The sequence below is a fragment of the Trueperella sp. genome (assembly GCF_043424875.1).
Taxonomy (GTDB): Bacteria; Actinomycetota; Actinomycetes; order Actinomycetales; family Actinomycetaceae; genus Trueperella.
The window spans coordinates 1-57,011 of record NZ_JBHWPL010000113.1 but is presented as its reverse complement, the minus strand read 5'-3'; the positions used below and the strand labels follow the sequence as shown (position 1 = coordinate 57,011).

At 62.5% G+C, this 57,011-nt stretch carries 50 protein-coding genes, 3 tRNA genes and 1 pseudogene; 28 read left to right on the top strand and 26 right to left on the bottom strand.

Annotated features, from left to right (window positions below):
- The 3 genes from ileS to ACHFFR_RS09240 form a co-directional block, all read right to left on the bottom strand.
- The coding region (gene ileS / locus ACHFFR_RS09250) for an isoleucine--tRNA ligase (protein ID WP_394263973.1) at window positions 1-2,012 on the bottom strand (2,012 nt) is incomplete at its 3' end.
- Window positions 2,013-2,549: 537 nt separating this feature from the next.
- Entirely contained in the window at window positions 2,550-3,281 is a 732-nt protein-coding gene (locus ACHFFR_RS09245; protein WP_394263972.1) for an SDR family NAD(P)-dependent oxidoreductase, read from the bottom strand.
- A gap of 9 nt (window positions 3,282-3,290) precedes the next feature.
- Window positions 3,291-3,971 carry a hypothetical protein gene (locus tag ACHFFR_RS09240; RefSeq protein ID WP_394263971.1) on the bottom strand — a complete coding sequence of 227 codons (681 nt, stop codon included), beginning with the start codon at window positions 3,969-3,971 and terminating at the stop codon, window positions 3,291-3,293.
- A gap of 79 nt (window positions 3,972-4,050) precedes the next feature.
- On the opposite strand from ACHFFR_RS09240, the gene proC reads away from it, so the two are divergent.
- Complete coding sequence (gene proC, locus ACHFFR_RS09235; protein WP_394263970.1) at window positions 4,051-4,863, top strand: pyrroline-5-carboxylate reductase; 813 nt, start codon at window positions 4,051-4,053, stop codon at window positions 4,861-4,863.
- A 16-nt stretch (window positions 4,864-4,879) separates the two neighbouring features.
- Here the strand turns inward: proC and ACHFFR_RS09230 are convergent, their stop codons facing one another.
- Window positions 4,880-5,422, bottom strand: a complete 543-nt coding sequence (locus ACHFFR_RS09230) for a coenzyme F420-0:L-glutamate ligase (protein ID WP_394263969.1) — start codon at window positions 5,420-5,422, stop codon at window positions 4,880-4,882.
- 95 nt (window positions 5,423-5,517) lie between these two features.
- Between ACHFFR_RS09230 and valS the strand changes: the two genes are divergently transcribed.
- Together valS and ACHFFR_RS09220 are read left to right on the top strand one after the other, a co-directional pair.
- Window positions 5,518-8,160, top strand: coding sequence for a valine--tRNA ligase (gene valS / locus ACHFFR_RS09225; RefSeq protein WP_394263968.1), 2,643 nt, complete (start codon window positions 5,518-5,520; stop codon window positions 8,158-8,160).
- Between the two features lie 115 nt (window positions 8,161-8,275).
- Entirely contained in the window at window positions 8,276-10,105 is a 1,830-nt protein-coding gene (locus ACHFFR_RS09220; RefSeq protein ID WP_394263967.1) for an AMP-dependent synthetase/ligase, read from the top strand.
- Window positions 10,106-10,153: 48 nt separating this feature from the next.
- Here the strand turns inward: ACHFFR_RS09220 and ACHFFR_RS09215 are convergent, their stop codons facing one another.
- Window positions 10,154-10,507 (bottom strand): chorismate mutase, encoded by a 354-nt coding sequence (locus ACHFFR_RS09215; RefSeq protein WP_394263977.1) that lies wholly within the window; start codon window positions 10,505-10,507, stop codon window positions 10,154-10,156.
- A gap of 17 nt (window positions 10,508-10,524) precedes the next feature.
- Entirely contained in the window at window positions 10,525-11,793 is a 1,269-nt protein-coding gene (gene clpX, locus ACHFFR_RS09210) for an ATP-dependent Clp protease ATP-binding subunit ClpX (protein ID WP_394263966.1), read from the bottom strand.
- Window positions 11,794-12,711: 918 nt separating this feature from the next.
- Here clpX and ACHFFR_RS09205 point away from each other — a divergent pair.
- Both ACHFFR_RS09205 and ACHFFR_RS09200 read left to right on the top strand, forming a co-directional pair.
- Window positions 12,712-13,047: pseudogene (locus ACHFFR_RS09205) on the top strand (hypothetical protein); the annotation flags it as partial.
- On the top strand, window positions 13,034-13,387 hold the full coding sequence (locus tag ACHFFR_RS09200; RefSeq protein ID WP_394263965.1) for a hypothetical protein: 354 nt from the start codon (window positions 13,034-13,036) through the stop codon (window positions 13,385-13,387). The pseudogene ACHFFR_RS09205 and the gene ACHFFR_RS09200, both read left to right, overlap by 14 nt.
- Window positions 13,388-13,523: 136 nt before the next feature.
- Here the strand turns inward: ACHFFR_RS09200 and ACHFFR_RS09195 are convergent, their stop codons facing one another.
- From ACHFFR_RS09195 to ACHFFR_RS09165, 7 genes are all read right to left on the bottom strand, one after another.
- Entirely contained in the window at window positions 13,524-14,216 is a 693-nt protein-coding gene (locus tag ACHFFR_RS09195) for an ATP-dependent Clp protease proteolytic subunit (RefSeq protein WP_394263976.1), read from the bottom strand.
- A 27-nt stretch (window positions 14,217-14,243) separates the two neighbouring features.
- The gene (locus ACHFFR_RS09190; RefSeq protein WP_394263975.1) at window positions 14,244-14,876 is read right to left on the bottom strand and encodes an ATP-dependent Clp protease proteolytic subunit; all 633 of its coding nucleotides are present in this window, start codon (window positions 14,874-14,876) and stop codon (window positions 14,244-14,246) included.
- A gap of 249 nt (window positions 14,877-15,125) precedes the next feature.
- Complete coding sequence (gene tig, locus ACHFFR_RS09185) at window positions 15,126-16,679, bottom strand: trigger factor (protein ID WP_394263964.1); 1,554 nt, start codon at window positions 16,677-16,679, stop codon at window positions 15,126-15,128.
- A 155-nt stretch (window positions 16,680-16,834) separates the two neighbouring features.
- Window positions 16,835-17,788 (bottom strand): aldo/keto reductase, encoded by a 954-nt coding sequence (locus ACHFFR_RS09180; protein WP_394263963.1) that lies wholly within the window; start codon window positions 17,786-17,788, stop codon window positions 16,835-16,837.
- Window positions 17,789-18,002: 214 nt separating this feature from the next.
- On the bottom strand, window positions 18,003-18,128 hold the full coding sequence (locus ACHFFR_RS09175) for an LPXTG cell wall anchor domain-containing protein (protein ID WP_394263962.1): 126 nt from the start codon (window positions 18,126-18,128) through the stop codon (window positions 18,003-18,005).
- 52 nt (window positions 18,129-18,180) lie between these two features.
- Window positions 18,181-18,738 (bottom strand): Ig-like domain-containing protein, encoded by a 558-nt coding sequence (locus tag ACHFFR_RS09170; RefSeq protein WP_394263961.1) that lies wholly within the window; start codon window positions 18,736-18,738, stop codon window positions 18,181-18,183.
- 444 nt (window positions 18,739-19,182) lie between these two features.
- Window positions 19,183-19,259: transfer RNA gene (locus tag ACHFFR_RS09165), tRNA-Pro, on the bottom strand.
- A gap of 131 nt (window positions 19,260-19,390) precedes the next feature.
- Here ACHFFR_RS09165 and ACHFFR_RS09160 point away from each other — a divergent pair.
- From ACHFFR_RS09160 to ACHFFR_RS09125, 8 genes are all read left to right on the top strand, one after another.
- Window positions 19,391-19,464: transfer RNA gene (locus ACHFFR_RS09160), tRNA-Gly, on the top strand.
- A 155-nt stretch (window positions 19,465-19,619) separates the two neighbouring features.
- Window positions 19,620-19,937 carry a YbjQ family protein gene (locus ACHFFR_RS09155; protein ID WP_394263960.1) on the top strand — a complete coding sequence of 106 codons (318 nt, stop codon included), beginning with the start codon at window positions 19,620-19,622 and terminating at the stop codon, window positions 19,935-19,937.
- A complete protein-coding gene (locus ACHFFR_RS09150) occupies window positions 19,938-20,360 on the top strand; it encodes a hypothetical protein (protein WP_394263959.1) in 423 nt (140 codons plus the stop codon).
- An 80-nt stretch (window positions 20,361-20,440) separates the two neighbouring features.
- Window positions 20,441-21,472 (top strand): Atu2307/SP_0267 family LLM class monooxygenase, encoded by a 1,032-nt coding sequence (locus ACHFFR_RS09145; RefSeq protein ID WP_394263958.1) that lies wholly within the window; start codon window positions 20,441-20,443, stop codon window positions 21,470-21,472.
- Complete coding sequence (locus tag ACHFFR_RS09140) at window positions 21,465-22,100, top strand: NADPH-dependent F420 reductase (RefSeq protein ID WP_394263957.1); 636 nt, start codon at window positions 21,465-21,467, stop codon at window positions 22,098-22,100. Before ACHFFR_RS09145 ends, ACHFFR_RS09140 begins: the two co-directional genes overlap by 8 nt.
- A 287-nt stretch (window positions 22,101-22,387) precedes the next feature.
- Window positions 22,388-24,121 (top strand): carbon starvation protein A, encoded by a 1,734-nt coding sequence (locus ACHFFR_RS09135; RefSeq protein WP_394263956.1) that lies wholly within the window; start codon window positions 22,388-22,390, stop codon window positions 24,119-24,121.
- 5 nt (window positions 24,122-24,126) lie between these two features.
- Window positions 24,127-24,417, top strand: a complete 291-nt coding sequence (locus tag ACHFFR_RS09130; RefSeq protein WP_394263955.1) for a cory-CC-star protein — start codon at window positions 24,127-24,129, stop codon at window positions 24,415-24,417.
- Complete coding sequence (locus ACHFFR_RS09125) at window positions 24,408-25,430, top strand: ArsA family ATPase (RefSeq protein WP_394263954.1); 1,023 nt, start codon at window positions 24,408-24,410, stop codon at window positions 25,428-25,430. Before ACHFFR_RS09130 ends, ACHFFR_RS09125 begins: the two co-directional genes overlap by 10 nt.
- 58 nt (window positions 25,431-25,488) lie before the next feature.
- Here the strand turns inward: ACHFFR_RS09125 and ACHFFR_RS09120 are convergent, their stop codons facing one another.
- The 3 genes from ACHFFR_RS09120 to ACHFFR_RS09110 form a co-directional block, all read right to left on the bottom strand.
- Window positions 25,489-26,118 (bottom strand): membrane lipoprotein lipid attachment site-containing protein, encoded by a 630-nt coding sequence (locus ACHFFR_RS09120; RefSeq protein WP_394263953.1) that lies wholly within the window; start codon window positions 26,116-26,118, stop codon window positions 25,489-25,491.
- A gap of 95 nt (window positions 26,119-26,213) precedes the next feature.
- Window positions 26,214-28,439 carry a MaoC/PaaZ C-terminal domain-containing protein gene (locus ACHFFR_RS09115; protein WP_394263952.1) on the bottom strand — a complete coding sequence of 742 codons (2,226 nt, stop codon included), beginning with the start codon at window positions 28,437-28,439 and terminating at the stop codon, window positions 26,214-26,216.
- A complete protein-coding gene (locus ACHFFR_RS09110; protein ID WP_394263951.1) occupies window positions 28,414-29,607 on the bottom strand; it encodes a trans-sulfuration enzyme family protein in 1,194 nt (397 codons plus the stop codon). Before ACHFFR_RS09110 ends, ACHFFR_RS09115 begins: the two co-directional genes overlap by 26 nt.
- 277 nt (window positions 29,608-29,884) lie before the next feature.
- Between ACHFFR_RS09110 and ACHFFR_RS09105 the strand changes: the two genes are divergently transcribed.
- Window positions 29,885-31,009 carry a glycerate kinase gene (locus tag ACHFFR_RS09105; RefSeq protein WP_394263950.1) on the top strand — a complete coding sequence of 375 codons (1,125 nt, stop codon included), beginning with the start codon at window positions 29,885-29,887 and terminating at the stop codon, window positions 31,007-31,009.
- 64 nt (window positions 31,010-31,073) lie between these two features.
- Here ACHFFR_RS09105 and rpmF read toward each other — a convergent pair whose 3' ends face one another.
- Window positions 31,074-31,241: a 50S ribosomal protein L32 gene (rpmF, locus tag ACHFFR_RS09100; protein WP_394263949.1), complete on the bottom strand. Its 168-nt coding sequence runs from the start codon at window positions 31,239-31,241 to the stop codon at window positions 31,074-31,076.
- A gap of 193 nt (window positions 31,242-31,434) precedes the next feature.
- On the opposite strand from rpmF, the gene ACHFFR_RS09095 reads away from it, so the two are divergent.
- The 4 genes from ACHFFR_RS09095 to ACHFFR_RS09080 all read left to right on the top strand — a co-directional run bounded on the left by ACHFFR_RS09095 (window position 31,435) and on the right by ACHFFR_RS09080 (window position 34,124).
- On the top strand, window positions 31,435-32,088 hold the full coding sequence (locus ACHFFR_RS09095; RefSeq protein ID WP_394263948.1) for an IMPACT family protein: 654 nt from the start codon (window positions 31,435-31,437) through the stop codon (window positions 32,086-32,088).
- A gap of 255 nt (window positions 32,089-32,343) precedes the next feature.
- A complete protein-coding gene (gene cysK / locus ACHFFR_RS09090) occupies window positions 32,344-33,276 on the top strand; it encodes a cysteine synthase A (protein ID WP_394263974.1) in 933 nt (310 codons plus the stop codon).
- Between the two features lie 9 nt (window positions 33,277-33,285).
- The gene (epsC, locus tag ACHFFR_RS09085; RefSeq protein WP_394263947.1) at window positions 33,286-33,861 is read left to right on the top strand and encodes a serine O-acetyltransferase EpsC; all 576 of its coding nucleotides are present in this window, start codon (window positions 33,286-33,288) and stop codon (window positions 33,859-33,861) included.
- A 110-nt stretch (window positions 33,862-33,971) separates the two neighbouring features.
- A complete protein-coding gene (locus ACHFFR_RS09080) occupies window positions 33,972-34,124 on the top strand; it encodes a hypothetical protein (protein ID WP_394263946.1) in 153 nt (50 codons plus the stop codon).
- Here ACHFFR_RS09080 and ACHFFR_RS09075 read toward each other — a convergent pair.
- Window positions 34,121-34,579 carry a ribose-5-phosphate isomerase gene (locus ACHFFR_RS09075; protein ID WP_394263945.1) on the bottom strand — a complete coding sequence of 153 codons (459 nt, stop codon included), beginning with the start codon at window positions 34,577-34,579 and terminating at the stop codon, window positions 34,121-34,123. The genes ACHFFR_RS09080 and ACHFFR_RS09075 overlap by 4 nt on opposite strands.
- A gap of 96 nt (window positions 34,580-34,675) precedes the next feature.
- Between ACHFFR_RS09075 and ACHFFR_RS09070 the strand changes: the two genes are divergently transcribed.
- Window positions 34,676-36,688: a M13 family metallopeptidase gene (locus tag ACHFFR_RS09070; protein WP_394263944.1), complete on the top strand. Its 2,013-nt coding sequence runs from the start codon at window positions 34,676-34,678 to the stop codon at window positions 36,686-36,688.
- Window positions 36,689-36,794: 106 nt separating this feature from the next.
- Window positions 36,795-37,790 (top strand): DUF808 domain-containing protein, encoded by a 996-nt coding sequence (locus tag ACHFFR_RS09065; RefSeq protein WP_394263943.1) that lies wholly within the window; start codon window positions 36,795-36,797, stop codon window positions 37,788-37,790.
- A gap of 31 nt (window positions 37,791-37,821) precedes the next feature.
- On the opposite strand, the gene ACHFFR_RS09060 is transcribed toward ACHFFR_RS09065, so the two are convergent.
- Window positions 37,822-38,421, bottom strand: a complete 600-nt coding sequence (locus ACHFFR_RS09060; RefSeq protein WP_394263942.1) for a DsbA family protein — start codon at window positions 38,419-38,421, stop codon at window positions 37,822-37,824.
- A 158-nt stretch (window positions 38,422-38,579) separates the two neighbouring features.
- On the opposite strand from ACHFFR_RS09060, the gene pepN reads away from it, so the two are divergent.
- Window positions 38,580-41,123: an aminopeptidase N gene (gene pepN / locus ACHFFR_RS09055; protein ID WP_394263941.1), complete on the top strand. Its 2,544-nt coding sequence runs from the start codon at window positions 38,580-38,582 to the stop codon at window positions 41,121-41,123.
- A gap of 193 nt (window positions 41,124-41,316) precedes the next feature.
- Window positions 41,317-41,841, top strand: coding sequence for a DNA-3-methyladenine glycosylase I (locus ACHFFR_RS09050; RefSeq protein WP_394263940.1), 525 nt, complete (start codon window positions 41,317-41,319; stop codon window positions 41,839-41,841).
- A gap of 3 nt (window positions 41,842-41,844) precedes the next feature.
- On the opposite strand, the gene ACHFFR_RS09045 is transcribed toward ACHFFR_RS09050, so the two are convergent.
- Together ACHFFR_RS09045 and malQ are read right to left on the bottom strand one after the other, a co-directional pair.
- Complete coding sequence (locus tag ACHFFR_RS09045) at window positions 41,845-42,090, bottom strand: PTS sugar transporter subunit IIB (RefSeq protein WP_394263939.1); 246 nt, start codon at window positions 42,088-42,090, stop codon at window positions 41,845-41,847.
- 36 nt (window positions 42,091-42,126) lie between these two features.
- On the bottom strand, window positions 42,127-44,268 hold the full coding sequence (gene malQ / locus ACHFFR_RS09040) for a 4-alpha-glucanotransferase (protein ID WP_394263938.1): 2,142 nt from the start codon (window positions 44,266-44,268) through the stop codon (window positions 42,127-42,129).
- A gap of 148 nt (window positions 44,269-44,416) precedes the next feature.
- On the opposite strand from malQ, the gene ACHFFR_RS09035 reads away from it, so the two are divergent.
- A complete protein-coding gene (locus ACHFFR_RS09035) occupies window positions 44,417-45,307 on the top strand; it encodes an acyl-CoA thioesterase (protein WP_394263937.1) in 891 nt (296 codons plus the stop codon).
- Window positions 45,308-45,310: 3 nt separating this feature from the next.
- Here the strand turns inward: ACHFFR_RS09035 and ettA are convergent, their stop codons facing one another.
- The 4 genes from ettA to ACHFFR_RS09015 all read right to left on the bottom strand — a co-directional run bounded on the left by ettA (window position 45,311) and on the right by ACHFFR_RS09015 (window position 51,598).
- Window positions 45,311-46,993, bottom strand: coding sequence for an energy-dependent translational throttle protein EttA (gene ettA / locus ACHFFR_RS09030; protein ID WP_394263936.1), 1,683 nt, complete (start codon window positions 46,991-46,993; stop codon window positions 45,311-45,313).
- Between the two features lie 126 nt (window positions 46,994-47,119).
- A complete protein-coding gene (locus ACHFFR_RS09025) occupies window positions 47,120-47,863 on the bottom strand; it encodes a single-stranded DNA-binding protein (protein WP_394263935.1) in 744 nt (247 codons plus the stop codon).
- A 734-nt stretch (window positions 47,864-48,597) separates the two neighbouring features.
- Window positions 48,598-50,061, bottom strand: coding sequence for a GTP-binding protein (locus ACHFFR_RS09020; RefSeq protein ID WP_394263934.1), 1,464 nt, complete (start codon window positions 50,059-50,061; stop codon window positions 48,598-48,600).
- Window positions 50,054-51,598 carry a dynamin family protein gene (locus tag ACHFFR_RS09015; RefSeq protein ID WP_394263933.1) on the bottom strand — a complete coding sequence of 515 codons (1,545 nt, stop codon included), beginning with the start codon at window positions 51,596-51,598 and terminating at the stop codon, window positions 50,054-50,056. The genes ACHFFR_RS09020 and ACHFFR_RS09015 overlap by 8 nt, the downstream gene beginning before the upstream one ends.
- Before the next feature lie 91 nt (window positions 51,599-51,689).
- On the opposite strand from ACHFFR_RS09015, the gene ACHFFR_RS09010 reads away from it, so the two are divergent.
- From ACHFFR_RS09010 to ACHFFR_RS08995, 4 genes are all read left to right on the top strand, one after another.
- Window positions 51,690-51,762, top strand: a tRNA-Arg gene (locus tag ACHFFR_RS09010).
- A gap of 39 nt (window positions 51,763-51,801) precedes the next feature.
- Entirely contained in the window at window positions 51,802-52,494 is a 693-nt protein-coding gene (orn, locus tag ACHFFR_RS09005; protein WP_394263932.1) for an oligoribonuclease, read from the top strand.
- A gap of 4 nt (window positions 52,495-52,498) precedes the next feature.
- Window positions 52,499-53,992 (top strand): sensor histidine kinase, encoded by a 1,494-nt coding sequence (locus ACHFFR_RS09000; protein WP_394263931.1) that lies wholly within the window; start codon window positions 52,499-52,501, stop codon window positions 53,990-53,992.
- 14 nt (window positions 53,993-54,006) lie between these two features.
- Entirely contained in the window at window positions 54,007-54,684 is a 678-nt protein-coding gene (locus ACHFFR_RS08995; RefSeq protein WP_394263930.1) for a response regulator transcription factor, read from the top strand.
- 6 nt (window positions 54,685-54,690) lie between these two features.
- Here ACHFFR_RS08995 and ACHFFR_RS08990 read toward each other — a convergent pair whose 3' ends face one another.
- Window positions 54,691-56,052, bottom strand: coding sequence for a phosphotransferase family protein (locus ACHFFR_RS08990; protein WP_394263929.1), 1,362 nt, complete (start codon window positions 56,050-56,052; stop codon window positions 54,691-54,693).
- Between the two features lie 401 nt (window positions 56,053-56,453).
- Here ACHFFR_RS08990 and ACHFFR_RS08985 point away from each other — a divergent pair, with 401 nt between their 5' ends.
- Window positions 56,454-56,609, top strand: a complete 156-nt coding sequence (locus tag ACHFFR_RS08985) for a hypothetical protein (RefSeq protein ID WP_394263928.1) — start codon at window positions 56,454-56,456, stop codon at window positions 56,607-56,609.
- Window positions 56,610-57,011 lie beyond the last annotated feature (402 nt).

Genomic DNA, 57,011 nt, shown 5'->3' with positions numbered 1-57,011 from the left:
TGACTGCCGCGCAGAACCGGGGAACTCATCAGCATCCAGCGCACCGCGTCCGAACCATACTGATGGAACATCTCCATCGGGTCCGGATAGTTTCGCAGCGATTTCGACGCCTTTCGGCCGTCGTTGCCGAGCACGATTCCGTGGGAAATACAGCTCGTGAATGCTGGCCGGTCAAACAGGGCGGTCGCGAGCACGTGCATCGTGTAGAACCAGCCGCGCGTCTGACCGATGTATTCAACAATGAAGTCACCCGGGTAGTGGCTCTCAAACCATTCGGTGTTGTCGAACGGGTAGTGCACTTGGGCGTAGGGCATCGAGCCGGAGTCGAACCACACGTCGAGGATGTCGTCGATGCGGCGCATCGTGGACTTGCCGGTGGGGTCATCGGGGTTCGGACGCGTGAGTTCGTCAATGTATGGGCGGTGAAGGTTTGGTTCTCCGTCTGGCCCAACCGGGAGCCGTCCAAAGTCACGCTCTAGTTCCTCGAACGAGCCGTAAACGTCGATACGCGGATACATCGGGTCATCCGACTTCCACACCGGAATCGGGGTACCCCAGTAGCGGTTGCGCGAAATAGACCAGTCGCGAGCGCCCGCGAGCCAATTGCCGAAAATGCCATCCTTGATGTGCTCTGGCTGCCACGTGATCTGCTGATTCAGTTCGACCATGCGATCGCGGAATTCAGTGACTGCCACAAACCACGAGGTTACGGGCTTGTAGATGAGTGGCTTGCGGCAGCGCCAGCAATGCGGGTAGGAGTGCACGTAGGACTGCTCGCGCACGAGCACCGCGCGCACGTCGAGCGGGATGCGGGCCTGCGATCCGCTGCCATCGCGCAGGTCGTTGATGATCGGGCGGTTCGCGTCGAAGACGTTCAGGCCCGCGTAGTCGGAGGTGTTCGCCATGAACTTACCGGCGGCGTCCACCGTTTCGACCACCTTGATGTCGGCGCCGCTGAGGACGAACATATCCTCTTCACCGTAGGGCGCGATGTGCACGAGGCCGGTGCCGTCGTCCACAGAGACGTAGTCGGCCGTGTGGATGGTCCACGCGTTCGGGCCGGGCCGCTCGCTCTCGCGGCTAAAGTAATCAAAGATCGGGTTGTAGCGCTTGCCTTCGAGGTCGGTTCCCTTGAATTCGGCCACGACGGGCGGGTTTTCACCCAACTCCTTCTCGTAGGCGCCGACCAAGGCCTTGGCGAGAATGACCTTCTCGCCTGCCAGCGGGCCGTCCTCGGGCGCTACGGTCACGTAGTCGACGTCGGGGCCGACGGCGATTGCAAGATTTGCCGGAAGCGTCCACGGCGTCGTCGTCCAAATAAGTGCTAGTTCGCCGGATTCCATGCGCAGACCGACGGTGACCGTGGTGTCCTGACGGTCTTGATAGACCTCGTCGTCCATCTTCAGCTCGTGGTTCGACAGCGGGGTTTGGTCGTTCCAGCAGTACGGGAGCACGCGGTAACCCTCGTACACGAGGCCCTTGTCCCACAGCTGCTTGAATCCCCAGATCACCGACTCCATGTAGGTCGGCTCCAGCGTGGAGTAGCCGTGCTCGAAGTCAACCCAGCGCGCCTGACGGTCAACGTATTCTTCCCACTCATTGACGTACTTGAACACGCCAGCGCGGCAGGCATCGTTGAACTTTTCGACGCCCATCTCTTCGATCTCAGACTTGTCTTCAATTCCCAAGATGCGCTCGGCCTCAAGCTCGGCGGGCAGACCGTGGGTATCCCAGCCAAACACACGCTCGACGCGCTTGCCGCGCTGGGTCTGGTAGCGGGCAACGACGTCCTTGACGTAGCCGGTCAGCAGGTGCCCGTAGTGCGGAAGGCCGTTTGCAAACGGAGGGCCGTCGTAAAACACGAACTCCTCACCGGTGCGGTTATCAATCGAGGCCTGGAACGTCTTGTCCTGATCCCAGTAGCTCAAAATGTCTTTTTCGAGCTCGGGGAAGTTCGGGGACGCAACGACGTCCTGTGGGCGATGCATTGGGTATTTCGCCTGCTCGGCCATGTGTACCTCTCCTCGTGGAGTGCGAGACGCCTGCCTCGTACTCCTCCAGCGTTATCCTGAAGTTTCTAGGCGAGGGCGACGTCCGCCGCGGTACCACCTCGCTTGCCACGCCTGCTCACGGGCCGGCGAGGCCGCTTATTGGGGACGATGACGAGTCCATCCGTTCGGTTCTACTGAGTGGGTCTACACCCAACGATGCTGTCCACTGTTCTTCCGAAAGCTCCCCGGTGATTGCCGGATCAAAGCCAGAAAGAAGTCTAACGCAGGGGCGCGCGATTTCCGCATTGGTGCGCTCAATCTCACGCGGTTTGTTTGGCTCGTGAGGGTGAACGTCCACGTCCACCTGGTAATTCTGCGCCGCCAACTCGAAAACACCCGGCAGACGACGAATCTCGGGGCGCTGACAGCCCGATCTTCGCTATACGGCGACATCTGGCTCCCAGCACCCCGCAAATCCACACACACTCTTCAAGAGTCGCAATCGGCGAGTTAACGGCGGAGAACTAATCCGTCCACCCAGCGCTTGTGTTAGTCGCGTTAGTCGCGCGCGACTGTGGAGGAATTCGCTTGCGCGACCGGGCGCACGATCATCGTGTCGATGTTGACGTGGCTGGGAAGCGAGACCGTCCAGCGCACCGCCTCCGCGATGTCCTCGGCAACCAGCGGCTCGGCCACACCGGCGTACACCTTGTCAGCCCGATCGGCGTCCCCGCCAAAGCGGTTCAGCGAAAACTCCTCGGTTTTCACGAGTCCCGGTCCGATGTCGATAATCCGAACAGGCTCGCCCACGAGCTCTAGGCGCAACGTCTTGGGGATCTCACGCTCGGCATGCTTGGCCGCGGTGTATCCGCCACCGCCAAGGTATGATTCGTGGCCCGCCGTCGACGAAATGAACACAATGTCTCCCCCACTCTCGCGCATGGTCGGCAGGAGCTTCTGGGTAATCCGCAACGAGCCGAGCACGTTGATTTCGTACATCTTGCGCCAGTCCTCAATCTTGCCCTCGGCAACAGGATCTTGGCCGATCGCACCGCCGGCGTTATTGACCAGCACATCAACGTCGCCGGCAAATTCGGCGATGGCAGCCACGTCGTCATCGTTGGTGAGATCGCCCGCGATGAAGCGGCAGCCGGTCTCGTCGGCGAGCTTTTCAAGCCGGTCGGCGCGGCGGCCGGTGGCGATCACATCGAAGCCGTCGGCGCGAAGGGCGCGGACTGTCGCTGCTCCAATTCCGGTGGTTGCGCCGGTGACGAGTGCTGTGCGGGCCATGGGAACTCCTTAGGAATAGTGGCGAGTTGATCTACGCGGCACCCTAACACGCGAGATGAGCTTGCCCACGAAATACACAAGATATGCGCCGGTCAGGAACGAGACCGAGAGGATGGCGATCCATTCGACAAAGTCAGAGGCCGCCGGATCCAGGAACGGATACGGGTGTGCATAACCGCCCGACGTCGAGTACCACACGTAATAACCGAGGTAGACAAGCACGGGCACGAGCCACGCGGCCGGTACCCAGCGCCGAATCCGGTGTTGATTGCCGCCGAATAGGAGCCAGTCGATCACCACGAGCGCGGGCACGATGACGTGAGCAACAGTCGAATGCCAGCTGTCCACCGGGCCAAGCAAAGTGTTGAACAGTAGCCCGACCATCGACGAGAGCATCACCACAAAACCGCGAATTTCCGCCGAATAATCGGCGGTGCGCCGTGCGCCATTCAGCAGTGCCTTCACCACCCATGCGAGGTAATAGACGAGGACGGCAGCGTTGGTCACCTGCGTGAGGTAGGCGAAGTTGACCACGACGTTCCAGTCGTTCAGATCGCTCAAAGCCTTCCACGTGTACCAGCCCGAGAACCCGACGATCACGGCGCGGTAGCACCACATGACGAGCGCCCACAGATTCACGCCAACGTCCTTCTTCGCCACGGCTCCCTCCTTTTCGGTCAATCCGTCCATTTAGCTACGGTTTCGTAGCTTACTCGCGGCGGGCGCGATCTCCACATCGTCGGCGCGTCCGGTGTGCGAGGATAGGGGCATGCTCGGATTTATTGGCACTGGAAACATGAATACTGCAATCTTGCGCGGAGTTCTCAGCGCGGGCACGCTCGAGGCGAGCGACGTCCTCATCACGCGCACGAACGCCGCCAAGGGCCGCGAACAGGCGGACGGCTTCGGCGTCACTTTCGTCGAGGGGAACGCCGAGCTCGCGCGCGCCGTTGGCGAGGGCGGCACGATCGTCGTCGGCGTCAAGCCCTACCAGATGGCCGACGTCCTGAGCGAGCTTGGCAGCGACGCCGTCGGCCGGGTCATCGTCTCCGTTGCGGCTGGAGCACCCCTTGCCAAGCTGGAGTCCGCGCTTCCAGCGGATACAGCGCTCGTGCGCGTCATGCCCAATGTGAACTCGCAGATCGGTGCCGGAATGAGTGCGCTGTGTGCGAATGACTCGACGACGCCCGAGCAACTCGCCGCCGTCCGCGAGGTTTTCGACGCGGTCGGGTTAACCACCGTGCTCCCCGAGAAAGACTTCCCCGCATTCGCCGCAATCGCGGGCGCCTCGCCGGCGTGGACGTACACCTATATCGACGCGCTCGCCCGCGGTGCGCTGGCCAACGGCATCAAGCTCGACGAGGCGCGTCGCATCGCCGCTCAGGCCGTACTCGGTAGCGCCCAGCTGGTGCTGGACTCGCTCAATACGCACACGCCCGCCGAGCTGCGCGATCAGGTGACGTCCCCAGGCGGAACCACAATTGCCGGCCTCATCGCGATGGAGGATGCGGGCTTCACCCCGGCCGTCATCGACGCCGTCAACGCCGCAATCGCGCGGGATAACGAGATCGCCGGGTCTTAACTCAGCGCGCCCCGCGTTAGAGGTCTTCCCAGATCATGACCTCGGGTACCCCGCGCACCACCACGACCGGCGAGCTTTGTTCGCCCATCGACACGACGCCTGCGAGCGCGGCAATCGCGTCAATCACCGAGTCCCCGTCTGCATTGAGCACATCCAACCCGGCCGACCCAAGAGCAATATCGACGACTCCCCTGCCCGGTTCTCGCCCGGAACCTGAGCCTGCGATGATGACGCCGGGGCGCCCACCAAACCGAGCCGCAAGTCCGCGGCGGATCTCGGCGGCTGCCGCATCGACGTCGTCGGGAGCTTTCAAACCAAGCTTGTCCGGAATGCCAACGCGCGTGCGAAAGCCGTCCGGTGCTTCCCCAAACCTGTGCCAGCGCCCCTGCGCTTTCGCAACGATTTTGCCGGAAATGACCACGATGTCGTCGCCTCGCATGCCCACGTAGCCGTCGGGCCACGCCGCCGTATTCAGATGCGGAGCGATGACGGCTGCGACATCGTCCCCTGTGGTCAGGGTGGGGATGCCGGGAACGGAGACAGCTTGGATGTGAGCCATTAGGTGATAGTACCTAACCGGCGCGAACCTTTCGCATGGATCACTTCACACCGACCAAAGTTCGCACCGCGCGCCGAACATGGAAGAATGGCCCCATGACTGACGAAACGCTACGTAGATCCACGCAGGTGCCGAAGAAGGCAAACTTGGACGGGCTGGAAGAGCGCTGGGGTGCGACTTGGGAAGAGTCGAGCACCTACACGTTTGACGCCAACACCACCCGCGAGCAGGTGTACTCCATTGATACGCCCCCGCCCACCGTCTCGGGCTCGCTGCACGTCGGTCACGTATTTTCGTACACGCACACCGACGTGGTGGCGCGCTACAAGCGCATGAGCGGCTACAACGTGTTTTACCCGATGGGCTGGGACGATAACGGCCTGCCCACCGAGCGCCGCGTCCAGAATTACTACGGCGTGCGCGTTGATCCGTCGAAGCCCTACGTCGAGGATTTCGTGCCTCCGCACGACGGCGGGGATGGCAAGTCGATCAAGTACGCCGATCAGATGCCGATTTCGCGGCGCAACTTCATCGAGCTGTGCTGGAAGTTAACGGCCGAGGACGAGAAGCAGTTCGAAGCGCTCTGGCGCCGACTCGGGCTCTCGATCGACTGGAAGCACCAGTACCAGACGATCGACACGAACGCGCAGCGCGTGGCGCAAACGGCGTTCATCCGCAACCTTCAGCGCGGTGAGGCCTACCAGGCGCAGGCTCCGGGTCTGTGGGACGTCACGTTCCAGACCGCCGTCGCGCAGGCTGAACTTGAAGCCCGCGAGTACCCGGGCGCCTACCACACGCTCGTGTTCCACGCCGATGGCGAGGACGTACCCATCGAGACCACCCGCCCCGAGCTCCTGCCGGCGTGCGTTGCCCTCATCGCCCACCCGGACGACGAGCGCTACCAGCACCTGTTCGGTAAGAGCGCGACGACGCCGGTGTTCGGCGTCGAGGTCCCGATCCTGGCTCACCCTGCCGCAGAAATCGACAAGGGCGCGGGCATCGCGATGTGCTGTACATTTGGCGATCTCACCGACGTGCAGTGGTGGCGAGAGCTTGACCTGCCGATGCGCGCCGTGCTCGGCAAGGATGGCCGCCTCCTGAACGAAACGCCGGAGTGGATCACCTCCGAGCAGGGCGTTCAGACGTACGAGGACATGGCTGGCAAGACCACCTTCACCGGTCGGAAGATCCTCGTGGACAAGCTCAAGGACACCGGCGAGATGATCGGCGAGGAGAAGCCGACCCAGCGCATGACGAACTTCTTCGAGAAGGGCGATAAGCCGCTCGAGATCGTCACCTCGCGCCAGTGGTACATCCGCAACGGCGGGCGTGCCTACGAAGAGGCCAACGGCAAGGATCTGCGCGAGAACCTCCTCGAGCGCGGCAAGGAACTCGAGTTCCACCCCGACTTCATGCGCGTGCGCTACAACAACTGGGTCGAGGGCCTGAACTCCGACTGGCTCATTTCGCGCCAGCGGTTCTTCGGCGTTCCGATTCCGCTGTGGTACAAGGTCTCCGAGTCCGGCGACGTGGATTACGACGCCGTCATCACGCCGACCGAGGACATGCTCCCGGTGGATCCGTCCTCAGATACGCCCCCGGGCTACGACGAGTCCCAGCGTGGTGAGCCGGGCGGTTTCGTGGGCGAAGTGGACATCATGGATACGTGGGCGACCTCGTCGTTGTCTCCGCAGGTGGCCGGTGGCTGGCTGCGAGACAAGGACCTGTTCTCGGCCGTCTACCCGATGGATCTGCGCCCGCAGGGCCAGGACATCATCCGCACGTGGCTTTTTTCCACCATCGTTCGAGCACACCTCGAGTTCGGCGATCTTCCGTGGAAGCACGCCGCGATCTCCGGCTGGATTCTCGATCCGGACCGCAAGAAGATGTCCAAGTCCAAGGGCAACGTGGTTACGCCGATGGGTCTGCTGGAGCAGCACGGTTCCGACGCCGTCCGCTACTGGGCAGCCTCCGCTCGCCTCGGAACGGATGCGGCCTTCGACGAGCAGCAGATGAAGATCGGGCGTCGCCTTGCGATGAAGATCCTCAACGCTTCGAAGTTTGCTCTCGGCATGGCTGGCGGGGACGCCGCGGTGGATCTCGATCCGAGCGCCGTCACCGAGCCGCTCGATCACGCCATGCTCGCAATGCTCTCCGGCGTCATCGAACGCGCCACCACGGCATTCGAGTCCTACGATCACACGCGCGCCCTCGAGCTCGCCGAAACGTGCTTCTGGACGTTCTGCGACGATTACCTCGAGCTCGTCAAGGATCGCGCCTACGATCGCGACGGCGAGTTCTCGGCTGACGGCGGCGAGGCCAAGGTGCGCTCGGCGCGGGTCACGCTCAATCTGGCCGTCGACGCGTTCTTGCGACTGTTCGCGCCGGTGTTGCCTTATGCAACCGAGGAGGTGTGGTCCTGGTACCGCACCGGTTCGGTCCACAATGCGCCTTGGCCGACCGTGGAGGAACTCGGGGAGGCCAACGGCGACGCCGCGCTCGTCGACGTCGCCGGCTCCGCGCTCGCAGCGCTCCGCAAGGTCAAGTCCGAGGAAAAGGTTTCCCAGCGCACGCCCTACCAGAGCGTGACGCTGGAGATCCCGGCAGGCTCGCTCGACTCGAGCGAAATTGTGCGTAGCGAGCTCGAATCGGCCGCGCACGTCGTCGGCGAATTGACGTTCGCCGAGGCCGACGTGGACGAGCCGCGGGTCACAGCCTTCGAGTTCATGACGGACTAATCGGGCACCTCGCACTCCTGACGTGGCGGATTTCATGGCACTTATTGCCAGAAATCCGCCACGTTGGCATGTGGTTACGCTAGCGTAGGTTTATCGAAAATGATGAAGGAGCATCGTGAGCGAATACATCAACGAAGAAGGCGTGTCATTCATCCCTGGAAAGATGGAAGTCACCGAATCGATGACAGTGCCTGCCCTCATCCGCAGGCGCGGGCAAGAAATGCCGAAGGTGGTGGCCTGCAAGCGTAAGTCGTCGATGGGCACCCAGTGGATTTCGGTCACCTGGGCACAGTTCATTGACGAGGTGCGAGCACTCGCCCGCGGATTCATCGCCTACGGTCTCAAGCCGGGCGATCGAGTCGCCATCATGGCTCCGACCTCCTACGAATGGTCCGTCTTCGACTTCGCCATCCAGTTCGCTGGTGGTTATGCGGTGCCGATTTACGAGACGTCCGTCGTGGAACAAGCCGAGTGGATCATCGAGGACGCGGGCTGCCGCTTCGCCGTCGTCGCCGATCAGGCTCTCGAATCCATGCTCGAGCCCGTCAAAGACAAGCTGGACATCCTCGAGCAGATCTTCGTGATCGCCGACGACGCCCAGGGCCGCATCACCTCCGCCGGAACGCTCGAAGATGACAGCGAAATTGATCGCCGCATCGACGCGCAGAAGGCCGACGACGTGTGGACGATCATCTACACCTCCGGCACCACGGGCCGGCCCAAGGGCGTCGTGCTCACGCACCGCAACCTCCTCCACGTGGTTCTCAACGGCCCCGCCGACGAGGGCCTCATGGATGTCATCTCGCGCAAGGGCGCCAGCACGCTGCTGTTTCTGCCCATGGCGCACGTGTTCGCACGCTTCATTAACGTCGTCGTGCTGTACGCCGGTTGCGCCGTGGGTTACTCCCCCGACACGAAGAACCTCGTAGCCGACATGCAGTCCTTCCGCCCGACGTTTGTGCTCGCCGTTCCGCGCGTGTTTGAGAAGATCTACAACGCCGCCGACGCGAAGGCCGGCAAGGGCTTGAAGCTTAAGATGTTCCGCACGGCTGCCAAGGTGGCCATCAAGTACGCGCGCGCACTCGAGACCGAGGAAGGCCCGTCCAAGCGCCTCGTCACCCAGCGCCAGATGTTTGACAAGATCGTGTACTCGAACATCAAGGAGATCATGGGCGGCCGCGTCAGGTACGCGATTTCCGGCGGCGCGCCGCTGGGCAACCGCCTCGCCGCGTTCTTCACCGGCGCCGGAATCCAAGTGCTCGAGGGTTACGGCCTATCCGAGACCTCCGCTCCGACCACCGTGAACCGCACGCACAAGTCGCGCCTTGGCTCGGTTGGACCGGCCTACCCCGGCTGCTACGTCAAGGCCGCCGAGGACGGCGAGATCCTCGTCAAGGGCGATCACGTGTTCAAGGAGTACCACAACAACCCCGAGGCCACGGCCGAGGCGTTCACCGAGGATGGTTGGTTCCGCACCGGCGACATCGGCCGCGTGGACGAGGACGACTTCGTGTGGGTCACTGGCCGCAAGAAGGAAATCATCGTCACGGCTGGCGGCAAGAACGTCGCGCCCGCCGAGCTTGAGGACCGCCTCCGTTCGCACCCGATCATTTCTCAGGTTGTGGTTGTGGGCGATCAGAAGCCGTTCGTCTCGGCGCTCGTCACCATCGACGCCGAAGCGCTCCCCCAGTACCTCAACAACCGCGGACTTCCGGCCATGTCCGCCACCGAGGCGATCACCGATCCGCAGATCATCGCGGCCATCGACCGCGCGATCAAGCGCACGAACGAACACGTTTCGCGCGCGGAGTCGATCCGCAAGTTCGAGATTCTCTCCGGCGACTTCACCGTGGAGAACGGGTACATGACTCCCTCACTGAAGGTGAAGCGCACGGCGGTCCTCAAGGACTACGCGGAGGTCATCGAGCGCATCTACGACAAGTAGGCTTCTCGGGCAGTAGCGCCACTAGCACTGGCGCTACTAGCACTGGCGCTACTGCTTCTTTTCCGCCGCGATCTGTTCGTGGTGCTGAATAACTTCGGCCACGATGAATTTGAGGAACTTCTCGGCGAAGACGGGATCAAGTTCGGCGTCCTCGGCGAGCCTGCGCAAGCGCGCGATTTGGCGCGCCTCGCGCTCCTTGTCCGACGCCGGAAGGTCGTGCTCAGCCTTTAGCTTGCCCACCTGCTGGGTGCAGCGAAACCGTTCCGCCAAGATGTTCACCAGCGCCGCGTCGAGGTTATCGATCGTCTTGCGGAAGTTGTCCAGCTCGCGCGGGATCTCCTGCTCAGGATTCGCGGACTCCTGCTCAGGAATCGCAGACTCCGGCCGGGCGTCCTTTGACATCTCAGTCATGGTGGCTCCTAAGCCGTCTTATTCTTTCGATTGCTCAAAACCAGCGTCGGTTCGCCGGTGCCGGCGACGACGTCGGCGTCGATCAAAACCTTCTCCACGTCGTCGCGCGATGGAAGCTCGAACATCAATTCGTTCAGGAGCTTTTCGAGAATGGAGCGCAGACCGCGAGCGCCCGTGCCACGCGAAATGGCTTCGGCTGCAATCGCGACCAGGGCGTCGTCGGTGAACTCGAGCGTGACGCCGTCGAGCTCGAACATCTTCTGGTACTGCTTGGCCAGAGCGTTGCGCGGAGTCTGGAGGATTTCCACCAAGTCCTCCTCGGTCAGGTCATCGACGGTTGCGATGACCGGAAGTCGGCCCACTAGCTCCGGGATGAGGCCGAACTTGTGGAGATCCTCGGGCGTCGTCTGCTTGAGGAGCTCCGCGGCCTTTTCTGCCTCGTGCAACGCGGAGCCGAAGCCGATACCCCGGCGGCCCGTGCGGGAGGAGACGATCTCTTCCATGCCAGCGAAGGCTCCGGCCACGATGAAGAGAACGTTCGACGTGTCGATTTCGATAAAGTCCTGCTGGGGGTGCTTGCGCCCGCCCTGCGGCGGCACGGCGGCCACCGTTCCTTCGATGATCTTCAGGAGCGCCTGCTGCACTCCCTCACCCGACACGTCTCGGGTGATCGACGGATTTTCCGACTTGCGCGAGATCTTGTCAATCTCGTCAATGTAAATGATGCCTCGCTCGGCACGCGCCACGTCGTCGTCGGCGGCCTGAATGAGCTTGAGCAAAATGTTCTCGACGTCCTCGCCCACGTACCCGGCCTCCGTCAGCGCGGTCGCGTCAGCAATCGCGAATGGCACATCGAGGATCTTGGCGAGGGTCTGCGCGAGGTACGTCTTGCCGGTGCCCGTGGGGCCGATCAGGAGGATGTTGGACTTGCCGATCTCCACGTGATCGTCGTCCTTCTTGGCCACCGAAACGGCATCCTGGGCGCGGATGCGCTTGTAGTGGTTGTATACGGCAACTGACAGCGTGCGCTTGGCGTTGTCCTGGCCGACCACGTACTCATTGAGGAAATCGTAGATTTCCTTCGGCTTGGGCAGCTCGGTCAGCGGCTTGGCCTCGGCCTCGGCTCCGAACTCCTCTTCAATGATCTCGTTGCACAGGTCAATGCACTCATTGCAGATGTAGACGCCCGAGCCCGTAATCAGTTTGCGGACCTGGCGCTGGGATTTCTGGCAAAACGAGCACTTGAGCATGTCTGCCGCGTCAGCGGTACGAGTCATTGTGCAACCTCTTTCATAACCTGCTTCCCATTCCACACCAAAAAGGCATCGTCTTCCAGTGTGCCACGCCTCTGGAGGAATGAATCATCCCACGCGCGGGCGGTGTGGGCTGTGATGGGTGGGCGATGGCGAGCAGTTAGTGGTGAGCACGCGGTGGTGAGTGGGCGATGGCGCATCGGCGGGTAGGCGGGGCGGGTGGTGATGAGCGGCGATGGTGAGCGGTGGCTGGAGGTGGGTTGGGTTTTCCGTTTGCTCAGCGATGACGCCTGGCGAATGCTCCTCCATGGAGGACGATTCAACCAATGGAGGTCCGTCAGACAAATGGAGGACCTTAAATCGTTGAATCTCCGTGTCCGATTCCAATTACGGACCTTCAGCGATGCAAAGCTCCTCCATGGAGGTCCATTCAACCAATGGAGGTTCCTAAACCAGGCCAACCGTCGATGGCAGCTGCCGAAAGCTCCTCCATGGAGGTCCATTCAACCAATGGAGGTTCATCAGACAAATGGAGGACCTTAAAACGTTGAATCTCCGTGTCCGATTCCAATTACGGACCTCCAGCGATGCAAAGCTCCTCCATGGAGGACCATAAACCACGCCAACCGGCAACAGCAGAGCCCGCCAACCGGCAACAGCAGAGCCCGCCAACCGGCAACAGCAGAGCCCCGACGATGGGCAGGCGTCGATGGGGCCCACGCAACCACCACACAATGACGCATCCGCCTCACATTCGAAGGAACTCGAGAGCTTCACGCCCATTAACCCCTCTTTAACCTCCTCCATGGAGGACGATTCAACCAATGGAGGTCCGTCAGACAAATGGAGGACCTTAAAACGTTGAATCTCCGTGTCCGATTCCAATTACGGACCTCCAGCGATGCAAAGCTCCTCCATGGAGGACCATAAGCACTTGCTCAGCAACTCGATGTCTCGTTGGTGACCGTCTATCGGGATATCGGGTTGCTCGAGGCAGCCGGTGTAGTCAAGCTCGATCGGGGCATGGTCACGGCCGCGTCGGTGAGCATGACCGACCTATCGAGCACAATGCGGGCGGATCAGGCGCGCGCGGCGAAGGAAGCGTTTGCGGGGCCGATCGCTGAGATTATCGCGCCGAGCAGTTCGATTATTGCGGATGATTCCTCCTCGGTTCTGCCCGGTCTCGACGCCGTCACGGACAGCTCCCCGACCGATCATTACCAATTCGCTCGCCGTCCTGCGCCTCGTCGGTTCTCGGCCGCACGTGACGCTGCATAATGTGGGCGGCGAATACTACCCGTGGTCCGATAGTTTCTACGGCGCGAATACAACCGACGCGATCAACGGATTTGAAGCCGACTATTGCCTCATGTCAGACAGCGCGATCTCGAGCGGCTACCTGTGCAATCCGCACACGTACGTCGCATCCACAAAGCGCGCGATGTTAGACATTGCCAAGACGAAGATTCTTCTGGCTGACCTATCGAAGTTCGACAAGCGCGCGCCCGTGAGGACCGCGCACATCGGCCTATTCGACTACATCATCACGGAAAAGGGCACGCCTGAACACATCACAGACCTCTGCCGCGAGCACGAGGTCGAGATTATCGAGGTCTAGCGGGCCGCCAGCGTAAGTGCCGGCACAGGAACAGGCACAGGAGCAGCCGTCAGAGCAGGCAGCAGAGCCAGCGCAAGAAGTGGGGGTGGAATTCGCTATGAATTCCACCCCCACCTTTGGCTAACGCCTAGGTCATCTAGCCTTCGATCGGCTGACGGCTCGTTTTACGCGAGGTCAGCACCTGATCGACGATGCCGTATTCCTTAGCCTGCTCGGCCGAGAGGATCTTGTCGCGCGAAATATCGAGCTCGATCTGCTTCGGATCCTGGCCGGTGTGCTCGGCGAGCGTGTCGATGAGCCACTGGTTCATGCGGTCGATCTCGTCTGCGATGATCGCGATATCCGACGCCTGCCCCTGTGCGCCCTGCATCGCAGGCTGATGAATCAGCACGCGCGCGTTGGGCAGAGCCAGACGACGACCCGGCGAACCGCCGGCCAGCAGGATCGCGGCAGCCGATGCGGCCTGACCTAGACAGACCGTCTGAATCTCCGGCTTGACGTACTGCATCGTGTCGTAGATCGCCGTCATCGCAGTGAACGAGCCACCGGGCGAATTGATGTACATCGTGATCGGCGATTCGGGATCGATGGATTCAAGCACGAGGAGCTGAGCCATGACGTCGTCGGCGGACGCGTCGTCCACCTGCACGCCGAGGAACACGATGCGGTCCTCAAACAGCTTCGCGTACGGATCCTGGCGCTTGTAGCCATACGGCGTGCGCTCTTCGAAGTTCGGCAGGACGTAGCGGTTAGACGGCATCTGCGACGCCGTCCCGCCGGCGGGTCCACCGTTATGGGCTGCGTACACCCCGGCACCTGGGAGGATCATTCCGTTGTTGTTCATCATCTTCTCCTCCTACTTCTCGTCCGACTTGGCCGCTGCACCGCGGTCAACGCCACCGCCGCCAACGACGGACGACGAATGCTCGATGATCTGGTCAACGAAGCCGTACTCGAGGGCCTCCGGAGCGGTGAACCACTTATCGCGGTCCGAATCCTCGAGGATCTGCTCCACCGACTTGCCTGTGTGCTTCGCGTTCAAGGCCGACAGCTCCTGCTTCATCTGCAAGATCAGGTCTGCATTGATGCGGATCTCGGTTGCCGTACCGCCGACGCCGCCGAGCGGCTGATGCATGAGCACGCGGGTGTGCGGGGTGATGTAGCGCTTGCCCTTCGCGCCTGCGGTCAGCAAGAACTGACCCATCGACGCCGCAAGGCCCATGCCCACCGTCGCCACATCGGGCTTGATGTACTGCATCGTGTCAAAAATGGCCATACCCGCCGTGACGGAACCGCCCGGGGAGTTGATGTACAGGTAGATGTCCTTGTCCGGATCCTCTGCGGCCAGCAGGAGAAGCTGAGCGGAGACCATGTTGGCAAGCTCGTCAGTAACCTGATCGCCGAGCCAAATGATGCGCTCCTTCAGGAGCCGGTTGTAAATTGAGTCGCCGAGGCCAAGATTCTGGCTGCCGACAGCTGCTTGTGGCATATCCATGCCCCCTCCTTCGCCCTTACGGGCTGGGCTGATTCTTCAGGTCTGCGCGCACTGTGCATGGCGCGCTCCCTTTTCACTCAATCGATACTAACGATTGACACGTTGATTACTTCCCGAATTCTGCGCTATTTCGCTGTTGGCACATGCCCGGCCTCAAGCGTTCTCGGCACAGACAATGGCGACGGGGCGCACCAAAAGTTCAGTCACCCTGTTCTCTTGGTACGCCCCGCGCAGTGGCGATAATTAGTCGAGCTTCGAGACGATGCCCTTGCGCGCCTTACCGGCCTTCTCGGCCTTGAGGACGCGAGCCTTCTCGTCGTCGTCGTCGGCCTTCTCGACGTACTCGAGCACCTGGTCAACCGTGTGCTCGGCAGGATCGAAGTCGTCAGCCTTCTCAGCCTTGTCAGCCTTCTTGTCGGCCTTGGTCTTCTCATCCTTCGCGTCGGCCTTCTTGGCCGACTTCTTGGCCGACTTCTTCGGCTTGTCCGTGAACTCCGGGACGACCTCTCCCTCAGCCTGCTCGCCGAGGATCTCGTTGACGTCAACCTCGTTGCCGTTCTCGTCCTTGACCTTCGCGAGGCGCAGCGCGGCCATCACGGCCTTGTTGCGAGCCATCTCACCAGCGAACGCGTTGATCTGGCCGGCCTGAGCGGCAGCCTGAACGAACTGGTTCGGATCCATGCCGTACATCTGGGCCTGGGTGATGAGGAAGTCGAGAAGCTCCTGCTGGGAGACCTCCACCTTGAATGCCTCGGCGTAGGTGTCGAGGAGGAGCTGGTTACGCAGTGCTTCCTCGATGTCGGGGCGGATCTCCTCGCCGTGCGCGTCGCCGGGCTCCTTGCCCTCGTTGCGCAGGTGGTTGGCGATCTCCTCGTCGATCACGCTTTCGGGAAGCGGGAAGTCCGACGCCTCAACGAGCTGGGACACGAGCGCGTCGTAAGCGCCCGAGAGCTGGTTGTTGGCCTTGGCCTTCGTGGCCTGCTCGCGTAGATCGTCCTTGAGCTCGTCAATCGTGTCAAACTCGGAGGCCATCATCGCGAAGTCGTCGTCTGCCTCAGGAAGCACCGACTCCTTGACCGAGTGAACGGTAATCTTCACGTCGGCTTCTTCGCCCTCATGCTCGCCTCCGGCGAGCTTTGCCTTGAACTCGATAACGTCGTCAGCCTTGGCACCCGTGAGTGCCTCGTCCTGGCCGTCGAGCATGTTGTTATCGCCGATGCGGTACGACACTCCAGCGACGTCGTCGATATTCTCGTCGCCGATCGTGGCCACCATATCGATGTTGACGTAGTCGCCTTCCTTAGCCTTGCGATCGACGTCGGTCAGCGTGGAGAAGCGCTCGCGTAGCGCATCGAGCTCGGACTGAACGTCGTCGTCGGAGACCTCAACTGCGGGAACCTCGACCTCGAAGTCTGCCGGGTTCGGCATCCAGATCTCGGGGCGCACGTCCACCTCAACCGTGAACTTCAGGGCGGTCTTATCGCCCTTGCCGGTCATCTCCGGAACCTCGTCGATCTCCACTTCCGGGCGCGACATCGGCACGATGCCCGCCTCGGCCACGGCGGCCTGGTAGTAGGTATCAAGGTTGTCGTTGATGGCCTGCTCGATGATGTATCCGCGGCCAATCTTCGACTCGACAACACGGCGCGGGGCCTTGCCACGGCGGAATCCGGGGATGTCCACCTGCTTGGCGAGCTCCTTGGCTGCCTTGTTGTACTCCGGCTCAAAATCCTTGGCGGGGACCTCAACGCTCAGCTTGGCGCGGGTTTCGCTCAAGTGCTCTACGTTCTGCTTCACAATTCTCCTGGGTTCGGGGACGGGCTGCCGTCCTTCACTTCTTCACACGTGCCTTGCACGCAACACCGTTCAATAATAGATCAAATCGGCGTTAATCCTGCCATTCATCACCATGAGAGCAACCACAACGGCGCATGAAAGCAACCACAGTTGCGCTAGAACAGCGCCACCTTCTCGGCCGGCGGGAAGATTTCGTCGAGGGCGGCGAGGTCGTCGTCGCTGAGCGTGATGGCCGCGGCCCCGGCGTTCGACTCAATCTGCTCGGGCTTGGTCGCGCCGGCGATAATCGAGGCGACGGGGTCCTGATGCGCGAGCCACGCGATGGCCACCTGGGCTTGATCGAAGCCGCGCTCCTCGCAGAAGTCACGGTAGGCGCGCAACTGATCCATATCCGCAGCCTCGATCTTCGGATCGCCTTCCTTGAGGCGGCCGTCCCCCGGATTGCCCTCGGTGTACTTGCCCGTGAGCAACCCCGCTGCCAGCGGGAAGTAGGGAATGACGCCGAGTCCGTAGTGGCGGGCGGCCGGCAGAATCTCCAGCTCGGCGCGGCGGTCGATCAAGTTGTAGTGACTCTGGGTGCCCACGAGGCGGCCCGTCGTCGCCAACTCTGCGGTGGCAGCTGTCTGCCACCCTGCCATATTAGAAATCGCGTAGTAGCGCACCTTGCCCTGCTCGACGGCCGTCTCCAGCGCGTCGACCGTTTCCTCCAGCGGCGTCAGCTCGTCGGGGCTGTGGTAGTAGTACAGGTCGATGTAATCGGTGCCGAGCCGCTCGAGCGACCCCTCGAGGGTGCGCAGCATGTAGGCGCGGCTCCCCCGTGCGATGTCATCGCCTGGCTTCGAGCGCGGCATGCCAAACTTCGTGGCGACGACGGCCTCGTCGCGGCGTGACCCGAGGGCCTTGCCGAGCAGTCGCTCAGACATTCCGTATTCGGCTCCATACACGTCGGCAGAATCGAAGTAGGTGATGCCCGCGTCAAGTGCCGCGCCGACAATCGCGTCCGCACCGGCTTGATCTTCGGTCTTCGTGCCCGCGCGGCCAAGGTTGTTCGCACCGTATCCGAGCAGCGACACGACGAGTCCAGAGTTCCCTAAACGTCTGTATTCCATTGGTCAGCCTTCCTACGCTGTGTTCCGTTAAGGCTACGTGGGAGTCTCTTGCGAGAGCGACTTTCTCGCTCGAGGTTTCATCGGAAGCACAATCGCGGCGGCGTGAGTTGCCAGGAACGTGAGTGGCCGGGAAGACGCAACCAAAAGGGCGGTTACGAGCATGTGCCCATAACCGCCCTTTTCGGAGCAATGTAGCTCGAGCTACTACTGACTGCTAGGCAGCCATGCTCCTACGAGCAACGAGTCCGCCTCCCGCAAGGAGCAGCAGCATTGCAGGCGCGCCAAGCGCCAGCGACTGTGCACCAGTCTTCGGGAGCTTCGGAGCGTCGGCCTCGGCCACGATCGTGTCCGTGTCAGTCGGAGTCGTCTCCGGCGCCGGATCCGTCGTCGGCTCATCCGGGGCCCCTCGCGTTGACGGTGTCGGTGCTGAATCCGGACCACTTGTTGATGATAAGCGGCATGGGCTCTTGGCCGGGTCCGTACTTGAGTTCAGGCCAGTAGACAGAGGTGTTGCCGATTGTCAGTTCGCGATCGGGAATCTCGCCCTCTTCCGGCGTCGCCGCGTATCGGAACGTGTAGGTGAACCCGCCGCGGAGGTTTTCAAGCGATGCAACCGCATCGGTGAAGGTCACCGTAACAGTGGTCTCACTCGTACGTCGCGCAACGGCGATCTCGTCGAGAGCAACCTCTGGAACATTGTCGACGACGAAGCCCTCGGGCACCGCCACGACGAACGTGTCACCAGGATTGGCGTTGGCAAGCTCAAAATCAAACGTGATCTTGTACGGCGTGTTGTTGGCGACGGTTGTAATCGGCTCGCCATTGGCGTCAGTGATTGCGATGTTTGAAGCATCGGGCTGCACCTGTGCTGCATGTGCAGGTGCGCTCGCCAATGCGAACGAGCCAAAGATAATGGCCAACGCTCCCATCAGCGCGGCTATTACCCGCATGGGCATATGCGACGCAGGTTGTCCTGTGCGGCAATTCGAGAGCAAAGCGACGACGACGGCGACGACGCACCTCCCGCCGAGATCTCACAGCGCACATGCTCCAGCGCCTGTCCTCTTGTGCAAACGGTGCAGGTTCCAGTCAAACCGGGCAGGAACTTCCTGCCCCATTTAGCGATTTCCTGCACCATCTGTGCCGGCATCCGAGCACACCCGACCCAGTGCCGAGGCCTCCAAACGCAGGCGCCCCAGCGCCACCACCCTTGCACAAACGGTGCAGGTTCCAGTCAAACCGGGCAGGAACTTCCTGCCCCATTTAGCAATTTCCTGCACCATCTGCGCAGGGGGGCAATATGGGCCATAAGGGCTATAAGGCTATGGGCGCTACGGGCCCACGAAAGGGCGCATGAAAAACCCGCGGCACAGGTTGACCTGTGTCGCGGGAGGTGGTCGGGGCAGCAGGATTTGAACCTACGACCTTCCGCTCCCAAAGCGGACGCGCTACCAAACTGCGCCATGCCCCGTCGCAGACCATCCTAGAGGACAATCGCACGGGAAACGAAATCTGACCCTGCCGGTGAGCGCGAAATCACCTAGCGCATTTTCAGTTATGAAAATTTTCTTGCTAAACTCAACTGGTCAGCGCGACTGATGCGCGGGTGTAGCTCAATGGTAGAGCCTCTGCCTTCCAAGCAGATAGTGCGAGTTCGATTCTCGTCACCCGCTCCACACAGCCCCGGTTCAACCGGGGCTTCGTCATATCCAGATCCGCTCTGGTCATGACGTGCACTGCCCCAGATTCCACCCCGAGTCGCACTCTCTCCGGCCACCTGGAGAGTTAAGATCGAACCATCCACTTCGCTTAAATCGCCATGGAGGCATCAATGATCGTTACCACCACGTCACGGGTCGAGGGTCACCCCGTCACCGAGTATCTCGGAATCGTCAACGGCGAAAACATCGTCGGAATTAACTTGGTCAAGGACATCGGCGCTGGCCTACGCAACATTTTCGGCGGCCGTTCGGAGGGCTACGAGCAGGAGCTCGTCAAGGCACGCGATTCGGCGCTCCAGGAAATGGTGGCCCGGGCAGAGCACATGGGCGCACACGGCGTCGTCGGCTTCCGCTACGACTACGAGACCCTCGGCGCGGCCGGCGACATGCTCATGGTGGTGGCAACGGGAACTGCAGTCAGGTTCTAAATGCCCTCCACACGATGGGCCGTCGGCCTCATCTGTACGCTCGCCCTGGCCGGCTGCTCCTCTTCTGACGTCGGTTCGGGAGAGCTCTCGGGCGTGGTTGAGGTTGTGTCCGGCTCCGAGCTGGACCAATTCGCCGCCGCGCCCGTCAGCCCGCCGACGCACTGGCACGATCAGGATCACACGATCATTCGCCTTAATTCAGCCGCCGACATCACGGGCAAGCATGGCGACGCCGAGGCAACTGAAACCGCGAGCGAGATCGTCGTCGGCGACGGCGATCTCGCCCAAGATCTGCCGGGGCTCCACGACGGCCAACACATTTCCTTCTCCCTCGACGGAGCTGAATGCGTCTTCGCCTCCGACACCTCTCTTCCCACCGGAGTACCCCGCTGCAGGGCCATAGCGATCGTCAACCCTAATTAGTTGAAAGTTGCACTTTCTGCGGTGTAGGCTCGTCGGGACGTAGAATTTTGCGCCCCGGCGAGGGCGAGTTAGGGATGGACATGGCTTTCGAGTTTGGAATTGAGACCTTCGGTGAGGTGCCCGTCGACGACGCCGGCACGCCAGTATCGTACGGACAGGCGCTTCGCCAGGTGGTCGAGGAGGCGAAGCTCGCCGACGAACTCGGGATTGACGTGATCGCACTGGGCGAGCACCATCGCGACGATTACGCAATCTCCTCCCCCGAGATGGTGCTGAGCGCCGCCGCATCGGTGACGGACACGATCAAGCTCGGCACGGCCGTCACCGTCCTGTCCTCCGACGATCCAGTCCGACTCTTCGAGCGTTTCGCCACCCTTGACGGCGTCTCTAACGGGCGCGCGCAAATCATGCTCGGCCGAGGCTCGTTCACCGAATCCTTCCCGCTCTTCGGCTTCGACCTGCGCGACTACAACAAGCTCTTCGACGAGAAGATCGCACTGTGGGACGAGCTCTTAGAGGAAGAACCGGTGACGTGGGACCGCGGCGGACGGGTCCTGAACGAGGCCGACGTGTTTCCCAAGACGGAGTCTGGACGCATCGAGACGTGGGTCGGCGTGGGCGGTTCCCCGGAGTCCGTGATCCGCGCGGCCAAGTACGAGTTTCCATTGATGCTCGCGATCATCGGCGGCGAAGCCTCGCGGTTCAAGCCCTTCGCAGATCTTTATCGCGCGGCCCTCGAACAGCTCGGCAAGGAGCCGCAGCGCGTGGGCGTTCATAGCCACGGATTCATCCAAAAGGATGCCAAAGACGCCAAGGAAATCTACTTCCCCGGCTTCAAAAAGGGCCGCGACCGCATCGGAGCCGAGCGTGGCTGGGCCGGCCTCTCGCGCGGCCAGTACGAGCACGAGGTCAAGCACGGCTCCCTCTATATCGGCAACCCCGAGCAGGTGGCCGAAAAGATCGTGGCCACGGTGCGCGCCCTTGACCTTGACCGTTTCGACTTCACGTACTCCGGCTCGCAGTCGCTCACCGGCAAGGCTCGCCTCGAGTCCATCGAGCTCTTCGGTACCGAGGTTATCCCGCTCGTGCGCAAGGAACTGGGCGATGAGTAACATCGCCATCCTCGGCGCGGGCAAGTTCGGCACGGCACTCGCCCGCATCGCCGTCCAAGCGGGCTACGACGTCGCCATCGCCCGCTCAGGAGACCCCGAACCAATCGCGCTGACGGTCAGTATCCTCGCCCCTGGTGCCACACCGATGACGAAGGAAGAGGCGATCGCCAGCTCCGACGTCGTCGTGCTTGCGATACCACTGCCCGCCTACGAGACGCTGGATCCGGACGCACTTGCCGGCAAGATCGTCGTCGATGCCATGAATTACTGGTGGGAGTCGGACGGGCTTGATTCGCCGCTTGCCAACGCCGAACCGTCGTCGTCGGAACTCGTTGCGCAACATCTGAACACGTCGCGGCTCGTCAAAGGCTTTAACCACATTGGCTACCACGACATCGCCGGTGAGGCGCGAGCGGAAGGTTCCCCCGACCGCATTGCTATGGCGATGGCGTCCGACGACGCCGATGCACTAGCTCGCGTCGAGGAAATCACGTCACGCGTGGGCTTCGACCCGCTACCGCTGCAGTCGCTCCATGAAGGTAAGAAACTCGAGCCCGGCAATCCTGCCTTCGGCGCGGCTGTGCCTCTCGCGGATCTCGAGCGCCTACTCGCGTCGACCGCGCTCTAACGGCCCTGCCCCGCGCCCGGTGTCCGGCATGTGGACGCCGGTTTCACCCGCATGGCGCAAACCGTCACCCGTGGCGGCATGGCGATTGCGCGCCTCTACGCGGCCCTCAGTTCGCCGCTTAGTTAACTTTTCGACAACATTCGGTGCGGTGTGCTGTCAACCACACTCAAAGTCTGACATAATTTCACAGACCGCTGACTAACGTCCTATGTCCCGCACGGACAGCGGCCGTGGTCATGGCATTACACACCCGGTAGTTTCGGCTACCCATAACAGAAGGGCACTCCATGAGCTCTGTATGGATCATGCTTATCGGATTGGCCATGATGGCTTTCGGATATTTTGTGTATTCGAAGTACCTCGCCAACAAGGTCTTCCAACTCGATGAATCCTTCGTCACGCCGTCCCACGAATTTAACGACGGCGTCGACCACGTCCCTACAAATAAGTACATTCTTTGGGGCCACCACTTCACGTCCGTCGCAGGCGCGGCGCCGATCGTCGGCCCTGCAGTTGCAATTATTTGGGGCTGGGGTCCGGCGTTCCTGTGGGTCACCCTTGGAACCGTGTTCTTCGCCGGCATGCACGATTTCGGTGCACTGTGGGCGTCGCAGCGTAACAAGGGCCGTTCCATTGGCTCGATCGCGTCGCGCTACATTGGTCAGCGTGGCTCCTACCTCTTCCTCGTGGTGATCTTCCTCGTTCTGCTGATGGTTGTCACCGCATTCGCCGTGGTCATCACGGGTCTGTTCATTTCCACGCCATCCGCGGTCATCCCCGCGTGGGGCGCGATCGTCGTGGCCGTCCTCGTCGGCATCGCAATTTACCGCCTGAAGCTTCCGCTCTTGCCGGTCACGGTTGTCGGCGTCGTCGTTCTCTACACGCTCATTTTCATTGGCGACAAGGTGCCCGTCGTGCTCGACGAGAACTTCCTTGGCATCGGTCCACACGCGTTCTGGATCATCGCCCTGTTCGTGTACGGCGCCATCGCATCCACGCTCCCGGTGTGGCTGCTGCTCCAGCCGCGTGACTACATCAACGGCGTTCAGCTCTTCATTGGTCTCGCGCTGCTCTACGCCTCGGTCCTGATCGGCACGATCATGAGCACCGACGCAACGAAGGTTGTTGCACCGTTCTGGAACACCAACACCCCGGACGGCACGCCGTCGATCGTCCCGCTGCTCTTCGTGACAATCGCCTGTGGCGCTATTTCCGGTTTCCACGGCATCGTCTCCTCCGGTACGTCCTCCAAGCAGCTCGATAAGGAAACCGACGCACGCTTCGTCGGCTACTTCGGCGCCGTCGGCGAGGGCCTGCTCTCGCTCGGCACGATCCTCTCGGTCGCAGGTGGCTTCGGCACCCTCGCACGTTGGGAAGAGGTCTACTCGGCGTACGGCAATGGTGGCGTTAACGCCTTCGTTGAGGGCGGCGGAAACCTCATGGAGCAGGGCATCGGGCTTCCGGCGTCTCTGTCCGGCACAGTTCTTGCCACCATGGCGGTTCTGTTCGCAGCGACGACGATGGATACCGGCCTGCGTCTCATGCGATTCGTTGTCCAGGAGGCGGCGTCGACCGTCAACATCAAGGTCGGCAAGTACGTTGCCACGGCCATCGTTGTTGCGCTTGGTCTTGGCATGACCTTCTCGCAGGGCCTCGACGGCGGAGGCGGTCTGAGGATCTGGCCGCTATTCGGTACGTCGAACCAGCTGCTCGCGTCCTTGACGCTCTCGATCATCGCGGTGATGCTGCTACGCAAGCGGCGCAACCCGCTGCCGGCTATGATCCCGCTGGTGCTGGTCTTCGTCATGGCGTTCTGGGCTGCAATCGATCAGGCGATCAGCTTCGCTAATCCGGAGAACCCGGATTACCTGCTGCTCGCCGTCGACGCGGTCATCATTCTCTGCTCGATTTGGGTGGCCATCGAAGCGGTGCTCGCTATGCGCCGCGCCAAGGATGAGCCGGCCGAAGAGCCAGACGCCGACATCACGTACGAGTGGGTTCGTGCGGGGTCGGAGAGCTAAGGCTCATGTCTGACAAAACGAAGGGGCGCGCCCAGGGAGCCTGGGCGCGCCTCATCGCCGCTAATAGGGCGTTTGAAGAGTATTACTCCCGGACCTATCGCCAGTCGCTCGCACGCGAAAAGCGCGACGAGGAAGATTTCTTCACGCTCGTTGTGCTCGGCGAGGCCTTGGGAGTGCCGGATCCCGCCGCGTATTACAACGCGGAACTTCTCCCATTCATCTTTGAGGACTTCCACGCCTGGCACCGCCGGATGGGGATGCCTCGCACACCATTGGATCACATCTCATGTTGTTAAATGACATCGCCGATCACAGGGTCGTGTTTGTTGGCGGCAAAGGCGGGGTTGGCAAAACGTCGATCAGCTCAGCGCTGGCACTTGGGCGCATGCTCCAAGGCGCGCGCGTCCTCATCGTCTCCACCGATCCCGCACACAACCTCGGCCACCTGTGGGCGAAGAAGCTTTCCGATAAGGTCACGCCCCTCATGCGTCCCAGGGACGTCACGGGCACCGTGGCCGACCTGCATTCCCAACTCGGTGGCGCCGACGTCGGCCTCATCGACGCCGTGGAAATCGATCCAAAGACTCTGGTCGCCAAGCACTTCGACGCCGTCTACCGGCAGATGATGCGCATGCTCCCTGAGTCGTTGCACGGGCCGGCAAAGCGCCATCTCGATTCGGCCCGCAATGCGCCGGGTTCGCACGAGGCGGCCATGCTCGAGCGCGTGGCTGAGAACGTTGAACTTGGCCACAAGGACTACGACGTGGTCATCTTCGACACCGCCCCCACCGGGCACACGCTCCACCTCCTCACGCTGCCCGAGCAGCTGTCCACGTGGACTGAGGAACTGCTCAAGTCACGCTCGCGGGCGGATCAGTATTCGGCCGTCCTCGGCTCGATCATCGGCAAGAGGGCCGACGACGGCGAGCGCGAGACCGATCGTGACACCCACCTTCGACGCACGCTCATCGCGCGCCAGAAAAAGCTCAGCGACCTGCGCGACACGCTCCGCGGGGGCGACGCCGGGTTCGTCGTCGTCACCCTTGGCGAGCCGATGCCAGTGCTCGAGGCGGTGGAAACCGTCAAGGAGCTGACGGACATGGACGTGACGCTGCGGTCCGTCGTCGTGAACCGTCGCTCCCCCACAGATGCCGGGGAGTTCCTTGCGCATCGTCACGAGCTCGAAGCCGATCAGGTGGCTCAGCTCAAGAAGCGGATCGGCGCGAAGGTGCCCGTGCGGGAAGTGCCGCTGCTCGCCGAACCGCCCGAGGGCGCGCAAGGAGTCGCGCTCATTACGGCAACTCTCTAATATGCGGAATGCGAGGCGGGGATATCCAGATGGATATCCCCGCCTCGGCTATGAAGGGCTAATCCCCGTTCGTCAACGTCTCAATGTGTGCGAGAGCCTCGACCCCATTGGCGTAGGTATCGCCCATGACGGTCAGCTCGAACATCCGCTCATCGGCCGTCACGAGGAAAATCCACGCCACGTACTCCATCGTGGCGATCTCGTACGCCGGATAGACGGTATCGCCCGCGTAGCGCTCGCCAATGTATGCCACCTCGGAGTCGTCCACGTCCAGTTTCTCCACAAGGAGCTCGCGATACCGGTTCGCATCGGGTGCGAGGCGGGCCGGCCCGAGTTCGCCGACGACGATGCGCTGGGACTCGTCCGGATTGACCGCGGCAATCGGGAAGGCTTGCGAGCTCTCCCTCATCTCCGTCCACGTGCGTGGCAGGGTGAGCGTGAGCTCGTCCGAAGCCAAGGTGTACGTGACGGCGTCGCCATCCACGCTCGTCGTGACGTCGCTCGGCAAATCGTCGCGGTCTGTCGTTGGCGTGGGGCTCGGCGTCGGGCTCGACGTCGGGCTCGCGCTCTCGGCGGGAGGCGCCGATGAGCTAGTGGTGGCCGTACCACCACCGGAAGGCACTCCGGCCGACGAGCTGCATCCGACCAGTAACGCGAGCGCTACTGCGGTGAAAAGTATTTTGCGCATGATTGATCATGCTACCTCGCACCAATCCGAGAACGTGCCATGCCGAGGTTGGACGTCGGGCACATTGCCTGCGTGGCCGTGCTGGCCGGTACGGCCTACCGGATGAACGCTCCACTTCCGAGGAGCACGGCGCGCTTCATGAGATCTTGCGGCTCGGAATCCTGGCTCCACAGCCCACTCGGCACGGCGGCCTCGGTGAGGAAGTCCGCGTTGGCCGTGTGCGGATTGCGCAGATCCCACACGAGGAGCGTGGCCATAATCGCCGCCGCCGTATCCGCGCCAACTGGTTCCAGCCCCAGCTTTTCCATGCCGCGATAGGCGGCCACGAGGGTCTTCGAGACGAGCACCGACTCCGTCTCAGCCATCGGCGCGATGTTGAACGACACCCGCTTACCCTGCGCCGCGAGCGCCGTGGCACGCCAGCGGCCAATGCGCTTGGCCAGAATGTAGTTTGGCCCTTGGTAGTCGACGATCCCGTTAAAGATGCCGTCGCGAATGGCCGGTGTCCCCTGCAGCAGGCCGAGTGGGAATCGCCGGGGCCGCTGCCTGCGGGCGATCCCGCCCGCGCGTTCGCGGTGTGCGCCGATCGGGTAGGCGTCCGTGGGCGTGCCGTACCACGCAAGTAGCGCGTCCGACTCGGCTGCCACGTTGCGCATGATCGCGTCCGCGCCCAGTTCGAGGAGCACGAAGTCCGCGCCGGGTGCGTAGAGAGTTTCGACGACGACGTCCGGGTTTCGCCCGAGCATCCAGCCAGCGATGGCTCCGGTCTGTTCGGTGATATCGGATGCCTCGGCCGGTGACAGATCGAGAGTGCCCGCGAGTGTGCGGGCGTCACTCACAAGCGCCGAGTGTCGGCTCGAATCCGGGCGGATCACGCCGGCGACCGTGGCACCGTAATCGAGAAGGAACCGGGTCGGAGCGAGTTCTGCTCCGGCTCCGAGAATACCGATCGTGGTGTCGGACAACGCCAGCCACTGTGGGTTGGCCGCCACCTCTCGCAGGCGCTCGGCCGCGACGGCCGTCATCATTCCATTCGCCGTCCACCGCGTGAGCTGCTCATCAAGAGCCACACCCTCGAGGAGTGCGCCGTGGTGCGGGATTGCCAGCCCCTGCCTCGGCGAGCCCTGACCGACCACTCGAAGCCCAAGCGGCACGTTCACCCCGGCCTCGATGCGGCCGACCGGCGTTCCGTCGGCCGTTGTCACGTTTCCTTCAAGATACGTCAGGGCGCGCTGGGCGGCGTCGGGCCCGTGGGCGGGATCGTCGAGAATCGCAACCTGGCGCACCGGCTCGCGGTAGTCCTTGCGCCAGTTCCGGGCGCTAACAACCGCGCGCTGGATCGCATCACCCTCGGCGGCAGCGGTGAAGGTTGCCTGACCAAGGGCGGTCGAACTCGCGCGGCCATTGTGGCGCGGAATGACGATCCGCGTGGGCGGCACCTCGGCGGCGCCCACCCTCCCCGCGTTGATCCGCAGATGCACAAGATCGCGGCCCGATCGCGCTTCCACGACGCCATAGAGCCCATCGCCAAAAGGCACGAGTTCGATCTCGTTCGGGATCTTCGTGGGAGCTCTAAACTTCGCGGCGCCCGAGCAGGGGGCTGTTCCGTTCACCCCAAGGCTCGCATGTGCCCAGGCTTCGATGGCGGCGCCGTGGGCGATCGCGCTCTTGAAACCAAACGGGCGCGCGGACGCGTTAGACATGTGAATCGGGTTAACGTCACCGGAGATCTTGGCCCATCGGCGCCCGGTGTCAGGCGTAAGGTGCCGCGTAGCAGTGGCGACCCTCTGCTCGATGTCGAGCGCACCGACGTCGTTGGTGCCAAACTGCCCGCGCAGGTCCGGGATCTCGGGGCCATCCCAGTCCGGTGGGACGCCGATATGGTCGAAGTCGTAGGCGGGGCCGCGCAGCGGTTTGCGCGAGTAGTACACCGCGCGCTCAACGTAGTGGACGGTCTCCCCTACAGCGACCACCGACGCGACCTCGATTGAGAGCCCGCGCTGGCGGTTCGTGCGGGTGATGAGCGAGCTCGCCGTCGCCGGTACACCGACGGGCAGCGGCTCGATGATTTCCCACGTCAACGACTCATGGACGAGCCCGAACAGCCGGGCGGGCACGGCCGGCTCGCCGAGCACTCGCGCCGTGGTCGGGAAGCACAGGTTATGGAAGGCCATGGGAGGCGTGTGTGTCAGGCCGGTTGCCCCAACAAAATCGGCGTACTCCGCGGCCTTGGCGTCATCGAACGCGCCCTCCTGCGTGGCCGGCAGCGTTCGCGGGCCACCCGACGTCGATCGCTTAAAAATTCCCGAGAGCAGGGACATCTTTGACCGCCTCCTGTAGAGCAGTGTCAAGATCACCCATAATATCGTCCGCCGCCTCGATTCCGACAGACAGTCGAAGCATCCGCTCCGAGATCCCGGTGCGAGCGCGCTCCTCGTCCGTGATGTCCTCGTGGGTCATCGTGGCCGGATGGGACAGCAGCGTCTCCACCGACCCCAACGACACCGCGTAGTTGATCAACCGCAGGTTTTCCCGGAAAACCGCCAGATCGACGTCGTCGGCAACCTCGAACGTCAGCACCGCGCCATCACCAGAAGACTGGCGGGCGTGGATCTGCGCCTCCCTCGGCGAGTACCAGCCCGGGTAGTAAACAGTGGCGATGGCCGGATGCGACTCGAGGAACGCACGGATTCTCACGGTGTTTTCCTGCGCCCGATCCATGCGGATGGCAAGCGTCTTGAGCCCACGCAGCAGCGAATACGAGTCGAAGGGCGAGAGCGGGTTGCCCATCTCGCGCTGGACGAGCTTGAAGTGGTCATACAGCGCGGGGTCGTTGGCAAGAACGACGCCGGCGAGCACGTCCGAGTGACCGCCCAGGTACTTGGTGGCGGAGTAGATTACGGCATCTGCCCCCAGCTCCAGCGGGCGTTGGAGGTAGGCGGTACAGAAGGTATTGTCGACGAACAGATAGGCTCCCGCGCCGTGAGCGAGGCTGGCCGCGTGCTCGATGTCAAGGACGCGCAGCCCGGGATTGGTGGGGCTTTCGATAAGGATCGCGCCGAGGTTGGCTGGCATGTCGGCCGCGGTCCACTCGTTGAGGTCATCGGCGTAGACGATGGTGACGCCGCGGCGAGCAAGGATCTGCTCGGCGAGCACGTAGGTTCCGCCGTAGACCTGATCGCAAAAGATGACGGTTTGGCCCGGGCGCACGATTTCGAGCGCGGCGGCGGTTGCTGCCATTCCCGTGGCATAGGTCAGGGCGAACTCGGCGCCCTCCACGTTTGCGAGCGCCGCTTCGGCCGTCGCCCGCGTGGGATTGTTCGAGCGTTGATAGCCGTACTCCCCCGAAACCTCGTAGCCGGGCTGGTTGAAGCTAGCGGATAGGTAGATCGGCGGGACGACCGAGCCGGTCGGGTCCTTCGGGGCCTGCACAATGCGTGTCTCGATTGCGTAGGCCGGGTTCGAAAAATGCTGAGATGACGATGACATAGTGGTTCCTTGGCAAAAATGTGGGTGGGTGGCGAAAACGCGGTCTTAGCGCGTGCACATTCGCATGGCCGACGTCGCGAGCGCGAAGATCTCGCGGGGACGTGAGCCAGGAAAGCCAGAAGAAACGAAACGTGCCATGAGTCGAGAGTATCGTCCGCGCAGGCGGGCTGGCGATAGGCGTCCACGTGATGGACTAAAGTCCTAGACCTGCCTCATGGTATTCACACTTGGGGTGCCATACTTTCCCTTAACCCGAAAACTCCCCGGAAGGTCACCCATGAAGATCATTCTCGCCCCCGATTCGTTTAAAGAGTCCATGTCAGCGCGCGAAGCGTGCGCCGCGATGAGACACGGCATCTCCACGGTGTGGCCGGGAGCCGAGGTGGTGGAGCTGCCCGTCGCAGACGGCGGCGAGGGATTCGGAGACGTCCTCGTTGACGCCCTGGACGGATCCCTCATTCCCCTGACCGTGACGGGCCCGCTCGGTGAGCCCGTGGACGCCACGCTCGGCTGGATCGAGCAGGAGAAGACGGCCATCGTTGAGTCAGCGCAGGCGTGCGGACTCGACCTCGTCCCGAGCGACCAGCGCGATCCGCGCGCAACCACAACTGCGGGAGTCGGGGAACTCATCGCCGCGGCGCTGGACCGCGGCGCATCCACGATCATCCTTGGTCTTGGCGGCTCATCCACGAACGATCTTGGGGCGGGCATGCTCGAGCAGCTCGGCGTGAGATTCATCGACGACGACGGCGAGCGCGTGGCCATCGCAGGCGGGGGATCACTCGCAGAGGTGTCCTCGGTGGACGTCACTGAACTGGATCCTCGGCTCTCGCACGTGCGCGTGATCGGCGCGAGCGACGTCAACAATCCGCTGACCGGAGACAACGGCGCGAGCGCCATCTTTGGCCCGCAAAAGGGCGCCAGCGAGCAGGTCGTGGAGGAGCTCGATGGATATCTCGGCCAGGTCGGCCGGATGCTCGAGGATTCCCTTGGCCGCAAATTCATCGACGTCGAGGGCGCAGGAGCCGCGGGTGGGCTCGGCGCTGCGATCCTCGGCCCGCTCGGTGGCGAGCTCAAGCCTGGGATCGACATCGTCCTTGACGCGTGGGACTTCGACGCCCACGTCAATGGCGCGGATCTTGTATTCACCGGCGAGGGATCGATTGACGGCCAGACCGCCACTGGAAAGGCACCGTGGGGCGTGGCCGGACGATCCGGTGCGGTACCCGTCGTCGCGTTTGCCGGACGGCTCGGCGATGGCTACGAGGACCTCGACCAGTTCACCGCCGTCATCCCCGTCGTCGCGGGCGTGTGCGATCTTGGCGATGCGCTGACGCACGGGCCGCAGAACCTCGCCGCGGCCACAGCCCGAACCTGCGCGCTCATCGCACTCAACCTCTAGACGCACATAAAATGAGGGCCTCCCCGGATTGGGGAGGCCCTCGTTCGACCGTGATGGTCAACGATTAGTCGAGGTCAACAAGACCCTTCTGCGCTGCCTTAGCGAGGCGACGCGGAATGCGCTTCTCAACGCCACCAGCGCGGACCGGCTGAAGCTCCGTGAGCTGTGCCTTCCACTGGGAGCGGCGAGAGCGGGTGTTGCTGCGAGACATCTTGCGCTTGGGAACTGCCATTCCAACCGCTCCTTTCGGTACTCATATGACCTGCCGGTCATTCAATAATTCGGAGACATGCTCCGAGCAGACAGTCTGTGAGTCTAGCCCACCACCCCTCGGGAAAGCCACATTGTGAGGGGCAACTGTGCTGGGAAACACGTGCTCGGCCATGCCTGGCCTGCATCATCGGCGACCCTGCAATAATAGCGCCATGACTGACCTGCGCCTATCTACTCGCCGCGAGCTCCGGGCCGAGCTGGAGATCAAGCGTTCGCGCTTCATAGCGATTGCCCGGCGAGTGGGAAGCGTGGACGAGGCCCGCGCCGTTCTAGCGGACGCCCGCAGCGAGTTCCCCGACGCTCGCCACCACTGTTCGGCCTACGTCGTTTCCCAGTCCGACGCCCAGCCGGTGATGAATTCCTCCGACGACGGCGAACCGTCCGGCACCGCCGGACGCCCGATGCTGGACGTCCTCACCGGGCACGATCTCACTGACGTCTCGGTCGTCGTCGTCAGATACTTCGGCGGCACGCTGCTTGGCACGGGCGGGCTCGTCCGCGCGTATTCAGACTCGGTGCGGGCGGTGCTCTCCGATGCGCCGCTCGTCAAGCAGGTCGTCTATCGCAAACAGCGAGTCACGGTGGGTCACGCGCTCGCCGGCAAGGTCGAGGCCGATATTCGCGGGCGCGGCTACGAGGTGGTCGGCGTCGACTACGGCGCCAAGGCGGTGGATATCGACGTCGCCGTCGGCGATCCCGCAGACTTCGCCGCGCAGGTCGCGCAACTCAGCGCGGGCGATGCAACCCCGCACGACATCGGTACCGTCAACCACGAGGTGACCCACGGAACGTTTCCCACATGGTGAACGTCATTGACCACGCACTCCAACCTTGTAAACTAAAGCTTGTTGATCTTTCAAATACATCGACGCTCTAGTGTCGGCACAACACAGAAAGGACGTCATCCCATGAACCAGATGATCGCCATGATGTGTTGCCGTATGTGTCTGTAGGGTGGCAGACCTTAGTTTTCGTGCCCGTGTGCATGTGTGCCACCTCGGACCGCTCACCTGACGAGCATTTCCACGTTTTTGGCTATCTGCCAATAGTTTTTAAGGATCATCATGACTATTTTCAACAATGCAACTGACATCGTCGGCAACACTCCCCTCGTTCGCATCAACCGCCTCGCCGGCGATAACGCCAATGTGATTGGCAAGCTCGAGTTCTACAACCCCGCAAATTCGGTCAAGGATCGCATCGGCGTGGCGATCATTGACGCCGCAGAAAAGTCCGGCGAACTCGCTCCCGGTGGCACGATCGTCGAGGCGACGTCGGGCAATACCGGTATCGCGCTGGCCTGGGTCGGCGCCGCACGCGGCTACAAGGTCATCTTGACGATGCCCGCCTCCATGTCCAAGGAACGTCGCGCGCTTCTTCGCGGATTCGGCGCCGAACTCGAACTGACCGAGCCGGCCAAGGGCATGCAGGGAGCTGTGGATCGCGCCAAGGAGATCGCGGCGGAGAATCCCGGCTCGATTCTTGCCTCGCAGTTCGCCAACGAGGCGAACCCGGCCATCCACCGCGCCACCACGGGTCCGGAAATCTGGGAGGGAACAGATGGCAAGGTGGACGTGCTTGTGGCTGGCATCGGCACCGGCGGCACGCTGACCGGCGCCGGCTCCTACCTCAGGGAGCAGAACCCGGACATCCACCTCGTGGCAGTTGAGCCGGCAGAATCCCCGCTCCTATCCGGCGGCAAGGCCGGCCCACACGGCATTCAGGGCATCGGCGCGAACTTCGTGCCCGAGGTCTTGGACACCGAGATTTACAACGAGGTCGTCACGGTTGCGAGCTCCGACGCCGTCGACACCGCACGCCGCGCCGCACACGAAGAAGGCCTCCTCGTCGGAATCTCAGCGGGTGCCGCTCTCAAGGCGGCCAGCGAGATTGCCGCTCGCGAGGAGTTCGCGGGCAAAAATATCGTGGTCATCATCCCGGACTTTGGCGAGCGCTACCTCTCGACGCCACTGTTCGAGGGCCTCGTCGACTAAAGGACACCCATGGCGAAGATCAGTCTGTTTCATAAGATGCGCGAGGATTTGCAGGCGGCGGTCAATAACGATCCCGCCGCCCGCAACCAGCTCGAAGTCTTCCTGACCTACCCCGGCGTTCACGCCGTGTGGGCATACAGGGTGGCACACACCCTGTGGAATAAGGATGACCGGCTCAAGCTCCCCGCGCGCCTCCTGTCTCAGGCGATGCGCGGCCTGACCGGCGTCGAGATTCATCCGGGCGCGCAGCTGGGCCGCAGGCTCTTTATTGATCACGGCATGGGTGTGGTCATTGGCGAAACCGCCGAGGTTGGTGAAGACGTGATCATCTTCCACGGCACCACCCTCGGCGGTACGTCCATGAACCCGGGCAAGCGCCACCCCACGGTTGGAAACCGGGTCACGATTGGTTCGGGGGCCAAGGTTCTTGGTCCGATCACCATTGGCGACGACGTCGGGATCGGCGCCAACGCCGTCGTTGTCAAGGACGTACCATCGGATAACGTGGCGGTGGGAATCCCAGCGAAGAACACGCAAAAGAAAAAGGAAACCGAGCCGCTCATCGACCCGGCGATCCTGATCTAGGAAGGCCAAAAAGCCGTGAGAGTGGGTTGGGCGTGAAAGATTTTACTGCGGAGTTCGGCAGCGGGGCATACGGCGCCTAGGTTGCCCCCGCGAGCCCCGATGAGTTGGCCGTGGCATATACGTATCAGTTTGCTCGGCTGAGACCCGCGGTGATGAAGCTCCTGCTCCTTCCAACCGGAACGGGAGCAATCATCACGCGTGACGAGGTCACGGAAGTGATCGGCCCGGATCAAAAAGTGCGGATCCAGGGGCCGAGCGCCTAGAACTCGCGCTGGCCGTCCTCGTAGGCACTCATCATGTCGATGCGCGACTGGTGGCGCGATTCGACGTCGAAGTCAGTCGACACGAAAATGTCCACAAACTTCGTGGCCTCCTCGATCGAATGCTGACGCGCCCCAAGCGAGATGACATTCGCGTTGTTGTGCTCCCGTGCGAGCTCGGCGGTTGACTCGTTCCACACCAGCGCCGCGCGCACGCCCTTGACGAGGTTCGCTGCCATCTGCTCGCCGTTTCCGGACCCGCCGATAACGATGCCAAGCGAGCCTTCGTCGTCGACGACGGCCTGACCTGCCGCGAAACACACGGGCGGGTAGGCGTCGAGCGCGTCGTACTCCGTGTAGCCGTGATCCACAATCTCGTGGCCGGCCTCCTGGAGGTGCTCAATCAGGTGCTCTCTCAGTTCAAAACCCGCGTGATCCGCGGCAATATGTATACGCATGCCCCCCATTATAGGAGCACCGAGCGTGGGCGCGCGGAGTTCTTCACAGCCAGCGGTCGGTTTCGGGTTCGCTCACCGCACCCCTAGACTGTGATTATGACGAATGACAACACAACCCGCGAGATTCTCGACGGGATTGACACCGATATCCGCCCTCAAGACGATCTTTTCCGCCACGTCAATGGTCCGTGGCTCGACGAGGCCGAGATCCCGGCCGATCAGTCCTCCACCGGCGGCTTCATGGATCTTCACCTCCAGTCCGAGCGCGATGTGCGCGAGATCCTCGAAGAGGTCACCGCCAAGGTTCTCGACGATCCGGAGGTGGCCGAGGGCTCAGAAGAGCAGAAAATCGCCAATCTTTATGCCTCGTTCATGAACGAAGATCGCGTGAACGGCCTAGGAAACGCGCCGCTCCAAACCGAATTTGATCTGATCAAAGATGCACACGACAAGGACGATTTGGAGATCGTCGTCGGTCGCTTGTACTCCACCGGAGTACCAATGCCTTTCGGTATCGACGTCGACGCCGACCGCAACAATCCGAATCAGTACATCACCTGGCTCTACCAATCGGGATTGGGGCTACCAGACGAGGCGTATTACCGCGACGACGAGTATGCCGAGTACCGCGAGAAGTACCGCGAGTTCATCCCCACCCTGTACTCGCTGGCCACCGGTCACGACGATGCGGCGGCTAAGGAAGCCGCCGAGCAGATCATGGACTTCGAGACGAAGCTCGCCTCGCATCACATGACCGTCGTCGAGACGCGCGATGCCGACAAGACGAACAACCCGATGACGTGGGACGAGCTGAAGGCCACCGCGCCCGGATTTGATTGGGACGCCGCGTTCGACGCGATGGACCTGTGGCCGAGCAACGCGCCGACCTTCCTCGTGATGACCCCGGACGCGCTCAAAGGCTTCGGAGACGAGTGGCAGGCGGCCGATCTCGACCAGCTCAAGACCTACCTCGAGTGGAAGGTTGTCCTCGCCCGCGCCCCCTACCTGAACGAGGAAATCGTCCAGACAAACTTCAACTTCTACGGCAAAGTGCTCTCGGGCACTGAGGAAATGCGCGAGCGCTGGAAGCGCGGCGTGAGCCTCGTCAACTCCGTGCTCGGCGAGGCCGTGGGCAAGATCTACGTAGAGCGGCACTTCCCGCCGGAGCACAAGGCGAAGATGATGCAGCTCGTCGAGGACCTGATCGCAGCTTACGATGAGTCGATCCGCAACCTTGACTGGATGACGGATGAGACGAAGGACAAGGCACTCGCTAAGCTTGGCACGACGGTCACGAAGATCGGTTATCCGGACAAGTGGCGCGACTACTCCAAGCTCGTGGTCACCGACGAGCTCATGGCGAACATTCGCTCGGCCGAGCGCTTCGAACACGATCGTCAGGTCAACAAGCTCGGCACCGAGGTGGACCGCACCGAGTGGTACATGAATCCGCAGACGGTCAACGCCTACTACAACCCCGTGGCCAACGAGATCGCGTTCCCGGCAGCCATTTTGCAGCCGCCGTTCTTCGACGCCGACGCCGACCCCGCCTACAACTACGGCGGAATCGGCGCCGTGATCGGCCACGAGATCGGGCACGGCTTCGATGATCAGGGCTCCAAGTACGACGGCGAGGGCCGCCTGAACAACTGGTGGACCGACGAGGATCGCGCCGAGTTCGAGAAGCGCACCAAGTCGCTTGTGGGCCAGTACGAGCAGTACACGCCGGCGCAGCTGGGCGAATCGTCGCACCACGTGAACGGCGAATTCACCCTTGGTGAGAACATCGGAGACCTCGGTGGCCTGTCCATTGGGTTGAAGGCCTACGACATCGCCATGAAGCGAGAAGGCCACGACGACGCACACGGCGCCCCGGAGATTGAGGGTTACACGGGAATCCAGCGCGTGTTCCTCAACTGGGCACGCATTTGGAAGACGAAGCGCCGCGACGAGCTCGTCATTCAGTACCTCGCAATCGATCCGCACTCCCCCGCCGAGTTCCGCTGCAACGGCGTGGTGAAGAACGTGGACGCATTCGCCGAGGCGTTCGACGTGTCTGAGGACGACGAGCTCTGGCTCGCGCCCGAGGAACGCGTGCGCATCTGGTAACTGCCCAGATTTCTAGCGGGGCCGGCAACGTCCGGCCCCGCTAGCATTTTTGTCCTGTTCGTCGTGTAATCTGACATTCTCAGAACTTGATTTGAAGGGATACCACGTGGCTACTGGTCTCATCGCGCTCCTGGATGACATTGCGGCACTTGCACGCGTTACCGCCGCTTCACTCGACGACATCGCGGCCGGCGCCACGAAGGCCGGCTCGAAAGCGGTTGGCGTGGTCATTGACGACACGGCCGTCACTCCCCAGTACGTTGATGGCCTCAAGCCCTCGCGCGAGCTCCCGATCATCAAGCGCATTTTCGTTGGATCCCTGCGCAACAAGCTCCTGTTTATCGTTCCGGTGGCCCTGCTGCTCTCCGAATTTATCCCGTGGCTCCTCACGCCTTTGCTCATGCTCGGCGGCACGTACCTGACCTACGAGGGCGCGCACAAGGTTATCGAGAAGCTTCGGCGCGGCAAGGAAACGAAGTCGGACGCCCCGGCCGTCGTCAAGGGCAAGGAAGCCGAAGACAAGATCGTCAAGGAAGCCACCACCACCGATTTCATCCTCTCGGCCGAAATCATGGTCATCTCGCTCAACGAGGTCACCGACGAGGTGTTCTGGATGCGCGCGGTAATCCTCGTCGTCGTCGCGATTGCGATCACGGTGCTGGTCTACGGAGCTGTCGCACTGCTCGTCAAAATGGACGACGCCAGCGTGTGGCTCGCCAAGCGCGAGAACACGTTGGTTCAAAAAATCGGGCGCGGTCTCTATGCCGCCATGCCCAAGCTCATGAGTGCGATTACGGCCATCGGCACGGTCGCTATGCTGTGGGTCGGCGGACACATCGTGCTCGTCGGCCTCGAGGAAATCCTGTGGTCAGTGCCCTACGACCTCGGCCACACCATCACGGCCGCCATCGCCGGCACCGGCGGCGGCTTCTTCGTGTGGCTCATCGACACCCTGTACGCCACCCTCTTTGGCCTCATCTGGGGCGCGATTGTGTACGGCATCGTCTCGCTCCTGCCCGTTAGCCACGGCCAGGACGAGGACACCAAGTTGGAGACCGACGACGACGGCACGGTCCACATCCGTAGCCGCTCGCAGGCCTAGCTGCCGCGCGCTGGCCTTGCGGCACGCTGGTCTAGTTAAAGATCGGCCCGACGTCGCGCGAGCGCTTGAGCTCGAAGAACCCATCGGTCTGGGCGAGCGCGAGCGTCCCATCCCACGCCTTCGCAGCGTCCTCACCCTGAGGAGCGGGCGACATGACGGGGCCGAAGAACGCGGTTCCCGCAGCCTCAATGATGGGCACACCGACGTCGTCGCCGACGAGGTCCAAGCCGGTCTGGGTGGAGGCGCGGACGGCGTCGTCGAACTCCCCTGCCTTCGCACGCTCGAGGAGCTCGGCGTCCAAGCCGACCGCCTCGAGAGCCGCGAGGATCGTCTCGTCGGAGTGCGGCTGGTCGTTGTTGTGGGCGCGGGTGCCGAGCTCTGTGTAGAACTCGCCCACCGTATCCGGCGCCGTCTGCGCGACGGCCATGCCGATGCGACCCCAGTTCCGGACCTCGTCGATGTGCTTGCGGTAGTCCTCCGGAAGCTCGCGATCGCGATTGAGCTCGAAGAGGGAGAACGGGCGCCACGTCACGTCGAGGTCGCGAAGCTCCGACACCTCGACGAGCCACCGAGACGTAATCCAGGTCCACGGGCAGGACGGGTCAAACCAAAAATTCACTTTTTCACTCATGGATTCATTATCCATGGTTTCTCGGGGGCTTTAGCCACGGTTTTGGCACTTGGTGAAATCGCAGGGCCGGTGTAGGCGGCTAGGAGCGGGCAGGCGTAAACTCGTGCGGGTACACGCAGGGTTCCGTGAAGACCCGTGAGGACCCAGGAAAGGACACCATGCCAGGACAAAACCTGACGCGCGCCGAAGCTGCCGAGCGCGCGAATCTCATCGCTACGAAGGATTATCGAGTCGAGCTCGATCTGACCGACTCAAAGACGTTCCGCTCGCAGACCACCGTCACGTTCACCGCCGAGCCGGGTTCGCGCACGTTCATCGACCTCATCGCCGATTCCGTGGAAAAGATCGTTCTCAACGGCGAGGAGCTGCCCGCGGATTCCTTTGCAGATTCACGCATTGCGCTGCCGAACCTACAGGCGGACAACGAACTGTATATCGACGCCACGTGCCCGTTCTCGCATACCGGCGAAGGCCTGCACCGCGCGGTGGATCCGGCCGATGGCGAGGTCTACCTGTACTCCCAATTCGAGGTGCCCGATGCGCGCCGCGTGTACGCCGTGTTCGAGCAGCCGGACCTCAAGGCTGAGTTCACCTTCGTCGTCGACGCGCCAGAAGAGTGGAACGTCTTCTCGGTCTCCCCAACCCCGGAGCCGACCCCGCTTCGCGAGGGCGTCGCACGCTGGGAGTTCACCCCGACCGAGCCGATTTCCTCATACCTGACCTGCATTGTCGCTGGGCCGTACCGCGGGGTCACGGGAACCTACACCTCCACCGACGGCCGCGAGATCCCGATGGGCGTCTACGCGCGCGCATCGCTCGAGGAGTACCTCGACGGCCAGGAGATCATCGACATCACCATCGCCGGAATGAAGGTCTTCGAAACAGAGTTCGACGTGCCCTACCCGTTCCGCAAGTACGATCAGATCTTCGTACCCGAATTCAACGCCGGCGCGATGGAGCACCCGGGCTGCGTGACGATCCTCGACGACTACGTCTTCCGCTCCCGCCCCACCGAGGCGCTCGTTGAGCGCCGCGCGATCACCGTGCTTCACGAGCTCGCCCACATGTGGTTCGGCGACCTCGTGACGATGAAGTGGTGGGATGACCTGTGGCTCAACGAGTCGTTTGCCGAGTTCATGAGCCATGTGGCCACCGCGAAGGCTACCCGCTGGACGGACGCGTGGGTCACGTTCAACGCCTCGGAAAAGGTGTGGGCGCAGATGCAGGATCAGCTCCCGTCGACCCATCCGATCGCAGCCGACATCGTCGACCTCGAGGCCGTCATGGTCAACTTCGATGGCATCACGTACGGCAAGGGCGCTGCGGTCTTCCAGCAGCTCGTCGCCTACGTCGGTTACAACGAGTTCATGAGCGGCGTCTCGGCCTACCTTAAGAAGAAGGCGTGGGGCAACGCGACGCTCAACGACCTCCTCGTCGAGCTCGAAGCAGCCTCCGGCCGCGACCTCAAGGCGTGGTCCAAGCTCTGGCTCGAGGAGGCGGGCATCAATACGCTTCGCCCGCAGTTCAAGGACCACGACGGCGCGATCCGCGACTTCGTTGTTCACCAGTCTTGCGATGAGCATGCGTCCCTGCGCCCCCACCGGCTGGGTATTGGCGGATACTCGATGGTTGACGGCTCCTTCGAGCGCGTCTTCTACGAGGAAGTCGATATCGACGGCGAAGAAACGGCGATTGGCGCGCTTGACGGCGTCGCTCGCCCGGAGCTGATCCTCCTCAACGATGGCGACCTCGCGTACGCGAAGGTCCGACTCGATCCGGAATCGGCCGCCGCAGCGAGCGAGAATATCAACGCGTTCACCGACCGCCTGCCGCGCGCGCTCGTCCTCGCCAACCTGTGGGACATGTGCCGCGACGCCGAACTTTCGGCCACGGATTACGTGCGCCTTGCGCTGTCCGCGCTTGAGACCGAGGATCACGGCACCGTGTTGCGGTACCTGCTATCCCAGCTCGAGCTCGCAACGAATCTCTACTCGGCGCCTGCGACTCGCGAGGCACTGAAAGACGAGGTGGCCGCGGCCCTGTTCGAGATCCTCGACGGCGCCGAGCCCGGTTCGGATCGTCAGCTTCAGATCGCGATGGCGGCTGTGGGACTCGCCCGCGAGCCGCAGCTCGATCTTGTGGCCGGATGGCTCGAGGGCGCGGATGTTCCTGACGGGCTTGAGGTAGACGCGAACTTCCGCTGGGTCGTGCTGCGTCGCCTTGCAGCTGCCGGCCGCGTGGATGAAGACGCCCTCAACACAGAGCTCACCGAGCGCGATAACACCGCCTCGGGCGCCGCCGGCGCGGCACGTGCTCGCGCGTCGATCTCGGATGCGGGTGCCAAGGAGCGCGCGTGGGAGGACATCACGGGAGGCAAGATCTCCAATACCGTGCAGCGTTCGCTCGCGCTCGGATTCACCGAGGGCAAGCCCGAGCTCCTCGTGCCCTACGTGGATCGCTACTTCGGCGAACTCCTCAACCAGTGGGAGAACCGGACGCTTCAGTTCTCGCAGAACTTCTCGATCTACGCCTTCCCGATCCCGCTGGTCGGGCTGGACGTGGGCGTCGACCTCGTTGAGCGCACCCAGCAGTGGCTCGACGACAACGGCGACGCCGCGCCCGCCCTTCGCCGCATGGTGTCGGAGGGACTCTCGCGCGCCGAGCGCGCTGCGAAGGCTCAGGAGCGCGACGCTCAGAACTAAGCGGATGTCAGCGGCTGCGGCTAGACTCGCAGGGCTAAGAGGTCACGGGGCTAAGAGGTCACCGGGCTTAGAGGTCGCAAGGCTGCTCTCGCTGAACCGCGATAGTTATCCACGGGATGGGGAATGCACACGCTTTCCCCATCCCGTGCTTTGTGCGCGGCTGTGATCACGCGAGATTCCCTAGGATGACCACATGAACGACATCAAGCGGCCCGATTGGGCAAACTCATCCGACCTGCTACGCGACTACTACGACGAGGAGTGGGGTTTCGTCGTCTCCGACACCCGCGGCATTTACGAGCGCATCGTCCTCGAAAGCTTCCAGTCCGGCCTCTCGTGGGAGACAGTTCTGAAGAAGCGCCCCGCCTTTCGCGAGGCCTTCGACAACTTCGACCCCGCGGCCGTCGCCGCCTATACCGACGAGGACGTCGCCCGGCTCCTCGACAACCCCGCGATCATCCGTAACGAGCGGAAGATCCGGGCGGCGATAGCTAATGCGAAGGCGACAGTCGGCCTCGAAAAGTCAGGTGTGAGCCTGGCGGATCTCGTCTGGTCGTACGCGCCAGACGATCCGATTGGCGAGGGCCCGGAGGCGAGTCAGTCAGCGGAATCGAAAGCGTTAGCCAAGGCGCTTAAAGAGCGCGGGTTCACGTTTGTTGGGCCGGTGACGATGTTTGCCCTCATGCAGGCGATAGGAATCTACGAGCACCGGCTCTGAGAGCTAGAGCTGGACGTTACCTGGCACGTGCTGGCCGAGCTCGGCGGCAATGTCCTCGGCGTCTGGGCCCAAGATGAGTTGGACGGCGTCTTTTTGAATGACGACTCCGAAGGCTCCGAGGTCGCGGATTGCCTGTTCGTCAATGAGGCCACGTTCGGATACGCCGACTCGAACGCGGGTGAGCGCGCCCTCAATCGTGCGAATATTCTCCATACCGCCAAGGGCGGTCAGGAGAGCCTCGATATCCATCATTGCCTTCCGAGAATGCCAGGAGGTTCTCCAAGCTTAGTCTCGGGTGGCCTCGATTTCATCGTTCAGGGCATTCACAAGCGAGACGAGGCGGGGATTCTTCGCCAAATCTTCCACGAGAACCACCTGTTCGGTGCCATCGGCAAGAGGAATCCGCCAGTTCGGATACTCCTGATCCGTGCCCGGCTGGTTCTGCGCGCGTCGCTCGCCCACGGCGTTGACCAGCGAGACCTGAATCATCGGTGCCGGAGTGTGCGCGACGAACTGGTGCAGCGCCTCCACGATCTCGCGCTCGGATGGGTTCTCCCCCACCAAGCCATGCTCGCGCAGGCGGTACATGACGCGCTCGCGCTCTTCGCGCGCTTCCTCGTGCATCTCCTCAACCGGCTTGACCAGCAGGCCGAGGCTTTCACGAAGATCGACGTGCTCGCCGGCGAGATACCCGGCCGCGGGCGGAAGGTCGTGGGTATCAACGGACACCATCGCATCGGACCGGAACTGTTCGGGGTGAATCGGCCAACCGGCGTCGTCCTTTTCAAACCAGAACACCGACGTGCCAAAGATTCCGCGCTCGCTCAGGTACTCGCGCACCCACGGCTCGACCGTGCCGAGGTCTTCGCCGACCACGATCACGCCGGCAAGGTGCGCTTCGAGGAGCAGAACGCCCACCATGGCTTCGTGGTTAAAGCGGACGTACGTGCCCTGCGTAGGTGACATGCCTTGCGGGATCCACCAGAGGCGGAACAGACCCATGATGTGGTCGACGCGCAAGAGGCCAGCGTGGCGCATGACCGTGCGCGCCATATCGCGCAGCGGCGCGTAGTCCATCTCTTCGAGGGTGTCCGGGCGCCACGGCGGCTGGCTCCAGTTCTGACCCTGCTGGTTGTACATGTCGGGCGGAGCGCCCACGCCGATGCCCTTCGCGAAGGCGTCGGGGATCATCCACACATCTGCCCCGCGCGGGTGGACGCCCACGGCGAGGTCATGCGAAATTCCGATGCGCATGCCCGCGCGCCGCGACTCGTCTTGCGCCTTGCGCAGCTGGTCATCCATGACCCACTGCAGCCACGCCCAGAAGTCGACCCGTTCTTGGAGCTGGCGGCGTTCACGCGCGACGTACGGCGAGGCCACGTTCAACAGCTGTGGCGGCAATTCGATGCCATACTTTTCAACAAGCGCACACCACAGCGCGAAGTCCTCGAGGCCCTCGCCTTCGATCTCGCGGAAGCGTTCGAAATCGCGCTGGCGGAGCTGGGAACGGCCCGCGGCATAAATGACCTCTAGTGCCTCACGCTTGGCCTTCCACGCCGAATCGCGGTCAATCGGGTGGTTCTCGAGCGACATCTTCTTGACGTTCTCGCTCGCCCACGTGACCAGCGAGCGCTGCGGACCGGACATGTAGGCGACCTCGCGGATGTCCTCGGGCCGGATATACATCGGGTTAAAGAATCGGCGGGTGACAGGCAGGTAGGGCGAGGGCGAGATCGGCTCGATCGGCTCGGCCGCATGGAGCGGGTTGACGAGGAGGAAGTCCGCGCCCATCTCGCCAAAGAGTGAGCCCATCTCGGCAAGATCAGCGGTATCGCCAATCCCCCACGATTCGCGTGAGCGGGTGGAGTACAGCTGCGCCATCATGCCCCACGCGCGGCCAGCCAGCTGATCTTCGACATCGAGTCTGGTTGGAGTGACGATGAGCGTCGCGTCAGCTTCCGTCGTCGCGCCCTCGTGCTCCACTCGGGCACGGAGCTTGTGGTAGCCGAGCGGCATCCCCTCGGGCACGGTGAACGACGCCTGACCCAAAAGAGCACCATCAACTACTCGCGGCTCAGTAAAGTCCTCGATTTGACGCGCGCCGAACGTACCGCCGTCGTCGGTCACAACCTCCACCTGAACGGTTGCTCCGTGCGGAATGTGGACCTGGAAGGGCGTCTCGCGGTCGTTGCGTGCAACCGTGCACGAGGGCAGGACAGTGCGCCACTCGCGCTCGCTGCGCATTTGCAACTCGTGATTGATTGTTTCATCCGTCGATGCGTCGACGCCCATAGCCCTGAGCACTGCTATGAGGGTCGCGTTGGAGACCTCGTTATAGTTGCCGTCGAAATCCCAAAAGTCCGTCGCTACGCCGTAACTATCGGCTAGAGCCCTGATGAGGTGCCGGCTTACCTCGCCATGCGTCATTGCATCTCCTTCGAAAACCATCTGCCCTAAGTGTGCCAGACACCGACTTTCTTGTGAAACTCATTGCACCGTCTTGCAACGATTCTCCGAGCTCACAATGGCTAAGATGACAGCACGAGGTATGGACAAATCGTGAAAGCATTGAGACATGACGTATTTACCGGTGCCCGACACCCACAACGAGCCGCTGTCCTCCGTTCTGCGAACGCTGAGGATGAAAGAGCGGGAGGAAAATTCGTATCAGGGGTCGAACCTGTATCAGATTTCCGGGCGGGTATACGGCGGCCAGGTGTTCGCCCAGACGGTGGTCGCGGCTCGGGCCACGGTTGCCGATGAGTTTGCCGGGCGCGAGATCCACTCGATTACCGCCGCGTTCTTGCGGCCGGGAGCTCTCGACGTGCCCACGCAATTTGACGTGGAAGAAGTGCTCGATGGCAGGTCGTTCTCAACTCGCCGCGTCCACGCATCTCAAAACGGCAAAACGATTCTGTCAGCTCGCGCGTCCTTCCAGGAGATTCAGCCAGGAGTCGAGCACGAGACGCCGATGCCCGATGCCCCGGATCCCGAGACGCTGGATTCATCAGCGGCTCTGTTCGCAAGCATTGATCACCCCGCGGCGAAGGCGATGAGCTCAACGAACGCGATCGACATGCGGCACGTGGGCGGCGGGATCTGGATGAAACCGGCGCCCGTCAGCGACGATCCCGTCCTCATTTGGTTCCGGCTGCGCAATCGGATGCCCGACGACGCCACCCAGCTCCTTCACCGCGCCATCCTCGCCTACAGCTCGGATCAGTTCATGCTCGAGCCGGTCATGCGCAAGCACGGCATGTTCTGGACAAGCCCGCAGCTCTCGCTGGCCACGCTCGACCACGCGATCTGGTGGCACCGGGACATCGACATGTCCGAGTGGGTGCTCGCCGAGCTCACGAGCCCGAGCGCGCAGGGCGGCCGAGGACTCTCGCTCGCGCGATTCTTCCAAGACGGGCGCCACGTGGCGACCATGTCCCAAGAGGGCATGGTCCGCACGCGGGCTTAGCAATTAGTCGCGCTTGAACTTTCGGTAGGTCATCGCGCTTGGGCGGGCAGCTTCCTCGCCAAGGCGCTCGACCTTGTTCTTCTCGTATGCCTCGAAGTTTCCTTCGAACCAGTACCAGCTGGCCGGATCTTCTTCCGTGCCCTCCCACGCCAAGATGTGGGTGGCAACGCGATCGAGGAACCAGCGGTCGTGGGTGATGACCACGGCGCAGCCCGGGAACTCGAGCAGAGCGTTTTCGAGCGATCCTAGGGTTTCGACGTCCAGATCGTTGGTCGGCTCGTCGAGGAGGATCACGTTTCCGCCCTGCTTGAGCGTGAGCGCGAGGTTCAGCCTGTTGCGCTCGCCGCCGGAGAGGATGCCAGCCTTCTTCTGCTGGTCAGCGCCCTTAAATCCGAATGCGGAGACGTACGCGCGCGAGGGCATTTCGACCTTGCCCACCTGAATGTAGTCGAGGCCGTCCGAGACGACTTCCCACAGGGTCTTGTCCGGATCGATGCCCGCACGCGTCTGGTCGACGTACGAAAGCTCAACGGTCTCGCCAATCTTGAGTTCGCCGTCGTCGAGCGGCTCGAGCCCAACGATCGTCTTGAAGAGCGTCGTCTTTCCGACGCCGTTCGGGCCAATGATGCCAACGATGCCGTTCGGGGGCAGGTTGAACGAGAGGTTGTCGATGAGCACACGCTCGCCGAAGCCCTTCTTGATGTCGTTCGCCTTGATCACGACGTTGCCCAGACGCGGGCCCGGCGGAATCTGAATCTCTTCGAAATCGAGCTTGCGCATCGACTCCGCTTCGCGAGCCATCTCTTCGTAGCGCTGTAGACGCGCCTTCGACTTCGCCTGACGGCCCTTCGCGGACGAGCGCACCCAGGCGAGCTCGTCCTTCAGGCGCTTTTGCAGCTTGGCGTCCTTCTGGCCCTGAATCTTCAGGCGCTCAGCCTTCGTCTCGAGGTAGGTCGAGTAGTTGCCCTCGTACGGGTAGAGCTTGCCGCGGTCGACTTCGGCGATCCACTCGGCCACGTGGTCGAGGAAGTAACGATCGTGGGTAATCGCGATGACTGCGCCTTGGTAGTGCTGGAGGTGCTGCTCGAGCCACAGCACGGATTCGGCGTCCAAGTGGTTGGTGGGCTCGTCGAGGAGCAGGAGATCCGGCGCTTCGAGCAGGAGCTTACACAGCGCGACGCGGCGGCGCTCACCACCGGAAAGAACATTGACCGGGGTGTCTGGCGGCGGGCACCGAAGCGCGTCCATCGCCTGCTGGAGCTGGGCGTCGATGTCCCACGCATTTGCGGCGTCGATCTCCGTCTGAAGCTTGCCCATTTCTTCCATCAGGGCGTCGAAGTCGGCATCCGGATCAGCCATCTCCATGCCGATGGCGTTGAAGCGCTCGACCTTGGCGAGGATGTCAGCGACTCCCTCGCGGACGTTTTCAATGACGGTCTTATCTTCGGTGAGTGGCGGCTCCTGCAGCAGGATGCCAACCGTGTATCCGGGCGACAGACGCGCTTCACCATTGGACGGCTTATCGAGGCCGGCCATGATCTTCAAAATCGTTGACTTACCGGCACCATTCGGGCCGACCATACCGATTTTCGCGCCGGGGTAGAACGCCATCGTCACGTCATCGAGAATGACCTTGTCACCCACCGTCTTGCGGGTGTTGATCATCTGGTAAATAAACTCAGCCACTGTTCTCCAATTGCTTGTTGTTCGCGATTGCAACCACACCCCAGCCTAATTTATCCCCCGGATTGCGCAAAGGCGTGCGCCTAGGCGGTTGGTCTCACCTAGGCGCAACGCCCGCTCGGCAGCGCGTTACGCGTCCACGAGCTCGTGGTCGTCCTCGCCGTAGTCCGCATCCTCCAGCGCGTCATCCAACGTATCGTCCAGCTCGTCGTCCAGCGCTTCAAGGTCCGCCAGGTCGACGTCGTCGGGAACGACGCCGTCCGCATCAACAACCCCGCTCACGTCAACACCGCCGTTCTCGCCAACGCCGCCATTTTGGTCAACGACGCCGTCCGCTCCCGGCACGCCCGTGTCAGCTCGCGAGCCGCTCGTGCCAGCTCGCGAGTCGCCCGTGCCAGCTCGCGAGTCGCCCGTGCCAGTCCAACCCTGCTCGGGCTCGGTTCTTTCACTCACGTCGGTCCACCCCGGCTCACCGGGCTGAGGCTTCAACACCCTGTCCGAGCGCTTCGTGTAATCAACGATCCCGTTGGACAACTCAACGCCCACCGAATCGGCAATGATCGCAAGCTCGCTGTTTTGGTTTCCGCTCTTGTCCATCCACAAGCGGGTTGTGAGGCGCCCGCGCACCATGACGGGCATGCCCTTGCTCAGGCTCATGGCCGCATTCTTGGCGAGCGCGCCGTAGCACCGCACCGAATACCAGGTGGTTGCCCCGTCGGTGTATTGGTTTTCGAAGCGGTTGAAATACCTCGGGGTCACACCCACGCGGAAGATGGTGGTCGCTCGGTTCGGGTTCTCGCCCGCGCTCCGGTTGTCGAACAGTTTCGGCTCTCCGCCGATCCAGCCTCGGATTGTTACATGCGTATCGTTCATCAGGTCTCCTTAGTCGATTGATGTACATCCGACTTTGCCAACCTGACGAAAATCGTGCGTTGGCCAAGTGCCCAAATGTGAATCGTTGGCGCGTTTCGGCGCCTGTGGAGAAACTTTCGGGCACCGTCTAGCAGCTCTCTTCAGCCCACGACGACTCGCCCCTCCGGCGTCGTTCCATCTCCCGGCAACTCCCCACCCGGCGTCGCCCCCCGCACCCAATAAACCGCCGTCGCAACAAGCTAGGCGGCGTACCAAACGGGTTGTTTCACCCCAGGCGGCGTACCAAACGGAGAAGGGCGTACCAAACGAGGGGGTCACGAACCCATCTAGTACGCCGCCCAGCAACAACCGCCACCACAACACTCAAGCGGCGTACCAAACGACTTCTGGCGCCCCAGGCGGAGCACCAAACGGGTTGTTTCACCCCAGGCGGCGCACCAAACGGAGAAGGGCGTACCAAACGAGGGGGTCACGAACCCATCTAGTACGCCGCCCAGCAACAACCGCCACCACAACACTCAAGCGGCGTACCACACGACTTCTGGCGCCCCAGGCGGAGCACCAAACGGGTTGTTTCAGCCTAGGCGGCGTACCAAGCGGAGAAGGGCGTACCAAACGAGGGGGTCACGAACCCATCTAGTACGCCGCCCACCAAAACCACCACCACAACACCCAAGCGGCGTACCAAACGGGTTCTAGCGCCCCAGTTCTAGCGCATCGGGCCGGCGCCGCGCCTACGGGTGGAAGACGTCCGAGTTCAGCTCGGTTCGGGTGATGCGATGCTGCTCGAGAACGTCGCGCGGCCCGCTCACCAGATGCTCGTCGGTGACGTCGGCGACGGCGGCGCGGATTGTCTCGTCATACCTGTCCGCGGCCGAATGGGCGTTGGCGCGGACGGCTCGTCGGCCGAGCCACGCCGCAAGGGAGCCGAGCACCACAGCCACCACACCGACCGCAACCCGAACAGGAAGATCCCACGGCGCAAACACGGCGATGCCCACGCCCGCAATCGCGAGCACCACGAACAGCACGATCCCCACGATGGCCGGCATGCGCGAGATCGATGGCAGTTGCGTGGATCGGATGGTGTTCCCGAGCTCTCGCCTGAACCGGTCTGCCTGCGACACCTTGGACGTCACCACGTCCTGCCACACCTCTGGCAGTCCCTGGCGAACGTGCGCCACCCACGCATCGCGGATGGCGTGAACCATCGTATTGGCGGGCTGCTCGGGTACGACGAGCGCCGGCGCCTGGTAGGACTCCCCCGACACCCGAATAGATTCGACGACGGACGGAATGCCCGAAGAGCGCACGATGCGGTCGTTAATATCGTCGACGGCGGGCCCGGACGTCTCGGCCTCGCCCTCGCCCAGGTTGTCACGCAAGCGGCGAGCAATAGCGTCCAACTCCGCGGCCGCCGTCTGTACGTTGATCGACGGCCCAGCGACGGCGTCGGCCAGCTTCGTCCGAATCTCATCCACGTTTTCGCCCGTCAGGGCAGAGGCCGCAAGAATCGGCACACGCGTGAGGCCATCTTGATCGAGCAGGGCGCGAAGATCCCCCATGATCGTTTCGCGCTCGCCGTCGGGCACGCGGTCGATCTGGTTCATGACTACGAGCATCGCGTCTTGTCGCCCGGCCAATCCCGCCAAGAAGTCTTGATGCAACACTTGGTCGGCGTACTTTTGCGGATCCACGATCCACACGAGCAGATCCACCATCGGCAACAGGCGATCTACCTGCGCAGAGTGCGCGAGTTGCACGGAATCGTGATCGGGCAGATCCAGCAGCACGAGCCCGTCGAGGTTGTCTTTGCCGGCGGTCAGGATGGACGAGTGCTCGATTCGCCTGTCGGCGTCCACCTCGAGGTAATTGAGCAGCTCGGTGGCGTCCACGTTGAACGTGCAGGCGGCGGCGCGCTCTGTCGTCGGCCGAATGTCGCCCTGATCGGCAAAGTTCAGCTCGGTGATGGCATTGAACATGGTCGACTTACCCGAGCCGGTGCCTCCCACAAGCGCGGCCACTGTCGTGTCAATACCCACGCGCATGCGTTCTTGCGCGCGGCGCAGATCGTCCTGAGCGCGCGAGGCCACGAACGGGTCAAAGAATCGCCCGCCCGCCGCAACCGCACGCTGCAGAGCTTGGAGCCTTCCAATGACTTCGTTCGGCGTTTCCGAATCCATCTTCGTCCTATCCATTGAGCAGTTCACTCGCGCGAACGCGCAAGGTGGTGGCATCCCCGACGTCCACTGTATCCACGACGCCGGTATACACGGCCACGAGCTCGTCCAACGCGTCGCGGACTCGGGTTGCTAGATCCTCGCGCACCTCGAACACGAGATCCTTCACGTCGAGCCCCTCGGTCACTTTGCGCGCCCCGGCGATTCCGCCGGCAGCAACACCCAAGAGCGAGGCCGTGCCAGAAGATCCCAACCACGGGTTATCCGGCATCCGCTTTGTCGTAATGTCCTTCTTCCACATCGCGAGCGCCCGGTCCACGATCGCGTCGATGTCGAGTTTGCCGTTCGCTTCCTCAAGAAGCTGTTCTGTATTCACGACGTCGGCGCGCCAGGCCTCGTTGACGTTCGCCTGTGCGGTGGTTAGGCCTTGGGTGAGAGCCACGCGCACCGAGGTCAGAATCGTGTCGAAGATCGTGGTCATCGCCCTGTCGCGGGTGGCGGAGCGACGGTCGAACAGGCTCGGTTTGCGCCCGGCAACCATGCCGGCCAGCGGGCCGCCGGTCGAGGCGAGAGACAGCCACGAGGTGGTGGGAGCGCCCTGCCCGAACCGGCCGTTGGCGATGTTGGTGACCAGCTTGTCCACTGGTTCCTGGGCGCCCTCGTATGCCTTGTCTTTCAGGTCGGTCAACGCATTGTCCTGCGCCTCCACGGCATCTGCGAGGAACAGCAAGTCGGTGCGCAACTGCGGCAACGTGGCGTTTGTTGTTCGATCGACGAGCGAATTGCCCGCCTTCGTCTTCGCCACGATTTCCAGCCACTCGCGCAACTCGCGCACGTACTGCTCGGGCAGCAGGCCAGAGTGCGCGCCGGCGTCGGGAATGATGAACAGCGGGCTCTCGGAAAGGCCCATCTGACCCATGCGGTCGGCCAGATCCTTCCTCACGGTCGTCAGCGCGCTTTCCGACACGCGATCCAGCACTACCGCGCAGGTGACCCCGCGCATGTTGGCCTGCTGGAGCGTATCCCACGCCACGGCGTCGCCGTACCTGGACGCCGTCGTGACGAAAACCCACAGATCCGCCGTATCGATCAGGCGCGAGGAGAGCGCACGGTTCGAATCGTCCACCGAATCCAGATCCGGAGCGTCGACGAGAACCACGCCCTCGATCGCCGAGTCCACCTGCTCGTACTTGCCCATGCGCGAGAGGGCATGGCCCATCATGCGCGGGTAGTCGGCGGGGTGCATGATCATGATCGGCGTGCGGGTAGTCGGGCGCAGCACCGACGCCGGCGAGACCTCCTTGCGCACCAGCGAGTTCACGAGCGTAGACTTCCCCGCCCCCGACGAGCCGCCGAACACAATGACGGCAGGCAGATCCGTGGACTCTAAATGCGGCAGGATCCGGCTCTCCAGCTGGGTAATCAACTGCTGGCGTGATTGCGAGAGCTCCCGTGAACCGGGCATGTCCAACGGCAGATGGGCGTTGTTGAGCGCCTCAAGGGTGCGGGACACGAGACCAGAAAGGCGTGCGCGGGAAAAAGCTGGAGTACTCACGCCCCTATTGTGTCGCATAACCACCACAAATTCAGTGAACCCGGCCGTGATTAACCCGTTTCCGGACCAGACCGGTAATATTTGCTTGCACGCCCTCATAGCTCAGCGGATAGAGCAGTGGCCTTCTAAGCCATGTGTCGCAGGTTCGAGTCCTGCTGGGGGCGCTCATCTTTATCGAATGAGAGGTCATGTAAGATTTGCCCGTGAGTACATTTTCTGCCCAAACCGCGCCCATCGTCTGGATCGACTGCGAAATGACCGGCCTCGATCTGGATATTGATTCACTCGTCGAGATCGCCGTCGTCGTCACCGACGCCGAACTGCAGCCACTGGACGAAGGCCTGCGAATCGTCATCAAACCCACGCCGGAAGCCGTGGCGCAGATGGATCCGTTCGTCCGCGACATGCACACGACGACGGGGCTGATTGAGCAGTGGGATGACGGGGTGTCGATCGGCGACGCCGAGGCGCAGGTTCTCGAGTACATCAAGCGTTTTGTTCCCGAGGCTCGCAAGGCTCCGCTCGGCGGCAACTCGGTGGGCACCGACCGCACGTTCATCGCTAGGGACATGCCTGCCCTCGACGCGCACCTCCACTATCGCCTCATCGACGTGTCCTCGATCAAGGAGCTCGCCAAGCGCTGGTATCCGCGCACCTACTTCGCGGCCCCCGAAAAGACGGGCAACCACACGGCCCTTGGGGACATCTACGATTCGATCGACGAGCTGCGCTACTACCGCGCGATTCTCATGCCAGCCGGCGACGGCCCGACCTCGGAGGAATCCCGCGAGGTCGCCTCGGCCGTGTCCGAGGACCTCACCCGCACCCGCGCCGAGGAAGCTGGGAAAGCTCTAGACGACGACTCATCTTCCTCTCATCTTCACACCGCACACTGAGACGATGAAGACCGCGAGCGCCTCCGAGCCAGCCACCATGGGCGCGCGCCTGCGCAAGGCGCTGAACTGGGGCACGGTCCGCTCGCGCATCACCGCAATTATTTTGCTCATCACCGCGGTATCGATGGCGGTGGTCGGCATTTTGGTCTCGGTTATTCAGTACCGCGGCACGCTCGAGTCCGTCGATTCGCACCTGTCTCACTCGGAGACGGTGGTGCGCAATTTCGCCGAACGGGTGGCAAGCGAAGACACCCTGTATGCGGACCAGCCGGTGGATACCTCGGAGTTTATCGTCCAGTTCATGCAGCAGCAGATCCCCGTCGAGAACGAGGGCATGCTGGGATTCGTGGGAGGGGAGCTGACGTTCCACCAGGGCGAGCTCGGCATTCCAGTCCAGCAAGATACGCAGCTCATCGAATCGATCACCCCACTGACCGCCTCCGAGTTCACCGAATGGAGCGATATTCGCTCCGACGTCGGCCACTACCGGGTGCTGAGCATTCCCGTGGCGGTCGGCGACACGGAGGCGGGCGCGATCGTCTTCGTGCACGATATCGGCGAAGAACTCGTGCCAATCCGTAGCTTCATCTGGACCTACCTGCTCATCGCTCTCATCACGATCCTCGTGGCGAGCTTCGCCGCGTGGTGGGCGGCCGGCCGCGTCATGGCACCGCTCGAGCGCCTGCGCCAGGCCACCATGCGCATCACGGAGCACAACTTCGACGAGCGCATCAAAACGCAGTCCACCGACGACCTGGCCGACGTTTCGCGCTCCTTTAACGCCATGCTCGACCGCATGGGCGCGGCGTTCTCCTCGCAGTACCAGTTGCTCGACGACGCCGGCCACGAGCTTCGCACGCCAGTCACGATTGTTCAGGGTCACCTCGAGCTCATGGACCCGCACGATCCGAGCGACGTCGAGTCCACCCGTGAGCTCGCTCTGGGCGAGCTCGACCGTATGCGCCGCCTCACCGACGATCTCGTGCTCTTGGCAAAGACGGAGCGCCCGGACTTCCTCAACTCTGAACCCGTGGACATCACGGACCTCATGCAGGATGCGTACTCGCACGCACGCCAGCTCGGCGATCGCGAATGGATACTGGGAGCCGTGGAGCCCGTCGTCGTCGTTGGTGATTCCCAGCGGCTGTTGCAGGCGATCCTCCAGCTCGCTGCCAACGCCGTGAAATTCTCTGACGAGGGTTCGCCGATCACGCTGTCTGCCGAGGTCAAGGGCGCCACGCAAGAAAAGAGGGAGCTCTACCTGTCGGTCACCGACGAGGGCGTGGGCATCGCGCCGGAGAATCAATCCCGCGTCTTTGAGCGCTTCGGCCGCGTGGACACCACCCGCCCGGGCGCTGGTCTTGGCCTGTCCGTCGTCTCGGGAATTGCGCACTCGCACGGCGGTGACGTGGCACTGACATCGGTGGAGGGTCAGGGCTCGACATTCTCGGTGGTTCTTCCTCTGGAGAACGAATCGCCCGTAGACTCGGACGTGTAAAGGAAGGGATTGCCGTGGCAAACATTCTGGTCATTGAAGACGAGCAGGGTATTTCCTGGTTCATCGCAAAAGGTCTCAAGGCCGCCGGCTATCAGACGACGGTAGTGGATACCGGGCGCGACGCCGTCTACCATCTGCTCACCGACGGCTACGATCTGGCGATTCTCGATATCGGCCTCCCTGACATCGACGGGTTCACCGTGCTCGAACAGGCCCGCGGCCAAGGGGTGTCGATCCCGGTGATTATCCTAACGGCGCGCTCGTCAGTGGAAGATACTGTCTCCGGCCTTGAGTCCGGAGCCGACGACTACATGGCCAAGCCCTTCCGGTTCGAAGAGCTTCTCGCTCGCGTGCGCCTGCGCCTGCGCGACGCCCAGCAGGGTGCCTCGAGCTCGAGCGACACGACGGTGGTCACCGCAGGCGACCTCACGCTCGACCTGCGCTCGCGCCGCGTCAACGTGGCCGGCAAAGACGAGGAACTCTCCGCGCGCGAGTTCGCGATGCTCGAGTTCTTCATGACCCACCCCGATCAGGTGCTCTCCCGCGCCCAGTTGCTCGACAACGTGTGGGGCTACGACTTCGACCCGGGCTCGAACGTGGTGGACGTCTACGTGCGCTATCTGCGCCAAAAGATCGGCAACGCGCGCCTAGAGACCGTGCGCGGTATGGGCTACCGGCTCGTCTCCCACTAAGCGACGCTAGACGCGGCGAGGGGCACGCTCGGGTTGCTTATGCGCGCTGGGCGACCATGACCTCGTGCGCTCCTCCCACCACAACACGCGCCTGATGCGCGCCTCAGCCTCGCGCGGCGCGCGATTGACATCGGAGTTCGACGCCATGGACAGCGCCACCGCCGTCGTCCGTGCGTACAGGTCGTAGGGGTTGGTGCGCGCCTCGAGATAGGCGCACCACTCCTCCAACACCTCTTCGGAGCGCGGATAGTAACTGCAGCGCATCCCGCCGGGGTTGAGGTATTCGAGGCGCTCCCGGTAGGGCTCGGAGGGGTCGGCCTCCACCCACTGATCCTCGGTGAGGAACGGGAGAACGGACACGTGCGCGAGCAGGCATCCCCAGTCGTCGTTGCGCTTGCCGGGGCCCACGTGATCGAGGTCGATCAGGGTGAGCTGACCGGCGTCGTCGATCAAAATGTTGGCCTCGAAGAAGTCGCCGTGCGTGGCCACGTCCGGGCCGCCGTAATCCTCGCCGATGATTTCCGTGACCATCTCCGTGATGCGATCGATATCCGGGGCGTAGGCGGGCAGGATCTCCCGCGCCGTCTTCGCGTAGTGGCGAACGCGCTTGGCCCACGAGCTGTGCTCGTCGAGCGCCGCCACCGCCGGCCCGAGCGCATCGAGGATCTGTTCGAACTCGGCGATCTTCGGGATCGCCTGGTCGGGTCGCATTGAAATCTCGTTAGAAAACGCGTGTCCGCGGGCCGTTTCGGAGACCACCACGCCGGACTCGGTGGAGTAAATGATCGCTGGTATCGGGGCGTCTCCTTCAGCGACGGCGTTCGTGCGGCGCACGAGCTCGCGCCCGGTTTTCGGGTGGAGGACTTTCCCGAAGGCCACCGACTGGCCGTCTTTCGTGTATTCGACGACGGCGCGCCTGGTGGGGCGGTAGACCACGACGTCGGCGCTCAGGTCGGGGATCCCGAGCTGGGCGCTCATATGCTCGGCGTGGGTGGCCTCGGGCAGCCCGGGCAGGGCCGGGTCGTGCGGGAATTGCCAGACGTGAATGGGATCGACCACCACGCCCGAGGGATCGGTAAAGGTGAGGACGGCGTCGGAGGTGTCGACCTTCTCCGTCGAAGCCGTCAGGTACGTGGAAAAATCGCGATCCGTAGCGCGGGCATTGACGAAATATCCCACCGAGACGCCGGCGCCCGGGCGAAGGAAAGGCTTGTCCGTCGAATAGTCGATGAGCGTCCAGCCCAGTGATTCGATTGCGCCCGCCACGATGGATTCGGCGTCCGGGGAGACGAGAAATGCAGCCACCTCAGCGTTCGTATCAATCGTGCGCTGCGAACTCTCGGCCGTGTGTCCCGTCGTTTCATCCATGCAGTTATTCCAACATAGAACGGGCAAAAAGTCGCCGCAGATGAGAACTTTCTCAGGGAGGCGGGCAAGAAAAAAGCGGATCAACAGATCCGCTTGTGCTATTTCTAGCGATGGGGTGGCTGAGTAGCACGTTCGGCAACTCCGCCCCCAAGACGAAAACTCTTGTCAACCGCTTGAATCGCGGGGTCTACGAGGTATCTCGACGTCCCCAGGATACCGCTCCGAAGGACGAGCGTGGCCCCGTCGTGAGGACTGTCGAGACGGCTCAAACTTTTCTCACCGCCGCTGAGATGGACGCGCTCGTCGGTGACTACCTAGCCGGTCTCAGCGACGTATAACTAGCTCAAAAGTATGGTGTGCACCGCGCGACTGTCTCGAAGCATCTCACCCGGAGCAACGTTGTGCGCCGCCAGCACGGCCTCACTACCGAGGAAGCCGCAGAGGCCGTGAAGCTGCACGGCGGTGGCATCTCGATGCGCGCGATAGCCCGCACGCTCGGCGTTGATCGTAAGCAGGTGCGCAGAGCACTCGGTGCAGCAATGATCACGGCTGGCTAACGTGCAGCATGTGGCAGTGCGCAGGTGTACTTAGTCCAGCAGAACATTACGATGCCGCTAACCTGAGTCAATGATCTCTCGTTACCATCTTGAGTGCCCGGGCTGTAAGAATGTTTTCATAGTTCGTCTGGGAGTCGAGCCAACCAGCGGGACTCGCTTTTATCTCCCTTGCCCGCATTGCCGTCTGCCGATCCGGGGCTCCATGTCTGGATCGGAACTCGAGAATCATCGAATCAATATAGAGTGCGAGGTAGTAAATGGCGTTGACCCGGACATTCCGGGTGCGCTTACCGTGACGATCAATCCATTTGTGCCTTCCCTATACGAAGCAGACTCTTTTGGTCTCGAAGGCGCCTTCCCCACGATGACTCTCACTCAAATTATCGGTTTCGATGAGTACAG

What these genes read in the sequence shown, in the direction of transcription:
- ACHFFR_RS09215 (WP_394263977.1), bottom strand. Translation starts at nt 10,507, where the DNA reads ATGTCAAAGGACGCCCGGCCGGAGTCTGCGATTCCTGAGCAGGAGTCC.
- ACHFFR_RS09045 (WP_394263939.1), bottom strand. Translation starts at nt 42,090, where the DNA reads ATGGATATCGAGGCTCTCCTGACCGCCCTTGGCGGTATGGAGAATATT.
- ACHFFR_RS09180 (WP_394263963.1), bottom strand. Translation starts at nt 17,788, where the DNA reads ATGGAATACAGACGTTTAGGGAACTCTGGACTCGTCGTGTCGCTGCTC.
- epsC (WP_394263947.1), top strand. Translation starts at nt 33,286, where the DNA reads ATGGCGAAGATCAGTCTGTTTCATAAGATGCGCGAGGATTTGCAGGCG.
- ACHFFR_RS09230 (WP_394263969.1), bottom strand. Translation starts at nt 5,422, where the DNA reads ATGGCTCACATCCAAGCTGTCTCCGTTCCCGGCATCCCCACCCTGACC.
- ACHFFR_RS09115 (WP_394263952.1), bottom strand. Translation starts at nt 28,439, where the DNA reads ATGTCCCTGCTCTCGGGAATTTTTAAGCGATCGACGTCGGGTGGCCCG.
- ACHFFR_RS09025 (WP_394263935.1), bottom strand. Translation starts at nt 47,863, where the DNA reads ATGAACGATACGCATGTAACAATCCGAGGCTGGATCGGCGGAGAGCCG.
- clpX (WP_394263966.1), bottom strand. Translation starts at nt 11,793, where the DNA reads ATGACTCGTACCGCTGACGCGGCAGACATGCTCAAGTGCTCGTTTTGC.
- ACHFFR_RS09190 (WP_394263975.1), bottom strand. Translation starts at nt 14,876, where the DNA reads ATGCCACAAGCAGCTGTCGGCAGCCAGAATCTTGGCCTCGGCGACTCA.
- ACHFFR_RS09130 (WP_394263955.1), top strand. Translation starts at nt 24,127, where the DNA reads ATGTCTGACAAAACGAAGGGGCGCGCCCAGGGAGCCTGGGCGCGCCTC.
- ACHFFR_RS09105 (WP_394263950.1), top strand. Translation starts at nt 29,885, where the DNA reads ATGAAGATCATTCTCGCCCCCGATTCGTTTAAAGAGTCCATGTCAGCG.
- ACHFFR_RS09150 (WP_394263959.1), top strand. Translation starts at nt 19,938, where the DNA reads ATGCCCTCCACACGATGGGCCGTCGGCCTCATCTGTACGCTCGCCCTG.
- ACHFFR_RS09135 (WP_394263956.1), top strand. Translation starts at nt 22,388, where the DNA reads ATGAGCTCTGTATGGATCATGCTTATCGGATTGGCCATGATGGCTTTC.
- ACHFFR_RS09095 (WP_394263948.1), top strand. Translation starts at nt 31,435, where the DNA reads ATGACTGACCTGCGCCTATCTACTCGCCGCGAGCTCCGGGCCGAGCTG.
- valS (WP_394263968.1), top strand. Translation starts at nt 5,518, where the DNA reads ATGACTGACGAAACGCTACGTAGATCCACGCAGGTGCCGAAGAAGGCA.
- ACHFFR_RS09050 (WP_394263940.1), top strand. Translation starts at nt 41,317, where the DNA reads ATGAACGACATCAAGCGGCCCGATTGGGCAAACTCATCCGACCTGCTA.
- ACHFFR_RS09140 (WP_394263957.1), top strand. Translation starts at nt 21,465, where the DNA reads ATGAGTAACATCGCCATCCTCGGCGCGGGCAAGTTCGGCACGGCACTC.
- ACHFFR_RS08990 (WP_394263929.1), bottom strand. Translation starts at nt 56,052, where the DNA reads ATGGATGAAACGACGGGACACACGGCCGAGAGTTCGCAGCGCACGATT.
- proC (WP_394263970.1), top strand. Translation starts at nt 4,051, where the DNA reads ATGCTCGGATTTATTGGCACTGGAAACATGAATACTGCAATCTTGCGC.
- rpmF (WP_394263949.1), bottom strand. Translation starts at nt 31,241, where the DNA reads ATGGCAGTTCCCAAGCGCAAGATGTCTCGCAGCAACACCCGCTCTCGC.
- ACHFFR_RS09035 (WP_394263937.1), top strand. Translation starts at nt 44,417, where the DNA reads ATGACGTATTTACCGGTGCCCGACACCCACAACGAGCCGCTGTCCTCC.
- ACHFFR_RS09125 (WP_394263954.1), top strand. Translation starts at nt 24,408, where the DNA reads ATGTTGTTAAATGACATCGCCGATCACAGGGTCGTGTTTGTTGGCGGC.
- ACHFFR_RS09070 (WP_394263944.1), top strand. Translation starts at nt 34,676, where the DNA reads ATGACGAATGACAACACAACCCGCGAGATTCTCGACGGGATTGACACC.
- ACHFFR_RS09060 (WP_394263942.1), bottom strand. Translation starts at nt 38,421, where the DNA reads ATGAGTGAAAAAGTGAATTTTTGGTTTGACCCGTCCTGCCCGTGGACC.
- malQ (WP_394263938.1), bottom strand. Translation starts at nt 44,268, where the DNA reads ATGACGCATGGCGAGGTAAGCCGGCACCTCATCAGGGCTCTAGCCGAT.
- ACHFFR_RS09245 (WP_394263972.1), bottom strand. Translation starts at nt 3,281, where the DNA reads ATGGCCCGCACAGCACTCGTCACCGGCGCAACCACCGGAATTGGAGCA.
- ACHFFR_RS09110 (WP_394263951.1), bottom strand. Translation starts at nt 29,607, where the DNA reads ATGTCATCGTCATCTCAGCATTTTTCGAACCCGGCCTACGCAATCGAG.
- ACHFFR_RS09155 (WP_394263960.1), top strand. Translation starts at nt 19,620, where the DNA reads ATGATCGTTACCACCACGTCACGGGTCGAGGGTCACCCCGTCACCGAG.
- ACHFFR_RS09075 (WP_394263945.1), bottom strand. Translation starts at nt 34,579, where the DNA reads ATGCGTATACATATTGCCGCGGATCACGCGGGTTTTGAACTGAGAGAG.
- pepN (WP_394263941.1), top strand. Translation starts at nt 38,580, where the DNA reads ATGCCAGGACAAAACCTGACGCGCGCCGAAGCTGCCGAGCGCGCGAAT.
- ACHFFR_RS09195 (WP_394263976.1), bottom strand. Translation starts at nt 14,216, where the DNA reads ATGATCCTCCCAGGTGCCGGGGTGTACGCAGCCCATAACGGTGGACCC.
- ACHFFR_RS09000 (WP_394263931.1), top strand. Translation starts at nt 52,499, where the DNA reads ATGAAGACCGCGAGCGCCTCCGAGCCAGCCACCATGGGCGCGCGCCTG.
- ACHFFR_RS09170 (WP_394263961.1), bottom strand. Translation starts at nt 18,738, where the DNA reads ATGCGGGTAATAGCCGCGCTGATGGGAGCGTTGGCCATTATCTTTGGC.
- ACHFFR_RS09145 (WP_394263958.1), top strand. Translation starts at nt 20,441, where the DNA reads ATGGCTTTCGAGTTTGGAATTGAGACCTTCGGTGAGGTGCCCGTCGAC.
- ACHFFR_RS09240 (WP_394263971.1), bottom strand. Translation starts at nt 3,971, where the DNA reads ATGGACGGATTGACCGAAAAGGAGGGAGCCGTGGCGAAGAAGGACGTT.
- ACHFFR_RS09020 (WP_394263934.1), bottom strand. Translation starts at nt 50,061, where the DNA reads ATGGATAGGACGAAGATGGATTCGGAAACGCCGAACGAAGTCATTGGA.
- ACHFFR_RS09120 (WP_394263953.1), bottom strand. Translation starts at nt 26,118, where the DNA reads ATGCGCAAAATACTTTTCACCGCAGTAGCGCTCGCGTTACTGGTCGGA.